Consider the following 41,278-nt stretch of genomic DNA (forward strand, 5'->3'; position numbering starts at 1 on the left):
ACTAAGCCGCTCATTTGGATTTTCTTTAGGCATAGCGAAGGCACTCCTTTTTATTGTTGAAAAAATGTTGAGCATTTATTACATGTATATGAAACAGACAGGCACAGTTGCTCAACATTTTCATAAGATGCATTGAAAAGTGAGAAAAAGGGGTGGCTATTTATGAGTACGGCAGGTCTATTTTCAATTTTTTTAATTGGGATTGCTTCTAATTTAGATAATGCAGGTGTTGGGATTGCATATGGCATTCGTAAAATTAGAATTTTGTGGTTCAACAATTTTATCATCGCATTTTTTGGTTTTTTATTTACTTTATTAGCTGGATTTTTTGGGAACTGGATTGCGTTATTTATTTCAGAGTTTACAGCAAACTTGATTGGAGCAATCGTTTTAGGGATAATCGGTGTGTTTATTTTGTGCCAGCCTTTCTTGGGGCAAAGAAATACCGTAGGCTCTAAAGATGGTAATGTACTTATGGGAATTTTACGTGATCCAGAAAAAGCAGATTTTGATGGTTCTAAAACGATTAGTTTTTCAGAAGCAATTGTTTTAGGGATTGCTTTGTCTATTAATAATATTGCAGGTGGATTTGATGCTGGAGTAACAAACTTGAACCTTTGGCTTACAGCAACTATTTCTGGGGTGTTTAGTTTTATTTGCATAAGTGGTTTTGCGTATGTAGGAAAACGATATTTAGCAGAATACTTAGGGAAATGGGCTACGGTTATTGCGGGCGTGTTATTAATTCTTATCGGGATAGATCAGTTGTTGTAAGGAGAGTAGAAAACAAGGTTCGAGTATTTCCTTGGAAATACAGCAAGGGATTGCATATATCGACGTACTTTTCTCCATACTAATACGGATTTCTTTTAAGAAAGGGGGATTTGTATGGGACGCGGGAAAGCATTTGATCATAAGAAAAAAGGGCATGATCACCAACCACCTAAAGGTGCGTTCATTCATAAAGATGTAAATGAACATACTTTGGAAGAGGAAGAGCTACCAGTAAATATTGAAGCGTATAAAAATAGTTTGAAAAAACATTAAAAGCACCTACATAGGTGCTTTTTTTAACGTATATCTTCAATTAATTGTTCCGATTCTTCATGCATACTGTACTCACTTAATACTTGGATACAAAGCCACTTTAATTCTTCAATTGTATGTTCAAGTTCTTCAGGAAGCACATGATGAATGTCTTCAAGTCCCATTCCGAAATGAATAAGTTCCAGTACTTGATCATCGATGTTCCGATCCATTAATAGTTCAAGTACTTCTAAATTGAATATGTATCGGTGAGCTTCATCGAGTGAAACGACTTTTAACTTCAAGCTTTCTACAATACTCAATATAAAAAGAAGAATTGTTTTTTCAAGAACAGGTTGTTTTCCCATTTGAAATATTAGTTTCATCTTTCACACCTCCACATATAGCGCTAGGTTGTACTATATTATTCAGGAGGGGGGAGCAAATATGCATGATATAGAGAAACTTTCAGCACGGTTTTTGTACGGGCGTGGATAGTTGATACAGTTAAGGTTTTTATGAAATGAAAAAATCCTGCTAGTATAGCAGGATAGCTCTCAATTAAAAAATACTCCAACCTTCTTGGGCAGAAAGAAGTTCAAGAATTTTAAAGCCAGCGATACTATTTCCGTTTGCATCTAAAGCTGGTCCGAAAATACCAATGCCCATTTCTCCTTTTACACAGCCGAAAATGCCACCAGCTACACCACTTTTTGCGGGGATACCAACACGAATCGCAAATTCACCAGACTCGTTATACATACCGCATGTAACCATAAATGTTTTACAAATCTTTGTAATATGCTTAGGGATAATTTGTTTTTCCTTATATGGATCATATCCATCCATCGCAAAAATTAAACCGATACGCGCTAAATCGATACAGTTTACCTCAACTGCACATTGACGAGTGTATAAATCCATCAGTTCTTCGATATCACAATCAATAATTCCGTTTTGTTTCATATAGTAACAAAGTGAACGATTTAAGTAAGCTGTCTCTAATTCTGAATTGGCAACTTTAGAAGAATAATTAATAGTAGGATTATCTGTTATTTCACGTACGAAATGAAGAATGCGATCCATTTTTTCTTCATTATCTTTTCCTGCTAACATGCTTGTAATGGCTAGTGCCCCTGCATTAATCATTGGATTAAGTGGTTTAGAAGGACTTGTCGTTTCTAATTTAATAATAGAATTAAATGGATCACCGGTTGGTTCCATTCCAACTTTAGAAAATACATATTCTTCACCACGATCTAAAAGGGCAAGTGCAAGTGTAATTACTTTTGAAATACTTTGAAGAGTGAATAGTGTTTGTGAGTTGCCAGCATGGATGTATTCTGTTTCTTTATGAAAAATGGCAATCCCTAAATCATCTGGATTGGCATTTCCTAGTTCGGGGATATAAGTAGCAAGCTTTCCTTTTTTCGTATATGGTTTTACTTGTTCTAACAACTGTTGTAAGTTGTTTGTTTCAATGCACTGCATAGTACCAACGCTCCTATTTCGAATTAACTAAGTTTACTTTTCCCGATATGCTCGGAAATAAATAATAACATGAAAAAGTGGAATGATAAAACGAAAGTTGCATGTTCTATAGAGGGTCTTTCGTTTTGAATATTCTGTAGTGAAAAAGGAGAAATTTCCTTTTATATAACAGTTTGGAAATAGGAGATTTATCCATAAAAAATTCAAAAATAAAAACTACACATCTATACAACTATATGTTATTATGGTTATGTAAATAGAAAGCGTTTTCTAAGGCGTACTTATAATGATAACGATTTCATAAATTTGATAGGGGGAATTAAAATGTTGCAGTTTCTACAACGTATTGGTAAAGCGTTAATGCTTCCAATTGCCGTACTACCAGCAGCAGGATTATTGCTTCGTTTAGGACAAGAAGACGTATTTAACATTCCTGTTATGGCACAGGCCGGTGCAGCAATTTTTGATAATTTAGCACTTATTTTTGCAATTGGTGTTGCAATCGGTTTGTCTGTTGACGGTAGTGGAGCAGCTGGACTTGCCGGAGCAATCGGATATCTTGTTTTACAAAATACAACGAATGCTCTAAGTAAGACGTATTCAGCAGCAGAGTTAAATGATAAATTAAAAAGTGTTCAAGATTTAGTCGGTTCAGTAGATCCAACTAAATTAGCAGATACAATGACAAAGGTTTCAAAAGCAGCGGCGTTAACGCCAAAAATAAACATGGCCATACTCGGTGGTATTATTGCAGGGGTTGTTGCGGGACTATTATACAACAAATTCCATAAGATTAAACTACCAGAATGGTTAGGATTCTTTGCAGGAAAACGCTTTGTACCAATCATTACTTCAATCGTAATGTTACTTTTAGGATTAGTATTCGGTCAAATTTGGCCAACAATTCAAAGTGGTATTGATGCAGTGGCACATGGTATCGTGAACTTAGGTTCAATTGGTGCTGGTTTATTTGGATTATTAAACCGTTTATTAATTCCAATTGGTTTACACCACGTAATGAACACATACTTCTGGTTCGTACTTGGTGACTTTACAAATGCAGCAGGCGATATCGTTCATGGTGATATTGCACGTTTCTTTGCAAAAGATCCATCAGCAGGTATGTTCATGACTGGTTTCTTCCCAGTTATGATGTTCGGTTTACCAGCAGCATGTTTCGCAATGATTGCAGCTGCTAAACCAGAAAAACGTAAAATGGTTACAGGTATGTTAGGTGGTCTAGCATTAACTTCATTCTTAACTGGTATTACAGAGCCAATTGAATTCTCATTCATGTTCTTATCACCAGTACTATATGGAATTCATGCTGTATTAACAGGTCTGTCTCTATTCATTACAACAACACTTGGCATTCATGATGGTTTCTCATTTAGTGCCGGGGCAATCGATTACGTCTTAAACTTCGGTATTGCAACAAAACCATTGTTACTAGCAGGAATCGGTTTAATTTACGCAGCAATTTACTTTGTAGTATTCTACTTCTTAATTAAGAAGTTCGACTTAAAAACTCCTGGTCGTGAAGATGAAGAGGAAATGGCTGAAGGCGAAGAAGCTCCAGTTGCAGGTTCAATTGGTGAAACTTACGTAGCAGCTTTAGGTGGAAAAGAAAACTTAACAGTTATTGATAACTGTGCAACACGTCTACGCTTACAAGTGAAAGATGCTGGTCAAGTAAACGAAGCAGCATTAAAACGTGCTGGTGCAAAAGGTGTTATGAAATTAAGTAACACGAGTGTCCAAGTTATCGTAGGTACAAATGTTGAATCTGTTGCCGATGATATGAAAAAACACGTATAAATAATTAGATAAGAGGATATCCAAAAAGATTGATAACATCAGTTTTTAGAGGATATCCTCTTTTTTTATGTTAAAAATTTAACGGGAATCTTACTTTTGTAAATTTTCTTTTTCTTTTTTATACATATAGGTTGGTAATATGTGCAGTGCGTGATAAAGTAGGGATGACATAGAATGGATTATCCATAATCTACTAAAATAAATCTTTAGTAGAGAGATTAAATTATTGGTGAATAAGGGGAAAAAAGTAATCATGGATCACGAAAAAAATAATGCGAATGGGAAATCACGTCGGCCGATTGTATACATAAAAAGAACAATCATTCTCGTCTTACTATTTTCACTTGTATATTTCATGTATACAAAAATTGTTGCGCATAATAAGAAAGAAGAAACTTTAAAAGTAGCAGCAGAAATGAAGAAACAAGAAGAGCTAAAAAAGAAAGAAGAAAAAAAGAAGCAAGAAGCAAAAAAACAAATAGAGCAGGAAGAACAAGTGAAGCAAGCACAAGCTGCAGAACAGCCTGCTGAGGGACCACCTCAAGAAATTAATGAAAACGCTCAATTAGATCAATATTTGCAAAAAACAGGATTTAGCGGGACAGCGGTTATTGTGAAGAACGGAAAGGTTCTTTTGAATAAAGGATACGGTATGGCGAATAAAGAGAAACAAGTACCGAATAATTCAGAGACAACTTTTTATATTGGTTCTATTTCAAAGGCTTTTGTAGCGACTGCTATTATGCAATTAAAAGATCAAAATAAGTTAAATGTAGAGGATACGATTGCGAAGTATATTCCAGATTTCCCTCAAGGTAATGGTATTCAGTTAAAACATTTACTAACACATACATCAGGAATTCCAGAGTACGAGCAGGGAACAGAGGATATCTCTCATGAAGAATTGATAAAACGAATAGGAAAGCAAAAGCGTATTGGAAGTCCAGGAGAGAAATGGAAGTATTCCGATTCTAACTATTCGATACTTGCCTATATTGCTGAGAAGGTAAGCGGACAACCGTTAGAAGAGTATATTAAACAACATGTTTTTGCTACTGCTGGTATGAAACATTCTGGTTTTGGTAGAGAGCTAGAACAAACGAGATTTCCATCGACAGGTTATAAAATAGTAAATAACAATATGACAACACCTAATATTCCAAGTATGTCACAACTTTATGGTTGTGGTGATATATATACAAGTGCCCATGATTTATATTTATTTAATGAAGCGCTCTTCTCTGGAAAGTTGATTTCAAAAGAAAGCTACGATCAAATGTTTACAGGTGGAAAAAAAGATTACGGGTTTGGATGGTACGTAGACCCGGGAAGTTATTCGAATCACGGTGTAATGCCAGGCTGGAACTGTTTAAATGGATTTAGTAAAAATGGTAGTGTGTATGTTGTTTTATTATCTAACATTCAAAACAACATTAAATCTTTTGGTAAAGTGAATAATGACATTTATACGATGTTACGAAATATTGAAGTGTAAGAGACTATCTTTTTAGGTAGTCTTTTTTTTATGTGATTAGAACATATTGTTTCGTTGAAAAATGTATGTCTTACCTATCACAAAAAGAGTCTGCTTTGTATACATTAAGATGTATGGATATATTTTTATAATTTAAAAATAATAGGAGGAGAAGTGTATGTGTTTATTCGGTAAGTATTGGAAAAAGTTATCGAGATTGTTTAATAGACAATTAGATTATTTTTTAGATAATAAGTTATTGCCTGCTGTGGAACGACTTTTGTTTTCGCAAAACTTCGCGAGGTTTATTCAAAGAAACTCCAAGCAAGCTACGGAAGAATTTATTGAATCAAGTAGATTTCAATCTATTATTTGTAACATTTTAAAAGAATGTAATACATCACCTTTTAAAGAAATTGCAGAGCAGTATTTAGGTAAAAATGTAGAAATTACGGTGACAGTTGGACAGTTAACAGGTGTAATTGTAGCAGTTGGTGATGATTTCTTAACACTGCAAGAAGGAATAGGAACAGAAGTTTTATTACCATTTACAAGTATTATATCAATTAAAGAAGCGTAAGAAAGGAGACTTATATATGTTATTTACTGAAGAATTACGTAACCATGTTGGTGAGCTAGTGCAAGTTGTGACAGCGGTCGAAATTGTTGCGGGTATTTTGTTATCTGTGACAGACGGGGCAGTAAGTGTTCGTACTTCTCCTTCTTATGGACCACCGGAAGATGTAGTTGTACGTATTCCTATCATTTCTTATGTTCGCTTGGAAGGGTAAGCGTGGTACAAGTATGAGGGTATCAGTTATTATTCCGGCGCATAATGAAGCGAGTACTTTATCACAAGTCTTAGTAGAAGTGGAGAAATTGAAACCATATGAAATTATCGTAGTAGATAATGGGTCGACAGATGGAACAAAAGAAATAGCCTTACAACATCATTGCCATGTCATTTATTATAAATATTCTCTTGGTAATGATGTTGGACGGGCAATTGGTGCAAGAGAAGCGAAAGGCGACATTGTTTTGTTTTTAGATGGTGATATCGTCATTGATCATAGAGAGCTGCAACGTTTTATAAAAGGCATTCAGCAAGGCCACCAAATTGTTGTGAATAATTTAACATGGTCCGTTTATTTAAAGATGAGACCGCATTATACGACAGTTGGAAAATTTATGTTGAATCGTTATTTGAATAAAAAAGAGCTTGTTGTTGGATCTTTAATCGCAATTCCGCATGCAATGAGTAGGGAAGTTATTCAGAAGTTTGGTTGGTGGAATTTAGCGGATCCAGCACTATTTCAAGCGATGGCGATGTCTAGAGGAGTAGATATTGTCGATATGGCTTCAGTCGATGTCATTCATACAAATAAAGTGCGTCCTGTTCATACTGGTACATCACCCGGTTCTCCTTATCCGAAAGCGACTAGCCGTATTATGGGGGATCATTTACGTGCTTTGCAATACGTAATCGAAATATATGGTAAGCGTGGCGGCTTTTCGGAAGGAAAGAGGGATAGAGAATTTATAGGAAAGTATAAACCAATTTTATTACAAAGAGAAAAAGCAAAATATAGTGCGATTATCCCAGTATCAGAAGAAAAGACGACTATAAGATCTGTTATACAAGAAGTGAAAAAAGCAGGTATAGATGAAATTATAGTTGTTGCGAATGGAGCGGACGTTGAGACAGTTAAACAAGCAAAGCTAGAGAATGTCATTGTTATTGAATTTGAGGAAGCGCTTGGACATAATGTAGCCCGAGCGATAGGAGCTATGCATGCTACGGCCGATATTTGTTTATTTGTCGATGGTGATTTTGTTATTCCAGGGGAAAAACTAATTCCATTTTTACATGCTATCGAAGATGGAAATGATGTGGCATTGAATGATTTACAGTGTTTATTAGATATGTTTCATCCGGCAGACCCAATTAGCATGGGAAAATATTTTGTGAATTTGGTAGCGAAACGACCAGATTTATGGAATAACTCATTAACGGCAGTACCACATGCTATGCATAAAAAGGTAATAGAGAAAATCGGATATGATTCTCTTATCATTCCACCACTCGCTCAAATGAAAGCTATTTTGGAGGGATTTTCTATTACAGCGGTAGACTTTGTAGATGTCATAAAAACAAATCGAGTACGCCCAGAGCAACATGGATTTGTAAATGGGCGTATTCCAGCATTTGATCGTATTTTCGGTGATCAACTTGAGGCGATTGCATATTTATTGCAATCCACAGACGAGCGCGGGGGTTTTACAGATGGAGAGCGGAATAGAAATATCATTCAACAATTGAGAAAGGAAGAAGAGAATACAGATGAATGTTAGTAGTACAGTTGCCATTATCGGATTAGGATATGTTGGTCTTCCTTTGGCAGTTCATTTTGCAGAGAGAGGACATACAGTGCTTGGATTAGATAAAGATACTAGAAAAATAGAATCAATTATACAGGGAGAAAGTTATATTCCAGATGTTTCTTCTAAATTGTTACAGAGTTTATTGACTAGAAAAAAATTAATAGTCAATACACCGGATCAAGGTATTGCTGATTTTCAAAATAGTGATTATGTTATTGTCACTGTCCCAACTCCAATTAATGAACAAAGAGAACCGGACTTAAGTGCCCTTATTTCAGCTTCGCATTATATACAACAAAACCTTCAAAAAGGACAAACCTTCATTTTCGAAAGTTCCACATATCCAGGTACGCTCGAGGAAGTTATTATTCCGATTATTTCTCAAACAGGAAAAAAGGTAGGAGAAGATTTCTATATTGGGTATTCTCCTGAGAGAATTGACCCAGCTAATAGTCAATATTCAGTTCAAACGATTCCAAAAGTCATTAGTGGACAAACAGAAATGTGTAAACAAAAAGTACAGGCTTTGTATAGCACTATATTTGATGTAGTTGTTCCAGTTAGCTCCCCAAAAGTAGCAGAAATGTGTAAGCTATTTGAAAATATTCAGCGCTTAGTCAATATTTCATTAGTAAATGAGTTAAATACACTATGTGAAAGTTTAGGAATTGATTTTTATGAGGCACTTGAAGCGGCATCTACAAAACCGTTTGGATTTACGCCGTATTGGCCAGGACCAGGGATAGGGGGACACTGTATTCCGGTAGATCCTTTATATTTCCAGTGGAGAATAAAAAAGAATGGAGCAATTAGTCAATTAATTGAGGCGGCACATGTAATTAATGAGGAAATGCCAGAGAAAGTGGTCCGGAAAGTAAAAGGTGTGGTGCAATCACCTGCAACGGTTTTAATTGTAGGGATTGCATATAAAAAAGATGTAAATGACTTAAGAGAATCGCCAGCGTTGCCAATTATTGAATTGTTAATAAAAGCAGGATATGAGATAACGTATCACGATCCATATATTTCTTCTGCAAAATTTGGAGATAAGGTGTATCAATCTGTTTCTTTGGATGAACAAGTCGTTAAACAAGCGGATTGTATTTTAATTTTAACAGACCACTCTAATATCGATTGGAAGGTTTTTAAAGGGATAAAGCAAGTCGTAGATACACGTGGAATTATAAAGAAGGTGAGTGTATGAGTAAGAAATGTTTAATTACAGGTGGAGCAGGATTTATTGGATCGCATTTAGCTGAAGAGCTGGTGAAAAGAGGTTATGATGTCACTATCGTTGATAACTTCTATAAAGGGAAAAATAAATATCATGATGAGTTAATGAAAGAAATTCGGGTTATTCCAATAAGTGTTTTAGATAAAAATTCTATTTATGAATTAGTAAATCAACATGATGTAGTGTTTCATTTAGCAGCAATTTTAGGTGTGAAAACGACAATGGAAAAGAGCATAGAGCTTATTGAAACGAATTTTGATGGAACGAGAAACATTTTACAAGCAGCGCTAAAAGGAAAGAAGAAAGTAGTTTTTGCGTCTACTTCAGAAGTATATGGTAAGGCAAAGCCGCCCTTTTCTGAAGAAGGAGATCGATTATACGGTGCAACCTCTAAAATACGTTGGAGTTATGCAATTTGTAAAACGTTAGAAGAAACATTATGTTTAGGATACGCTTTAGAAGGTTTACCTGTAACGATTGTTCGTTATTTTAATATTTATGGTCCAAGAGCGAAAGATGGTCCGTATGCAGGGGTAATCCCACGATTTATCCGCGCAGCACTGCGAGGAGAAGACATTCTCGTATATGGAGATGGAAAGCAGACACGTTGTTTTACGTATGTAAGTGATGCGGTAGAGGCAACGATTCGAGCAATGGATGAGAAGGTAAATGGTGAGATTATTAATATAGGTTCTGAGAATGAAAAGAGTATAAAAGAAGTAGCAGCAGTAATAAAAAAATTAACGAATTCTTCTTCAAAAATTGTTCAAGTTCCTTTCGAAGAAGTATATCCACATGGCTTTGAAGAAATTCCAAATAGAAGACCAGATGTAACGAAATTAAGAGAACTTGTTCAATTTCAAGCGAAAGTAACGTGGGAACAAGGGTTGAAAGAAACTATTAAATGGTTTCGTGAAGAAAACAATGGCTAAGTCACTATCGATTATTATACCTGTATGTAATGAAGTGGATACGATTTCAGACGTTATTCAATCGGCAAAAGGATTAAATCCAGTAGAGATTATTGTAGTAGCAAACGGTTGTAACGATGGTACAGAAGAGGTTGCTGATCATTTAGGGTGTAAAGTAATCAAGTATACAGAGCTACTGGGGAATGATGTGGGCCGTGCAGTTGGCGCAAAACACGCGATAGGTGATGTATTACTATTTATAGATGGAGATTTTGTTATTCAAACTTCAAAGTTACAATTATTCCTAAATCCAATTTTACATGATCAGGCCGACATCGTTTTAAATAATTTGGATGCGTTATTTTTAAAGAAACAAAAACCGCACTCAGTGACAGTGTGGCGCCAAATATTAAATGCAATGTTAGAGAGTGAGGAGTTAAAAATTGACTCTTTATTATCTGTACCTCATGCGTTGACGAAAGAAGTTGTTCAAAGCATTGGGTATGAATGTTTTGTTAATCCTATTGTCGCTCATTTACGTCTTGTTCAAAGCAAATGGAGAATTAGTCGACATTGTGCAATTGACGTTATTACACCAAATAAATTTCGGCCGACCGAGCATGCTGCGTATGGCACGGGTCTTTCTCATTCTGAAAAACGGATGATAGGTGACCATATAGAAGCTGTAGCGGAGCGAATAGTAGGTAGCGATGAGCGCGGAGGGTATTATGATGGAAATAGGAAAAGAGATAGTGTCTATCATACTTTAGATTTTGAAGATTTTTATCAAGGATGGGGCGTTACATCGAATTTGTATAAGGGAAAGCAATTATCGGTCATTATTCCTGTACAAGATGAAGAGAAAACAATTGGAAACGTTATAGAAGAACTTCGCAAAATTGAACCTTTTGAAATTATCGTTGTTGTAAATGGTTCGTCTGATCAAACAGCAACGATTGCAAAAGAAAAGGGAGCAACGACAATCGTATATAAAGAAGCACTCGGAAATGATGTGGGGCGCTCACTTGGAACGTATTTCGCAAAAGGAGAAATTGTATTATTTATAGACGGCGATTTTGTTATTCCAGCAAGTGAGTTATATCCTTTTGCAAAAGCTATTGCAGATGGAACAGATGTTGCATTAAATGATCTAAATCATTATTTAGATTTAAGAGTACCGCTTCATCTTGTAACTGCATTTAAATATGCATTAAATTTAGCTTGTGATAGAAAAGATCTAGGCGTAGGCTCTCTTATTGCTGTACCGAATGCATTTAGTCGTAAGTGTTTGAAAGAAATTGGATATAGATCTTTACTGGCACCGTGTGTAGCTCAAGTGAAAGCTATTCTTTCAGGATTTGAAGTTGCATGTGTAAGTCGTGTTGAAGTCGATAAGATGAACCGTATTCGACCCAGTGAACATTTTGCTAAAATAGGTCATCCACCAGCTGTACTTCGAATTATTGGTGATCATATAGAAGGGTTAGAGCAATTAATTGCATTAACAGGCAGTCGTGGTGGATTCCATGATGGAAATAGAAAAAGAGATATTTTATAGGTAACAAAAAAGTGTACAACATATGTACACTTTTTTGTTCTGTTATAAAAACTATAACAGATTAGGAGATAAGAGTATTACAGCTCTACAATGGGTATTGTTTTTATATTACAAAATAGGACTCGTATATAAGAATACCAAAAAAATACAATTAAGGAAAGGGTTAATTTTAAAGACTTTAAAATGAAGTTAACACTATGTATATAGTAGTTTGCTCAACATTTCACAAACATGTCACAACTATTTCGTTCACTTTCGTAAAAAAGTAGTATTCTAAGTGTGTAAGCTGTTATATAAAAAATCTTAGTCCTGTACTAATCAAAAATGGAGGAGATTAGGATGACTCAAGTATTAGAAAATGTTAAAAATGCATGGGAAAACTTTAAAGGTGAAAAATGGAAAGCAGAGATTGATGTTCGCGATTTCATTTTAAATAATGTAAACGTTTACGAGGGAGATGAATCTTTCTTAGCGGGAGCAACTGAAGCAACGAAACAACTTTGGGATCAAGTAATGGATTTAACAACGAAAGAACGTGAAAACGGTGGCGTTCTTGATATGGATACAAAAATTGTTTCTTCTATTACATCACATGAACCAGGATATTTAAATAAAGAGACTGAAAAAGTAGTCGGTTTCCAAACTGATAAACCATTTAAACGTTCTTTACAACCGTATGGTGGTATTCGTATGGCGGAACAAGCTTGTGAATCTTATGGATACGAAATGGATAAAGAGCTTAGTCGTATTTTTAGAGATTGGAGAAAAACTCATAACCAAGGTGTATTTGATGCTTATACACCAGAAATGAGAGCTGCTCGTAAATCAGGTGTTATTACGGGTCTTCCGGATGCATACGGACGTGGACGTATTATCGGTGACTACCGCCGCGTAGCATTATATGGAGTAGATCATTTAATTGAAGCGAAGAAAGCAGATTTAAATTTAACTGGCGGTGTAATGAGTGAAGATACAATGCGTTTACGCGAAGAGTTATCTGAACAAATACGTGCACTTCAAGAGTTAAAACAAATGGCTGCTTCTCATGGCTTTGATATTTCTAAGCCAGCAACAACTGCTCAAGAAGCATTCCAATGGTTATACTTCGCATATCTTGCAGCAATTAAAGAGCAAAACGGAGCTGCAATGAGTCTTGGACGTACTTCTACATTCTTAGATATTTATATTGAAAGAGATTTAGCAAATGGTACTTTAACAGAAGAAGACGTACAAGAAATTGTGGATCACTTCATTATGAAATTACGTCTTGTGAAATTTGCAAGAACACCTGATTATAATGAATTATTCTCTGGTGACCCAACTTGGGTAACTGAGTCTATCGGCGGTATGGCATTAGATGGCCGTCCATTAGTAACAAAGAACTCATTCCGTTTCTTGCATACACTAGATAATTTAGGACCAGCTCCAGAACCAAACTTAACAGTTCTTTGGTCTAAACAATTACCACAGAACTTTAAAAACTACTGTGCGAAAATGTCTATTAAAACATCAGCAATTCAATATGAAAATGATGACATTATGCGTGCTGACTACGGCGATGACTACGGGATTGCTTGTTGTGTATCTGCAATGAGAATCGGTAAACAAATGCAATTCTTCGGTGCACGTGCAAACTTAGCAAAAGCATTGCTATATGCGATTAACGGTGGTAAAGATGAAAAATCTAAAGCACAAGTTGGTCCTGAGTACGCACCGATTACTTCTGAAGTATTAGATTATGAAGAAGTTATGCATAAGTTTGATATGACAATGGAATGGTTAGCGGGTCTATATTTAAACACATTAAATGTTATTCACTACATGCACGATAAATATAGCTATGAACGTATTGAAATGGCACTTCACGATACAAATGTTCTTCGTACAATGGCAACAGGTATCGCGGGTCTATCTGTAGTAGCAGACTCTTTAAGTGCAATTAAATACGCAAAAGTAAAACCAATTCGCGATGAAAACGGAATTGCAGTTGACTTTGAAATTGAAGGAGATTTCCCTAAATACGGTAACAATGATGACCGTGTAGATGAAATTGCTGTAAATCTTGTGAAAACATTTATGAATAAACTTCGTAAACATAAAACATATAGAAACTCTGTTCATACAATGTCAATCTTAACAATCACATCTAACGTTGTATACGGTAAGAAAACTGGTAACACTCCAGATGGTCGCCGTACTGGAGAACCATTTGCACCAGGTGCGAACCCGATGCATGGACGTGATACAAAAGGTGCGTTAGCTTCATTATTATCTGTAGCTAAATTACCATATGAAGATGCACAAGATGGCATTTCTAATACATTCTCTATTATTCCAAAAGCACTTGGTAAAGAGGATGAGGTACAAGTACGTAACTTAGTGTCAATGCTTGATGGTTATGCAGTAAAAGAAGGACATCACTTAAATATTAACGTATTTAACCGTGAAACATTAATGGATGCAATGGAACATCCTGAGAAATATCCACAATTAACAATTCGCGTATCTGGTTACGCTGTAAACTTTATTAAATTAACTCGTGAACAACAAATCGATGTAATTAACCGTACAATGCATGAAAGCATGTAAATGAAAAAAGTGTCCCTCTGCATTTTATAAATAGCAGAGGGAGGCTGTTTCAATAAAGGAGGAAGTAACATGGTAAAAGGAAGAATTCATTCTGTAGAGTCTTGTGGTACTGTTGATGGCCCAGGAATTCGTTATGTCATATTTACACAAGGGTGTTTATTACGTTGTCAATATTGTCATAATGCTGATACGTGGGAGATCGGTAAAGGAAAAGAAATAACAGTCGAAGAAGTAATGCAGGATGTGACATGTTACCTTCCTTTTATTGAAGCTTCCGGAGGCGGTATAACAGTTAGTGGTGGGGAACCATTATTACAACTAGATTTCTTAATTGAATTATTTAAGAAGTGTAAGGAAATTGGAATTCATACAACAATTGACTCTTCGGGTGGTTGTTATTCTGAAGAACCAGAATTCCAAAATAAGCTAGATATTTTAATGGAGTACACAGATTTAGTTTTATTGGATTTGAAACATATTGATTCAAAGAAACATCGTAAATTAACAGGAAAACCAAATGAACATATTTTACAATTTGCTCGTTATTTATCGGATAAGAATAAACCGATTTGGGTACGACACGTATTAGTTCCTGGCATTACTGATAATGAGGAGGATCTACAAAAACTATCTAGTTTTATTCAAAGTCTGTCTAATGTTCAGAAAGTTGAAGTGCTACCATACCATAAGCTTGGTGTATATAAATGGGAGGCACTTGGGCATAAGTATCCACTCGCAAATGTAGAACCGCCTACTGAAAAAAATGTAGAAGAAGCAAGACATATTTTACAAGCAGTCTAATCCAAATGTTGGGTTAGGCTTTTTGCTTTCTTTACAATAAAACCTAGAGTATATATGGAGAAAAGAGTATACTGAAAATAGAATATCCATATTTTTGTAAGGAATAAGTGGAGAAATTTACATAATTGTAAAGGGAAATCAAAATAGTAAAAAGAATTAAGAAGTAAAAGAGTGAGTATCATGGAATAGAGAACATTTGTAAGTTATTGCGAAAGCTCTTATAGGAAAGTATAATGTAAAGATATGAGCACAGATAGGATTAAGGGGTCAATCTTATATGCTTTGCATATCCACGACAGGTACATAGCTGAAAGAGAAATATTAGAGTCTGTTTATGTAATTTTTAAGGAAAATGTTTTTCCTATTGTCGTATATGCAATATGGAGAAACAATAAGCTAGGAGTGGATTTGTTTGATAAAAAACCCCAAGGTTTTAATATTAACTGCACATTACGGAAACGGTCATGTGCAAGTAGCGAAAACATTAGAACAAACATTTCGCCAAAAAGGAATTAAAGATGTAATTGTATGCGATTTGTTCGGAGAATCACATCCGGTTATAACCGATATTACAAAATATTTATATTTAAAAAGTTATACAATAGGAAAAGAATTGTACCGCTTGTTTTATTATGGCGTGGAAAAAATTTATGATAAAAAAATAGCATCTTGGTATGCTAATTTTGGAAGAAAACGTTTGAAATTACTTTTACAAGCGGAGAAACCGGATATTGTTATTAATACGTTTCCGATTATAGCTGTACCAGAATTAAAAAAGCAAACAGGTATTTCAATTCCTGTGTATAACGTATTAACGGATTTCTGTGTGCACAAAATATGGATTCATCGGGAAGTAGATCGTTATTTTGTAGCAACTGATCACGTAAAAGAAGTTATGGTTGATATTGGTGTGCCTGCGGAGCAAATTGTTGAAACTGGAATTCCGATTCGTAGTAGTTTTGAGTTAAAGATCAATTCAGATATTATATATAATAAATATCAGTTATGTAAGAATAAAAAGATTTTACTAATTGTAGCAGGTGCTCATGGAGTATTAGGAAGTGTAAAAGAACTATGCCAATCATTTATGTCAGTACCTGATTTACAAGTAGTTGTTGTTTGTGGGAAAAATGAAGCGTTAAAACAGGATTTGTTAGGGTTACAGGAAAAAAATCCTGATGCATTAAAAGTATTTGGTTATGTAGAAAATATTGATGAACTATTCCGTGTTACTTCTTGTATGATTACAAAGCCAGGCGGTATTACGTTAAGTGAAGCGGCAGCATTGCAAGTACCTGTCATTTTATATAAGCCTGTTCCAGGACAAGAAAATGAAAATGCGATGTACTTTGAAAGAAAAGGGGCTGCAGTTGTCATTCGTGATGATAGTGAGGTTTTTGCAAAAACAGAGGCGTTATTACAAGATGATATGAGGCTTCTTCAAATGAAAGAAGCGATGAAAAGCATTTATCGTCCAGAGCCAGCTGATCATATTGTGGATACAATTTTGGCAGAAAACCATGTAGAACCGAATCATATACCTATTAAATCACCTGCTCTTGCACAATCATTTACTTAATATGAAACCCTCTTTTGTATGTTTAAAGAGGGTTCTTTATTATTTTCGAAGATAAAGACTTATCCACATGAAGAGTGTGCTTTCATTAAACAGTAAAGTCGGAATATTAACAACTATATCCACATTATCCACAATTTTTAGAAAAATATCCACAATTCTAACATTTGATGTGCGTTACGATATATAAACTGGTGAAAGGTTTGCCTAATTTATTCACAATTCTATAAATTATGTGGATAACGTTATCCACATAAAAAAGGTTCCTTATTTATAAGGAACCTTTTTCCTACTCTATCACGTAGAAAAAATATGTAATGAGAATGAATAATTAGGGGGGGGAGAACTTCTAATTATTCATTCTCACTTTAAATACTTTTCGAGCGATAACCCGCTGCGCGATCTGCTTTACGAAATTCTCGTTGGTAGAGAACTTCTTGTGTACTAGATAATGCGTTTTTTGCTTTATCACGTTTCTTTTTATCCATTACAAATCACCTCGTGTCCTAAAGTCACTATTTATCGTTTCCAAAGACATGGGGTGATATACGTATATATCAAAATGTTAATGGTTAATTATTATTTCTGAAAATTTAGATTATGCTTCTTTTAAGTGATGAGAATCTTGGAACGTTGTATCTCGCATTGTAGCAAGTGTATATTGATCTTTTGGAATTTCATATAAGTTATATACTTCTTCATTTGCGTTAATTTCATCATAAACGGCTTTTCTTGTTTCGTTTGCTAGGTTTACATATTGTAATTTTTCTGCAGCTTTAATAGAACGAATATTTATTTTGCGAATACGCATAAAGATCGTTTCAATATCTAACTCGTAGAAAAGTTCGCTAAAAAATGAATCTTTTGCCAATTTATTGTAGCCTTTTCCGTGATAAGGTTTGCCAAGCCATGTTCCAAGGAATCCGGCTTTTTCTTGCACATCAAATAAAGTAATTGTTCCGATAGGGTTACCCCATTCATCTAAAATTGTGCGTGAAATTAATTCCCCACGCTCTTCAGCTTCAATCGTTTGTTTCGTTAAAAATAAATATTCCTCATAAGAATAAGCCTTTTGACGCACAAAAGGGAAGACAGCTGGATCCACCATTAACTCGTATAGAACGTGGCTGTCGTGTAAGTCGCGTTTTTTCAACATACTAACTCCTCCTCACACGAGGGTAGCATGACGAAAAAACACCCCACCCTCGAAATTTTTATATCAATCTTTAAAAAATTTCGGGGTGGGAATCGAACCCACTAGAACCAGTTTCTAACGCTGGTGGCGCACCATTTGCCTTCCCCATTCATCAATTTGAAAATGATAATCACGACACAAATTGATTATGGTTTCATTCAGTTTATAATCGTATAATACTTTATCTAGTCAAAAAAATAAACTAGTTTTTTTTATTTTTTTTGTAAATTATTTTTCCATCAATCATAGTTAGTACAGGCTTGGCTAAATAATGGAAAGGATGATGGGTCCAGAGCACAAGATCAGCGTCTTTTCCAGCCTCAATGCTTCCAATTCTATCCTCTAAACGTAAATTTCGCGCTGGAAATATAGTGATTCCTTCTAGTGCAGTTTTTTCGTCTAATCCTTCCCTTACTGCGACAGCAGCACAAACATTTAAATATTGAATGGGTGTATAGGGGTGATCTGTTGTGATGGAAACTTCCACTCCATTTTTTGATAATATATGGTAAGTATCCCACGTTTTATTTTTTAGTTCGATTTTAGAACGGCGTGTAAGCGTGGGGCCAACTGAAACCTTCAAATTGTGTTTTGAAAGTTCTTCAACAATAAAGTGTCCTTCTGTACAATGTTCAATACGTAAATCAAGATTGAACTCTGTTGCAAAGCGTAGAGCGGAACTAATATCATCTGCTCGGTGAGCGTGGATACGTACGGGTATTTCACGGCGTAATGCTTTTAAAATAGGAAGCATTCGAAAATCTGCTTCATGCCCGTAGTGCTGTGCTTCATAAAATGATTCCCGAAGTAATCCCATAATTCCCATACGCGTAATGGACTCTTTTGTTCCATTACTATGGACTTTTTTAGGATTTTCGCCAAAGGCAATCTTTAAGCCAGCAGGTTCTTGAATGATCATATGATCAATACAAGTTCCGGCTGTTTTTATTACACAAGTCGTACCACCGATAATGTTTTGACTTCCTGGCATAACGTGAACAGTTGTAATTCCATTTTGTACCGCATCTTTAAATGCAATATCCAAAGGGTGGATTCCGTCTAAAGAACGGATATGGGGTGTTGAAACTTCAGACGTTTCATTTGCATCATTGCCAGCCCAACCAGTACCTTCATCATAGAGACCAAGATGGGTATGGACATCAATAAATCCAGGTAAGAGATGAAGAGCACGTGCGTCTATAACTGTCATATCTTGAGTAGGTTGAATGGAAGGCTTGACCTCAGCAATTTTTTCTCCTATAACGAGTACATCCCCTTGAAATTTTTGGGATGTAATAGGATAGACAATGGCTTGTTTGAGCAATATTTTCATAGGTACCTCATTTCTGTTACTTTATAATGTTAATGGAATGTAAGGGAAAGTAACTGAAAGATTATTTGTGTAATAATGCTTCGGATGCTAGAAAATAAAAGTTTTGAAAGGGCCCTCTGTAAAACTGTGTTTTAGAAGTACTACATTGTATGCGAAAGTATATTTTGTAATGCATGGTCTATTGACGGAAATGTGTATTGATACCCATACTCAATTGCTTTACTAGGTAATACATGTTGCCCTTCTAGTACAAGTATGCTCATCTCGCCTAATAAAGCACGAAGCATAAATGAAGGGACAGGTAACCAATGAGGTTTTTTTATTATAGTTGCAATGATTTCTCCAAATTCCTTCATTCTTATAGGATCAGGAGCTGTAATGTTAAGAGGTCCATCAATTTCTTCTTTGTGTATGATGAAATCAATCATGGAAGCGACATCGTCTATATGAATCCATGATAACCATTGATTTCCAGATCCAACTGTACCTCCGATATAGAATTGATAGGGAAGTAGCATTTTTGGAAGGGCTCCTCCGTCTGGACCTAATACGACTCCGAATCTTGCGTAGATTGTCCGTATTCCGAGAGCACGTGCTTTAGATGCTTCTTGTTCCCATGAATATACTGTATTTGCTAAAAAGTCATTTCCAGGAGTCACATGCTGTTCTGTAAAAGACTCGGTTTCAGACGTTCCATAGTATCCAATTGCACTTGCGTTAATAAATGTGTGTGGTTTTGTAGGGAGTGCCTGCAATTGTTTAATGAGTCCTTTTGTTGTTTGAATTCTACTGTTTAAAATGACTTTCTTTTGTTTCTTTGTCCATCTACTATTAATAGACTCTCCAGCTAGATTAATAACTACATCAATAGAAGAGAGGGGGAAGGTTTGTAAATCTGGTGTCCATTGTACATACTGAAGGTTAGGATCGGAAGTTTCAGCAGTTTTTTTTCGTGAGAGAATATAAACAGTATATCCTTTTTGAATAAAAAAGGTAGAAAGGTATTTACCTATAAAGCCGGTACCACCAGAAATTGCGATTTTCACAATTATTTCCTCCTCATTATATATATTCTTGAAAAGCAAAAACGTTCCTTAACTATGTTAAAATAATAGAGAGGTGAGAGTATGGCTGTCATTACAAAAATAGAAGTGCAAAAACGATCGAAAGAACGGTTTAATATTTATATCGATAAAGGTCAAGGTGAAGAATACGGATTTAGTGTCAATGAAGTAATCTTAATAAAACATGGATTACAAAAAGGCTTAGAAATTGATGAAATAGCTTTAGGAAATATTTTGTACAATGAAGAGGTACAAAAAGCATATTTACAAGCAATCTCCTATTTATCCTATCAAATGAGAACGAAACTAGAAATAGAAGATTTTTTACGAAAAAAAGAAGTTGGACAAGCCATCATCTCTGAGGTCGTTTCGAAATTATTACATGACCGATATATTAATGATAAAGAGTATGCTATTTTATATACGAGAACGCAAAGTAATGTGAATCGAAAAGGTCCAACGGTTATTAAAAGAGAGTTGTTAAATAAAGGTGTTCAGGATTTAATTATTACGCATAGTTTACAAGAATATCCGAAGGAAAAGCAAATTGAGAATGCTTTAATTCTTATAGAAAAGAAGAAGAAATCTTATCAAAAGCATTCCTTTTTACAAATGAAGCTAAAGTTAGACGAAATGCTGGTTCGTAAAGGATATTCTAGAGATGTGATTCAAATTTGTTTAGAAGAATTGAAAGACGAAAAAGATGACGAAAAGCAACGAGAAGCGTTACACTATCATGGGAATAAATACTATGAGAAATATAAGAAGTATGATGGATGGACATTTGAAAATAAGATGAAACAAGCGTTATATCGCAAAGGATTCTCTATCGATGAGATAGAGATATTTTTGCAAATGAAACGCGAAGAGGGATGAGGGAATAAAATGAATATGCCAAAACGCTACAGTGAAATGACACCATATGAGCTAAGGGAAGAAATTGGGGTTTTGAAAGAGCAAGCGATAAAAGCTGAGCAACTTGGAATTGTAAATGAGTTCGATGTATTAATGCGAAAGATAGCAATGGCTCGCGCTTATATAACTGACATAAACAAATTCCATATCGGTGAGACATATGAATTAGTAGAAGAACCTGGTATATTATTTGAAATTACGTATTTCAATGGGGTATTTGCTTGGGGACATAAGCAAAATGATAATGAAGAGATTGGAATACCGATTTCTTTATTGCAAGAAAAATAAAAACCAGAGAGCGAATATCTCTCTGGTTTTCATCTTTGGTAGGCGTTACAGGAGATAGGAGATTCTAAAATTGGCGTTTTTTACATTCATTCGCCAATATAATGAGAGACTGGGTTTGTTGCGTCTGTCCGTTAACTTGCGCTTTTGCATGTTTCGGACGAGTCCACGTATGGTTAAATAATTCAGAACGACTATCTAAGCGATCACGGTAGCTCATCTTTATCACCTCGTGTAGGAAGTTAAGTTACTTTGTTACTACTCTTCCTGCTGATTTGCAGCACGCATACGTTCTTGTGGGTGCGTGTTAATTGTGCCGTTAGGTCGTTTCGAAGCGAAGCGTGATTTCGCTTTCGGTTGACCGTCGATTTTGCTGTTGTTTTTTGACTCAGACCAAAATTCGGCTTGTTTACCCATTGCGAACGCCCTCCTCATCATCAGTTGATACCTCTTGAAGAAGTATCAATTATAGAATGTGCAAAATAGAAGAAACTATCCTTTAGAAATGAAGGGATAATTAGGTAAAGGAGACTAGAACATGAATGATATTTATGAAGCATTAACGAAAGAACTATTAGACAAAAATGACAAGCTTTCTTATGCACAAGCGCGTGCTTGGGTTGAATTACTGTGGGAAGATTTTCAAACGACTTATGCGAAATCAGGTCGTTATCAAGGAGAAGAAATGACTGAACAAGTTGTGCGATCATGGATTAATAATCATGGAGGACGCCTTCATGAAATGCGTACAAATAATCCGAAATATAGCCATCTAATCAATCAAGAAGATCATTTGAAACATTAAAAAAAGCGACTGAAGTCGCTTTTTTTAATGTGGAAGTAACTCCAGTTTTTTTTGAAGTTTTTCTTCACTAAAAATCCATCCTGTATAGGAACTAATAATATTTAAATTATGATCGAGTTGAACGATCGCAACGAATGGATAATAGTCTTTACTACGATATCGCAAATCAATGAATCGAACTTCATAATAATGATCATAATCGAAAATGTCCCAGCGATATACAGGGGAGAAAGATAAAAATGCTGAGATGTTTTCATCTTGTTTAGCTGCGCGCATAATAGCATTATCTGGGAACGGTACCCGATCGAACTTATCATAGATCATAATGTTACCACGATGCCATCTAGCAACGTAGTAATAATCGGTTGTAACGACTGCTAAATGATAATGATAAAATCGATAAGAAGGAGAAATGATTATCTTCTCAACATTTTTGAAACGTTTTTGTACAACACTTCTTATATTTCTATGCATCATAATCCGTCCGATGTAGTAAACAATCATTAATATATACGCTGCTAAGGCAGTATATCCTTTATGGGAACCTACGAGCATACAAGCAATTGCGAGTATATGGATAAAGAAAATGACGGTATCAAATGTATTAATGATGCCGAGCGCTACCCATTTTTTTGTGAAGGGCCGTAATGCTTGTGTACCGTAGGCATTAAAAATATCTACAAAGACATGAAGAAAGACGGCAATAAAGGACCAAAGTAGTAGATGCAAATATGGAGCGTCTGAAAAGAAGGCGAAAGAGATGCTACTTATAAGGAAAGACCAAAGAATCACTGCAGGAATGGAATGAGTAATCCCACGATGATTTCTTATATATTTAGCGTTATTACGCAATTTTAAAACTGTATCGATGTCAGGAATATTGGAGCCGGCAATTGTAGCAAGCATAACTGCTTGTGGCCCAATATCACTTTGTGCTATGGCTGGATCTAACGTGGCCAAACTGCCTAGAGTAACGCCCATAACAAGGTGAGTGGCTGTGTCCATAGAAATCCACCTCCGTTTTTTATTAATGTAACTCTTTTTATTCGATACCTCAAGTCCTTTGCCTTCTATTTCCTATGTCATCTTACTTAAATTTTTTCCTAAAATCTTTATAATAGTACTTATATGCAAAAAAATGAGGGGGACCAAGTTTGACACTTGAAATATTAAATAATTTTAACATAGAGCAGTTTCAAAATGATTTAATTGGTTGGTTTGAAAAAGAGCAACGCGACTTACCGTGGCGTAAAAATAAAGATCCATACCGTGTTTGGGTTTCGGAAATTATGTTGCAGCAAACTAGGGTAGAAGCTGTAAAACCATATTACGCAAATTTCATGGGGAAGTTTCCTACTCTAGAAGCTTTGGCAAATGCTGATGATGAAGAAGTGTTAAAAGCATGGGAAGGTTTAGGCTATTATTCTAGAGCGCGAAATTTACATGCAGCCGTAAAAGAAGTAAAAGAAGTATATGGCGGGATTGTGCCAAGTGATGTAAAGAAGATTGAGAAATTAAAGGGAGTCGGTCCCTATACAAAAGGTGCTATTTTAAGTATCGCATATGGTATACCAGAGCCGGCAGTTGACGGAAATGTTATGCGTGTATTATCTCGCATTTTATCAGTATGGGATGACATTGCAAAACCAAAAACGAGAAAAGTGTTTGAAGAGATTGTGCGTGAAATTATTTCGGCTGAAAATCCATCTTATTTTAATCAAGGTTTGATGGAATTAGGAGCACTGATTTGTATTCCTAAAAATCCAGCATGCTTACTTTGTCCTGTACGTGAGCATTGCAGGGGATATGCTGAAGGTGTTCAAAAGGAATTACCAGTAAAAAGTAAAGCGAAAGCCCCTACGATGGTACCGATCGTTGCAGGAGTACTTCAAACTGAAGATGGTCGTTACGTCATTAATAAACGTCCAAGTACCGGTTTATTAGCTAACATGTGGGAGTTTCCGAATATTGAACTTGGCGAAGGGATTCGAAGTCAGAAAGAACAGCTTACAGATTATATGAAAGAAAAATTTGAGCTCTCGATTTCTATTGATGAATACGCAATGAATGTACAACATACATTTACACATCGCACATGGGATATATTCGTATTTTACGGAAAAGTAACTGGTGATATCGTTGAAACAGATACATTGAAATTTGTATCGAAAGAAGCATTTGAGCAGTTACCTTTCTCTAAATCACATCGTACGATTTATGAGAATTGTGTTGAGAAAATTACAATGCAATAAAGTGAAACTTTAATCAGTGGGGGTTTTCTTCATCCCCCACTGATTATCAGCCCTCACCAATCGGACTTTTATGGGCAGCCCGACCCCCACCTCACTTCTTTGCTTTCGCTGTATTTTGAGGTGGGGGTCTTACTGCCCATTAAAGCGGGATAAACAAAAAAAGTGTTCCCAGGTTGGGAACACTTTTTTAATCGTAAGAAATTTTTGTCCCATGAGTCCAACTAGCATCACCTTCTTGTAAGCCGCCTCTTGATTCAATTTCTATTACAATTTCTTTGTAGATACTTTGACCTTCTGCATTTAAATACGGCAGAATCTGTTGTAATGAATGATGAAAATAAGCCAATTCATCTTCTTTCCACTCACTTTTTGAAACCATCGTTAGTTCAGTCATATCGCGTCCTACATACATATTCCCACCTCCATTTTCTATAGTTTGAATGAGTAACAAGAGATATATGCGGAATTTTTTCAAAAGAAAATTACGGATAGCTTCTAGTTGAATTGGTTACATTATTGATTGTGGAGGTGAGAAAGATGAGTAAAAAACAACAAGGTTATAACAAGGCAACTTCTGGTGCTAGCATTCAAAGTACAAATGCTAGTTATGGTACAGAGTTTTCAACTGAAACAGATGTGCAAGCAGTAAAACAAGCAAACGCACAATCAGAAGCGAAGAAAGCACAAGCTTCTGGTGCACAAAGTGCAAACGCTAGTTATGGTACTGAATTTGCAACTGAAACAGACGTGCATGCTGTGAAAAAACAAAATGCACAATCAGCTGCAAAACAATCACAATCTTCTAGTTCAAATCAGTAATGAAAGAAAAACACTTCTCTAATTCGAGAGAAGTGTTTTCTTTGTGCTTTGGTCATGGGAATGAAAATAAAACGAACGACATAACTTCTAATAAGTCAACAAATGTAGTCAAAGGAGAAGGAAGTTAAAGATTAGAAATATGTAATGAGGAATAATAAATGATAAATAAGTCCAAAAGGGGGTAAGTAATGAACGATTTTGATAAGTTGGTAGGAGAGCAATTGGAAACGATGGATGAGTTGTTGAAGTTACAAGCTCACCTAGAGAAGTATCAGCAAATTGAAATGAGCGAAAAGGATACGTGCGATAAAAAAGAATTACATTTTATCCGCCAAGAAATATATAGAACAGAATTAGCGCTCAAGCTATTACATGAGAAATTTGAAGAGCAAACAAATAGTGTAATTCAATCTTTTGAAACTGAAAAAATGATTTCAAATTTAGGATAAGATATATCGTTACCTTTAGGTGAAAGGTCCTTCTTTACATGGAAATGAGGAAGGACTTTTTTTATTCTCATTTCTTCCTTTATAAAATGTTAAGCGAAGATCCTTGTTTCTTAATAGGATTAAGGATATCGTATTCAGTGTAAAATATAGAGTCTTATCGCTTTAGTTTTAAAATTTCGACAAAAAAGTTATAATAGAAAAAAAGTGAATGCAGTTCAAAGGGCATTTGCAGTTGAAGGAAGGGAGCATATATGGGATTTCCCAAAGAAGGAGAAAAAGTACAAATACATAGTTATAAACATAATGGCTCCATTCATAGAATGTGGGAAGAGACAACGGTTTTAAAAGGGACACAGAGCCTTGTAATCGGAGCGAATGATCGTACAGTAGTGACGGAATCAGATGGCCGAACATGGATTACTCGTGAACCAGCAATTTGTTATTTTCATGCAAACTATTGGTTTAATGTAATTGGAATGTTAAGGGAAGAGGGAGTATATTATTATTGTAATTTAAGCTCACCTTTTGCATATGATTCTGAAGCGTTAAAGTATATTGATTATGATTTAGATATTAAAGTGTATCCAGATATGACATATACGCTTTTAGATGAAGATGAATATGAAAAACATAGTCAAATTATGCAATATCCACCTGTGATTGATACGATTTTAAAACGAAATGTAGCACAATTAACACAATGGATTCATCAAAGAAAAGGGCCATTCGCACCAGACTTTGTAGATATGTGGTATGAGAGATATTTAATGTACAGAAATTAAAACAAACCTGCAGGGGATTTCCCCGCAGGTTTGTCCTATTAGAGGGGGGATTATGTGCAAGGTATAAAAAGATATTTGCAATTTGTTAAACCATATCGATGGCTTATTGCTATTACGATTATGATTGGTCTAGTTAAATTCGGCATCCCGCTCATTATGCCGTGGTTATTAAAGTATATTATTGATGATGTCATTCAGGGCGGAGGGTCACTTCAAGATAAGACGTCTCAACTAGTAACAGCGATTGGGATTGCTTTTTTTATTTTTGCAGTGTTAAGACCACCGATTGAATATTATCGTCAATATTTTGCGCAGCGTATCGCAAATACAATACTATATGATTTGCGAAAACATATTTTTGGTCATTTACAAAAGTTGAGTTTACGTTATTATTCGAATACAAAAACAGGGGAGATTATTTCGCGCGTCATTCATGATGTAGAACAAACGAAGGATTTTGTAATTACTGGTTTGATGAATGTTTGGTTAGACACGGCAACAATTGCTATCGCTATCATTGTTATGTTTTCTATGAATATAAAATTGACATTTGTCGCGCTATTAATTTTACCTATTTATGTAGTGGCAGTGAAATATTTTTTCGGGCGTCTTCGAAAATTGACGAAAGAGCGTTCACAAGCGTTAGCAACGATGCAAGGGTATTTACATGAACGTATTCAAGGGATGCAAGTGACACGTAGCTTTGCATTAGAAGAGTATGAAGGGAAGCAATTTGAAAAAAGAAATAATGAATTTTTGACGAAAGCGTTAACACATACGAGTTGGACGGCGAGAACATTTTCGGCAGTAAATACGTTAACAGATTTAGGGCCGTTACTCGTGATCGGTTTTGCGGCGTATGAAGTGATTCAGGGGCAGTTAACCTTAGGAACTATGGTTGCCTTTGTTGGATATATGGATAGTTTGTATAGTCCACTTCGCCGCCTTGTCAATTCCTCTACGACATTAACACAGTCTTTTGCATCGATGGATCGGGTGTTTGAACTATTAGATGAAAAATACGATATTGTGAATGTGCCAAGTGCGGTACAAACGAAAAAATTAAATGGTGAAGTGATATTTGATAATGTATCTTTTCGTTACAATTCGGATGAAAAAGAGGTATTACATAACCTTTCGTTAACTATGTTACCAGGAGAGAAGGTAGCACTTGTAGGAGCGAGTGGGGGAGGGAAGTCATCTCTTGCTAGTTTAATCCCGCGTTTCTATGATGTCTCTTCAGGCGTAGTTTATGTAGATGGGATAGATGTTAGAAAGTATGATATGAGAAATTTACGTAGCCATATTGGAATTGTACTGCAAGATAATTTGTTATTTAGCGATACAATCGGGGCAAATATTTTATATGGGAATCCGAAAGCTACAGAGGAAGAAGTAATTGCAGCTGCCAAAGCTGCGCAAATTCATGATTTTATTATTGAGTTACCTGATGGTTATGATACTGTCGTCGGGGAACGCGGTGTGAAGTTATCTGGTGGGCAAAGGCAACGTGTAGCGATTGCACGCGTGTTTTTAAAGAATCCATCGTTACTTATATTAGATGAAGCGACTTCCGCTTTGGATCTAGAAAATGAACGATATATTCAAGAGGCGCTTCAAACGTTAGCTGCTGATCGAACGACGATCATAATTGCACATCGATTGGCGACGATTACGCATGTGGATACGATTATTTACATTGAAGATGGTGAAATTAAAGAAACAGGATCTCATGAAGAATTAATGAAAAAAAGAGGATATTACCACAATTTATATCAACTTCAACATATAACAGAAACAGCTCCTTTAGCGTAAAAGGAGCTGTTTTTTTATTCGTCTTCTTTTTTATCATCGATTTTAAGTTCTGCTTCTGGTTTATGGTATGTGTAGAAGCTATCCACAAGTAAATCTAAATGCTCTACTTCTTCACTATAGTTAATAATAGCAGAAATAAGAGGGAAGAGATGTAGCCATGTTTTATATGCCTCTTCATCATCCTTGTTTTGATATTCCATAAAGATATCAATTAATTCCTGTTTACCTGTTTCAACTTCATCAAGCATTTCAACAGATTGTTGTTTTTTTGCTTTACCAATAAATTTTAATAAAACTTGTTCATGATAATGTGTTAATGAATCAAGTTCGTTCTGAATAGATTCCTGGAATTCTTCTGGCATATAGCGCAGTTCGTTTTCAGTACGATGTAATGATTTTAACGTACTTAAAGCACGACTTGTTGTCGCTAACATTTGTCTGAATAAAACAAGCTTACGAATTTTTGCGAACTTTACTTTTTTCGTATAGCTTCTTTCTTCTTTATACAGCAAATAGTAATGGTTTAGTTTGATCATTTTTTCTTTCATTCGATCAATATCAGTTTTTAATGTTGTAAAATCAGAAGCTTGCCTGCTATTCATTCGAATCCATTTTACAATTTCTTCTGTATTATCAACGATGCGATGATATAACTTTGTTTCGTATTTTGGCGGCATAAACACTAAATTTACAAGTGAAGCCGCAATAATTCCAACCATAATCGTCGCAAATCGAAGTAAGGCAAAACTAAAGAAATCTTCACCTTGATACTCCATAATAGCGATAACTGTTACTAAAGCAATTGATATTGTGTTTTCTAATCGTAATTGCAATGTAAGAGCAATTACTAATATACATGTTAATCCAATAATAAAAGGATTATGTCCAAAAGCAGTAGCGAATGCGATAGCGAATACCGCACCAATGACGTTTGCTTGAATTTGTTCAAGTGCAGTTAAATACGAACGGTATACAGACGGTTGAACAGCGAAGATAGCTGAGATTCCCGCAAATACTGGACTCGGTAAGTTAAGTAAAATACAAGCAAATAAAGCTAATGTGATGGCAATACCCGTTTTTAAAATGCGAGCACCAAGTTTCATACCCTTAATAAGATCCTTTCTCTTGTCATAATGAATGTACAACATGATACTATACATTCATTACAATATGTTAGCAAGTGATATTTTAGTGACGTTAATAAGAAATTAAGATTCATTTTATACTTTTTCCTAATTCTTTTTAAACATCAATTTTTAGTAAAAAAACCTGCTGAATTTCAGCAGGTTTCAAATTGTTACTATAGATTACTATGAGAAGTGTACTTCGTCAATTTTTTTCTTGAAGATGAAAATTAGGCATATCACTCTGTTGAGATAGATGGATCAGCCTGCTCTTTTTTCGGGATGATTTCAAAAAACTGTTGCTGCATATCATCGAATAACGGTGTCAATAAAGCAACTTCCTCGTATTGCTCATGTTCATTTAATACACGGATATAATCTAGTAATAACTCGGTCACATCTTGCACACCATTTTTACTAAGTGGTTGTAATGTAACATTTGCTCCTTTTGCGATTCTTCTTTTTAAGGCCTGTTCTGTTAAACCTAAGCTTGAATCATGGCGTAAATAAACAACACCGCCAGTCATACCAGCGCAAATCCATGGACCAGGATCTCCTAAAACAAGCGCGCGCCCATTTGTCATATATTCAAAAGCGAAACCTTTAATATTAGAGTATGCTCCTATATTCCCTTGTTCTTTTTCGCGGAGTGGCTTTATCATGCGTCCGCCAATTATCATGTCTGCTCCAGAGAGGCGAATGCCAGCGCGAGCATCAGCGTTACCTTGAACGTATAGCGCCCCTTTTTGTGCACCGTATCCAAAACCTTTTCCGACAGAACCGTTATAATATAGACCATCTTTTCCTTTTGCTTTCGTTATATAAATACCACCACCAAAGGAGGTTTTACCAATACCATCTTGTGCGCCGCCGTTTACGTGTATAAATAAGTTCTCACTATTGTAAGCACCTAATCCATTTCCAGGAATCGAGCCATTCGTATACTTTAATGTAAGTGGTTCAAGCTTCGTGTCTTCATATAATTTACTACGAACGCGATAACAAGATTCTAGACCACCCATAACGCGTTGCTCTACGCCAACGCCTACTAATTCTTTTGAATGAGGAGAATGAATTGTTTCAAATTGTTTTTCTAGTACGTGTTCTGTTTTTGTACCAGATGGATGTTCTATCGTTTGTAGTAAATTACATAAGTTTAATAAATTTTTGCCTCGAACTTGTTCTAATAAATCGGAACGCCCGACAATTTCTTGTAAATTTGTATAGCCGAGATTTCCTGTTAATCGTTTTAGTTCTTCGCCAAAAGTAGTGAATAAATGTAATAATCCAGCCACGGCGCTTTCTAATTCACGCGGGACGAAGCGGCGTAATCCGTGTTCTTTCGCTTGAGCTTCAGATTCAATCTGTGTTGCGATTCCAACGTGGCAAGTATCTAGATGACATCCGCGGCAAGTTGTACAGCCAATTGCAATCATGGATAATGTACCAAATCCAATGCGGTTTGCTCCAAGGAGCATAATTTTCAAGGCATCATTCACACTTCGAATACCACCATCAGCCCAAATTTCTACTTTATGTCTCATATTTGCTTCTAATAAAGCATTGTGAGCGGCTTTCACACCAATTTCTACAGGAAGCCCTACATGTTGCAATGCGTGAATACGTGCGGCACCTGTACCACCATCAAATCCGCTAATGTTAATAAAATCAGCACCAGCTTTAGCGATACCGACAGCAATTGTTCCAATGTTAGGGACGACAGGAACTTTTACAGCTACTTTTGCAAGTTGATTAGCCGTTTTAATTTCTGTAATCATTTGAGCTAAATCTTCAATGGAATAAATATCATGATTGTTAGAAGGTGAAATTAAATCAGAGCCAATTGTAGCATTACGCGCTTCAGCGATTTTGGCTGTTACTTTTGAACCTGGCAAATGTCCACCTTCACCAGGCTTGGCACCTTGCCCAATTTTTATTTCAATTAAGTTTGATGAATTGAGTAGTTCGGCGTTTACGCCAAATCGTCCGGACGCGATTTGTTGTCCACGTGTATGTGGATATTTTCCAATCATATCTTTAATTTCGCCGCCTTCACCGTTCAAACTAATCATATTTAGCTGATCGGCTGCTTCTGCATATGCACGAAAGGCAATTTCATTTTGAGAACCGAATGACATGGAACTAATAATAAATGGTAAATCATGATTTTGAATACTGATGGACACTTCTTCAGCCGGAACGACATGTTTTGTTTCTTTCGTTTGAACAAGATGTCTAATTGCGATTGGGTTATTTTCTTCTAATTCACTTAATTTTTCACGGTAATCATCATAAGAGTTTCCCTTTGCAACATCGCCGATTGCTTTCCAAATTCGCGGGAATATATGAAAAGATTTTCGCATTCTAACTTTAGGATTGTTATAATCGTTCGCTCGCATTTGTGCATCTTCAGCAAGTGATTCAAGAGAAAAAGCTAAATCATTTGAACCTAAGAAATTTGTAATTTGCAATATATTTGCGATTTCTTCATGTAACCCGATAGAAGAATAGAGGCGACCGTAACCACGCAATTCATGAATTCCAATTGTTGAAATGACTTTTTCCAGTCCTTTATTAAGTGCATGATATAAATTCGTAATTGGTGTTTTTGTCCCATCATTTACGGTTGCAAATAGTAAATATGGATTGATACTATCTGCTCCTAATCCATACAGTGTGACGATATCGTGTAAGGAGCGAAGGGCACCAGAACGTATAACGAGAGAGCAGTTTCGGCGTAATTTATTTTCGCTTAATACTTGATGTACTTTCGCGGTAACTAAATGCGGATCAATCCATAATCGTCCATTTAGGTGAGCGTCAGCATCGTCTATTAATAATAGGGAAGCTCCATCGTTCACGGCTGTTATCGCTTCAGAACTAATTCGACTTAAGGCACATTGTAAAGTTTCTGCCTGACTGAATGTAGCAGAGATTGTAGCGATAGAGCTATGAGTATTGAATAGTTGTATAAGTTGCTCGTACGTAATTGTGTGTAATTCTTCTACAATAGATTGTGCTACACTTCCTTCTAAAATGATTGGGGAAAGCATCTCAACTACAAATGGCTGTTTAGCATCAGCCAATAAACTTGGACGTTTGCCAAGTATCGTTCGTGTGGAGAAGTGTTCAACTTCTCGATCGCGATCGATTGCTGGATTTGTAACAACAGCTACACTTTCCTTAATGAAGTCAGCGATATTTCGTCTATCAGTATCAAGTGCAGCGAGTGGTGAGTCATGCCCAAGTGAGCGAATTGGTTCAACACCTTTTGTTGCCATCTGTTCAAGAAGCTGAATATGTTCACGATCCCATCCGAAAGCAACGTATTGTTTTGTGTCAACTTGCATAGAATCACATAATCCTTGGATTTCTTTCGTTTCAGGGGTAGATAAGTTTAAATGATAATCTTTAGTATCCACTCGTTTTTTAAAACGGTCATATACTCGAGCTTGGTATTTGTCATATTCATAAAGAACAAGCTCATCTTGTTCATTCCACTTTAGTCCGACTTTTTCCCCTGGAGCGAGTGGTTTTGGTTCTGCTACATATTCAGTTGGGGATACAACTCCAGGTTCAGAAGAGAAAATATAAGAGCTTTCTGTCTCTACTTTCCATACTGGTCGTAGCCCGAGGGAATCCACGCTGAAAACAGCTTCATCTTTATAACGTGAAATAATGCCAGCTGGACCTTGTGCAAAATGGCCCCATGCTTCACGTATATACGTATATAAATCTTGTAAATGTGGTTCATAAAGTTTAATTTCATTAATAATTGGCGGGAATAGTATATCCATTGCTTCAAATAAACTGTAGTTGTATTGAACAAGTAGAGTTTCTAAGGTGCGGTTTAAATCTTGGGAGTCACTGCCCCCAGCAGTAAGTGGAACGTGAATCATTTCAGCTTGATCGCGTAATTTTGCAATTGTGTTAATTTCACCATTATGTCCGAGGATACTAAATGGTTGTACACGAAAGAAGTTAGATAATGTATTAGTAGAATAGCGATTATGTCCTAGTGTCATAGTTGAAGCAATAAGTGGGTGTTGTAAATCATTGTAATAGGCAACAAGTGTATCCCCAGCACCGAGAACTTTATATACAACGTGATCACGACTTAAGGAAGCAACATGAATCGCTTCATTTTCTTCTATTTTTATCGTTACTGTAAATAATGTTTGCTCAATATTTGCAACTTCATTTTCTGCGATAAGAGCAACTTGCCAAAATAAAGGTTCTTCTTGTTTACCAAGTGGACCGAGTGCATCGGAGTTTATTACATCATCACTTTCGAAAAGAATTGCAAAGTTTTCGTTGTTTAGTTGTGTACGAATATGATTTTTTAAATTAACTATATTTTCGTTTTTGTTTAGAAAAAAATGTCCAACGATAAAGTGGGGATGATCCACGATCGTTGGATTATATCCGCTACTTTTTAATTTTTCATTCCAAAGTGATTTTGGTACATCAATGTGAATACCGATTCCATCGCCTTCGCCATTAATGAAACCAGCTCTATGATTCATTTTGACGAGCGATTGTATGCAAAGGTCAATATTTTCTTTTGTAGGAATTTTTCGTTTCTCCATAACGGAAACGATTCCACACGCATCGTGTTCCGCATTTTTGTAATCTCGAAATAAAGACGGTGTCCATGTGTTTGTTTTATTGAGCATCCGTCAATCCCCCCTCTTATGAAAGTTTGAATAATCTTACTATTTGAGGCGTGAGCAGCCTTGTATACAAAGATAGTAAGGATATAAAATAAAATTAAACAGATAATTATGAATAATTATACTATTAATGAGGGATTTATGAAATAGAAAAAAGGAAAAAAGAAAGGTGTGCTTTCTTTTTTCCTTTTAATGGCGGGATTATTTATTGTTTGCTAAAGCAGCAAATGCTCTACCTACAGCTTCAATTGTATATTCAATATCTTCTTTTGTATGTTCTGTCGTTAAGAACCATGCCTCGTATTTAGAAGGTGCTAAGTTAATTCCTTCTTGCAGCATAAGCTTGAAGAATTTACCGAACATTTCTCCGTCTGTATCTTGTGCTGCATCGTAATCTTCAATTGTATTTGTTGTGAAGTATACAGTTAAAGCGCCTTTTAGGCGGTTTAATGTAATATCGATATTATGTTTTTCAGCCTGCTCTAAAATTCCTTTTTCAAGCATTGCACCAAGTTCATCTAATTTTTCATAAAGCCCTTCTTGTTGAAGAACTTCTAGACAAGCAATACCAGATGCCATAGAAGCAGGATTTCCTGCCATTGTACCAGCTTGATATGCAGGTCCAAGAGGGGCAACTTGTTCCATAATTTCTTTCTTACCACCGTAAGCACCGATTGGAAGTCCGCCGCCAATAACTTTACCAAGCGCTGTTAAGTCTGGTGTTACGCCAAGTAAGTCTTGAGCACCACCGTACATGAAGCGGAAAGCAGTAATAACTTCATCATAAATTACTAGTGCACCAGCTTCGTGAACAAGTTCATTCACTTTCTCAAGGAAGCCAGGTTTTGGCTCTACAATACCGAAGTTTCCAACGATTGGTTCTACAAGAATAGCTGCTACTTCATGTCCCCATTTATCTAATGCTTCTTTTAAAGTTTCTACATTATTAAATGGAACGGTAATAACTTCTTGAGCGATACTTTGTGGTACACCTGCTGAGTCAGGAGTTCCTAGTGTAGAAGGGCCAGATCCAGCTGCTACAAGTACTAAATCAGAATGACCGTGGTAACAACCAGCGAATTTCATAATTTTTGTGCGGCCTGTGTAAGCGCGAGCGACACGAATTGTTGTCATTACAGCTTCAGTACCAGAGTTTACGAAGCGAACTTTATCTAATGCAGGCATTGCTTCTTTTAACATTTTTGCAAATTTTACTTCTAGCGCTGTTGGAGTTCCGTAAAGTACACCATTTTCAGCAGCTGTTGTAATTGCTTTTGTAATGTGCGGGTGAGCATGTCCAGTAATAATAGGACCGTATGCTGCTAAATAATCGATATATTTATTTCCGTCTACATCCCAGAAATAAGCACCTTTTCCACGTTCCATAGCAACAGGAGCGCCGCCACCAACTGCTTTAAAAGAACGAGAAGGACTATTAACACCGCCAACGATATGTTCTAAAGCTTCTTTATGTAATGCTTCTGATTTTGTGAATTTCACTACCATTCATCTCCTTACAAAAATCTATGTATTATTCTAACATGTTTTTCGAAAAGACGTATTGTTTGTGATAGAGAAGGCAGTTGGGTAAACTATTCGTTGTGACATTTAGGAAGGGGGTCCGGTTATGAAATCGGTAATTGAGGTACAAGGGTTACGTAAAGAATTTACAGCCTATTCAAGTCGTCCAGGTTTAAAGGGTGCATTTCGCGATTTATTAAATCGTAATTATAAAATAGTACCAGCAGTAAATGATGTATCTTTTACTGTGAAACAAGGTGAAATGGTTGGATATATCGGTGAGAACGGTGCCGGTAAATCAACGACAATTAAAATGCTTACGGGAATTTTGACTCCGACATCAGGAGACATTTTAGTAAATGGGATGAACCCACATAAGCAGAGGGAAGAATTTGTAAGAACAATTGGTGTTGTTTTCGGTCAACGCTCGCAGCTTTGGTGGGATATTGCCGTGCAAGAATCGTTTCGTTTATTAAAAAAAGTGTACGGTGTATCAGACGCTCAGTATAAGGAACATATGGAGCACGTAATCGAAACGTTAGATATTGGTCCTTTGTTAGACAAGCCAGTTCGAAAGTTATCTTTAGGTCAAAGAATGCGTTGTGAATTAGCGGCGGCATTAATTCATAATCCACCGTTATTATTTTTAGATGAACCAACAATTGGGCTAGATGTACTTGTGAAATTGAAAATACGTGAATTTTTAAAAGAAATGAATGAACGTTATAAAACAACAATTTTATTAACAACCCATGATATTACTGATATTGAAGCATTATGTGAGCGCGTTATCATGCTGGATGAAGGAAATATTATGTATGACGGTTCTTTACATAATCTTCGTACGCAGTGGGGAGCAGAGAAGGAAATACATTTTCAGTTTGTCGCACCAGTTTCCTATCAGGCTTTATCAATGGTTATGCCAGATAGTCATGTCGTTTGGTCGAAAGCGAAAGAGGAAAACGCGTGGATTGCCAAAATACCGAATGAAGAAGTTATTATTTCAATGCTTATTTCTAAAGTGGTACAAGCCTTTCAAATTAAAGATTTAAAAATTAACGAAGTGTCTACAGAGGAAATTATTCGTAACATTTATGAAGAAGGTATTAAACATGGGTAAGTACATCGAAATGATTCGAATTCGCTTTTTAATGATGCTTGCGTATCGCACAAATTATTATAGCGGGATTTTAATTTATACGATTAATATCGGTGCGTATTATTTTTTATGGCAAGCAATTTATAGCGGAAAAGAGAATATTGAAAGTTTATCTATTTCGCAAATGACTACGTATATCGCAATTGCGTGGATGGCACGTGCTTTTTATTTTAATAATATAGACAGGGAAATTGCGATGGAGATTCAAGAAGGACGTGTAGCGGTAGAACTGATACGTCCATATAACTATTTAGGGATGAAAGTGATGCAAGGTCTTGGTGAAGGAATATTTCGCTTTGCCTTCTTTTCCATTCCGGGTATGGTCATCGTTACCTTATTATTTTCATTGCAAATTACAACGAACTTTCAAACGTGGTTATATTTCTTCTTATCTTTAATATTTAGTTTTATTATTAATACACAAATTAATTTAATGACGGGAATGCTCACATTCTTCTTATTTAATAATAGTGGAATTATGTATGCAAAACGTGTTGTTATTGATTTGTTTTCAGGTCTATTATTACCAATTAGTTTTTATCCGTTATGGGCCCAAAAGGCAATGATGTTTTTACCGTTTCAGGCTATTAGTTATATTCCGAGTATGATTTTCTCAGAAGGTATACAAGGAAGTAAATTGTATGAGGCATTATTATTCCAAGTAATTTGGGCCATTGTACTTATTATTCCGATTGTACTCATGTGGAGAACGGCGAGAAAACGTCTAATTGTACAAGGGGGATGATGAGATGATATATATAAAACTATTTTTGCAATATGCAAGTCAATATATAAAAACAAAATTGGAGTATCGGGGCGATTTTATCGTTGGATTACTTTCTGATTTATCACTACAGGCTGTTAATTTAATCTTTATTCTTGTTGTGTTTGGACATACGCAAGCATTAAAAGGTTGGAGTAGAGAAGAAGTCATCTTTATTTATGGTTTCTTTTTAGTGCCGTTTGCCATTTTCTCAGCTTTCTTTAACATATGGGACTTTAATGATCGTTACATTATTAAAGGAGAAATGGATCGCATATTAACGAGACCGATTCATAGTTTATTTCAAATTATTTTAGAAAGAATGGAGCTTGAATCTTTAATTGGAGCAATTACGGGAATGATTGTAATGGGCTACGCAGCAGTGGAGTTGCAATTATCTTTTTACTGGTACGATATCTTCTTATTCTTGTTGATGGTAGGAGGGGGCGCACTTGTATACGGAGGAATATTTGTTACGCTTGCAAGTCTTGGTTTTTGGTCGGACGCGAAAAGTTCGATTATGCCGCTAATGTATAACATAGGGAATTATGGCCGCTATCCTGTTAATATTTATAACCGTGTGATTCGCTTCATTTTAACGTTTGTCTTACCATTTGCGTTTGTCGGAGTGTATCCAGCAGCGTACTTTTTAAGAAAAACAGAGTGGAATAGCTATGCATTTGCAACACCGCTCGTTGGTGTTATCTGTTTTACGATTGCAATTACTCTTTGGAATCAAGGGGTAAAAAGGTACCGTGGTGCAGGGAATTAATTATAAAAGCTTGTTTGTTTCTAAGGGATAAATCCAATGGCTGTCTCATACATATAAAATGAGGTGGAGGACATGTTATGGGGGTTTATTCTATTAATTGTAGCAATTGCTATTTTGAGAAGTGTCCAATTGTTATGGAGTTCCTATTCAGATTCAACGCGTTTTTTTTCGCTGTATAATTTAGCCACATTATTTTTGATTTATACAACTGTACTAATTGCGTTTGGATTAAGTTATGTTGTATTAGAAGAAATGGGTTTTGCAGTTTTGAAAGAGGATGGAGAAAGCTTAAACGCTCACTCTTTTCAACTCGTTGAAATTTGTTTATATTTTAGCGCAGTTACTTTATTGTCTGTTGGATATGGTGATATATCTCCAATTGGAATTGGGCGGTGGATTGCAATTGGAGAAGCGCTAATTGGATATACATTACCGTTTGCTTTCGTGATGAGGTCTGTAATAGACAATGAAAAATAAGGAAGCATTTGTTATAGTAAAAGAAAAGAGTAGGAGTGATAACAATGATCACAGTAGGAGAAATGGCTCCAGAATTTACATTAGAGGGAAGTAACGGGGAACAAGTTCGCTTAGCTGATTTTCGTGGTAAAAATGTAGTTCTATATTTTTATCCGAAAGATATGACTCCAGGGTGTACAACTGAAGCGTGTGATTTCCGTGATTCTTATGGATTATTTCAAGAGAAGGACACGGTTATTCTTGGAGTGAGTCCGGATTCGGCAAATAGACATTTGAAATTTATTGAGAAGCATGAACTTCCATTTACACTTTTAGTAGATGAGGATCATAAAGTAGCAGAATTATACGATGTTTGGAAATTGAAAAAGAACTTTGGGAAAGAGTACATGGGAATTGAGCGCTCTACATTCCTGATTAATAAAGCCGGTGAGCTTGTAAAAGAGTGGCGTAAAGTGAAAGTGAAGGGACATATTGAAGATGTTCTTTCTTATATAAAGTAAATCCATTGTGGAGATAAAATATATAGAAGTAAGGCGAGTGTCTATACATATTTTATTGTCTTACATAAAGTGAAGTGTAGGGCATACCTCCTCAGATGATAGTATTCCAAGTGCGATTATGTCGCACTTTTTTTCTATTGTAAATGCATAAAAAATAGGGAAAGATACATAAGAATAAGGCTATATACAAAAATAAACCACATACTTATAGTAGAAATATTGACGATTTATAAGAAAAGGAGTACACTCTTTATAAGAATTATAAAATAATAATCCGTATAGAATCGGGGTGCATGACGGTGGTCAAAGAAGAATTAAAAGAAGCGCTAGAAATGCTGAAAAATACGGGTGTACGCATTACTCCACAGCGTCATGCTATTTTAGAGTACCTTGTGGAATCAATGACGCACCCAACAGCGGATGATATTTATAAAGCATTAGAAGGTAAGTTTCCAAATATGAGTGTTGCAACTGTCTATAATAACTTACGTGTATTTAAAGAGGTTGGGCTTGTAAAGGAATTAACTTATGGAGACGCTTCAAGTAGATTTGATTATGTTACAAGTCAACATTATCATGTGATTTGTGAAAAATGTGGTAAAATTGTTGATTTTCCTTATGGAGGTTTGGAACAACTTGAAGAGGAAGCTGCAAAAACAACAGGCTTCGTTATTAATAGTCATCGCTTAGAAATTTATGGCGTTTGTCCAGAGTGTCATAAGGCGTAATATATAATAAAGAAAGAGGCTGACGGCTTTACGTCAACCTCTTTCTTTATTATATATGGGAATTACGTTAGGTTCAGAAGGAGTTAAAATGTTCAGTGGAGATCTAATTTAATTAAGAATAAATACAAAAGGTGATTTCTTAACCAAGAAATCACCTTTTAATGTTTAGCTCAGTAAGGATACATTTTCCTTACTGTACTCATATGTGCCTATGATTTATAGCTCTTCTTATTATATTTTTCATCAAATTCTTTTCCTTCTAGATTTCGATCCATTGTTAAAGGTTGGTTGCAATGCATACATGCGTCGACACGACCGAGCATTTTTGTAGGTTTATGGCAGCTTGGACAAATAATTTGTACAGTTTTAGTAGATAACATACCAATCCAAAAATAAACGACTGTACTAGCGATAACAGCTAAAAAGCCAACCATCATAAATGTTGTCATAATAATAATGTTCTCACGGAAAAAGACTCCTAAGTATGCAATGAAGAGGCCGATAAATACTAAACTTAATGCAAAGGTCCGGATTTTATTGATTTTGTTTGAATACTTAATGCTCATTCTCACCACGCTCCTATAACAATAATATAACATAAAATTTAGAATTTTCTATCGTGCAGAAATATGGTAAAGTGATAAGATATGAAATGCAGAAGGAAGGGAGATTATAATGATTTTTGAAACATGTTTTTAAACTTTTAACGGGATGTGAAATTTTTTTATAAAAAGTATTGACCATGTATGTACTGCATGATATATTAATAACCGTCGCTGATGCGGAAACGCAGAAAACGATAAAAAAGAAATTAAAAAACTTAGTTGACATCGAAAAACGAAGATGTTAACATAAGGAAGTCGCAAATGAGCGACTAAGTAGTTCTTTGAAAACTGAACGAAACAAACAACGTGAAACGTCAATTTTTATTTTAGATGCTAGACAAACTAACTTTATTGGAGAGTTTGATCCTGGCTCAGGATGAAC

The 41,278-nt window shown here is 35.7% G+C and carries 42 protein-coding genes (1 of these 42 only partly in view); 27 read left to right on the forward strand and 15 right to left on the reverse strand.

The window, feature by feature from the left end:
- Nucleotides 1–33, reverse strand: the beginning of a protein-coding gene (locus ACTFR9_RS21295) for a helix-turn-helix domain-containing protein (protein ID WP_001123717.1). It extends 621 nt beyond the left edge of the window; the window shows 33 of its 654 coding nt (coding positions 1–33); its start codon is at nt 31–33; the stop codon falls past the left edge of the window.
- Between the two features lie 129 nt (nt 34–162).
- Between ACTFR9_RS21295 and ACTFR9_RS21300 the strand changes: the two genes are divergently transcribed.
- Both ACTFR9_RS21300 and ACTFR9_RS21305 read left to right on the forward strand, forming a co-directional pair.
- Complete coding sequence (locus tag ACTFR9_RS21300; RefSeq protein ID WP_229136798.1) at nt 163–774, forward strand: manganese efflux pump; 612 nt, start codon at nt 163–165, stop codon at nt 772–774.
- A 114-nt stretch (nt 775–888) separates the two neighbouring features.
- Nucleotides 889–1,047: a hypothetical protein gene (locus ACTFR9_RS21305; RefSeq protein WP_000532409.1), complete on the forward strand. Its 159-nt coding sequence runs from the start codon at nt 889–891 to the stop codon at nt 1,045–1,047.
- Between the two features lie 23 nt (nt 1,048–1,070).
- Here ACTFR9_RS21305 and ACTFR9_RS21310 read toward each other — a convergent pair whose 3' ends face one another.
- Both ACTFR9_RS21310 and glsA read right to left on the reverse strand, forming a co-directional pair.
- The gene (locus ACTFR9_RS21310) at nt 1,071–1,412 is read right to left on the reverse strand and encodes a DUF3969 family protein (protein ID WP_000766603.1); all 342 of its coding nucleotides are present in this window, start codon (nt 1,410–1,412) and stop codon (nt 1,071–1,073) included.
- Nucleotides 1,413–1,587: 175 nt separating this feature from the next.
- Nucleotides 1,588–2,517 carry a glutaminase A gene (gene glsA / locus ACTFR9_RS21315; protein WP_001149849.1) on the reverse strand — a complete coding sequence of 310 codons (930 nt, stop codon included), beginning with the start codon at nt 2,515–2,517 and terminating at the stop codon, nt 1,588–1,590.
- A gap of 324 nt (nt 2,518–2,841) precedes the next feature.
- On the opposite strand from glsA, the gene nagE reads away from it, so the two are divergent.
- From nagE to ACTFR9_RS21370, 11 genes are all read left to right on the forward strand, one after another.
- Entirely contained in the window at nt 2,842–4,335 is a 1,494-nt protein-coding gene (gene nagE / locus ACTFR9_RS21320) for an N-acetylglucosamine-specific PTS transporter subunit IIBC (RefSeq protein WP_000938883.1), read from the forward strand.
- A gap of 253 nt (nt 4,336–4,588) precedes the next feature.
- Nucleotides 4,589–5,830: a serine hydrolase domain-containing protein gene (locus tag ACTFR9_RS21325; RefSeq protein WP_000349479.1), complete on the forward strand. Its 1,242-nt coding sequence runs from the start codon at nt 4,589–4,591 to the stop codon at nt 5,828–5,830.
- Nucleotides 5,831–5,987: 157 nt separating this feature from the next.
- The gene (locus ACTFR9_RS21330; protein ID WP_000335520.1) at nt 5,988–6,389 is read left to right on the forward strand and encodes a hypothetical protein; all 402 of its coding nucleotides are present in this window, start codon (nt 5,988–5,990) and stop codon (nt 6,387–6,389) included.
- Nucleotides 6,390–6,405: 16 nt separating this feature from the next.
- Nucleotides 6,406–6,600 carry a hypothetical protein gene (locus tag ACTFR9_RS21335; protein WP_000899481.1) on the forward strand — a complete coding sequence of 65 codons (195 nt, stop codon included), beginning with the start codon at nt 6,406–6,408 and terminating at the stop codon, nt 6,598–6,600.
- The gene (locus tag ACTFR9_RS21340; RefSeq protein ID WP_113733009.1) at nt 6,581–8,161 is read left to right on the forward strand and encodes a glycosyltransferase family 2 protein; all 1,581 of its coding nucleotides are present in this window, start codon (nt 6,581–6,583) and stop codon (nt 8,159–8,161) included. The genes ACTFR9_RS21335 and ACTFR9_RS21340 overlap by 20 nt, the downstream gene beginning before the upstream one ends.
- Nucleotides 8,151–9,395: a nucleotide sugar dehydrogenase gene (locus ACTFR9_RS21345; RefSeq protein ID WP_001103216.1), complete on the forward strand. Its 1,245-nt coding sequence runs from the start codon at nt 8,151–8,153 to the stop codon at nt 9,393–9,395. The genes ACTFR9_RS21340 and ACTFR9_RS21345 overlap by 11 nt, the downstream gene beginning before the upstream one ends.
- Entirely contained in the window at nt 9,392–10,357 is a 966-nt protein-coding gene (locus ACTFR9_RS21350; RefSeq protein ID WP_000037033.1) for an NAD-dependent epimerase/dehydratase family protein, read from the forward strand. The genes ACTFR9_RS21345 and ACTFR9_RS21350 overlap by 4 nt, the downstream gene beginning before the upstream one ends.
- The gene (locus tag ACTFR9_RS21355) at nt 10,350–11,894 is read left to right on the forward strand and encodes a glycosyltransferase family 2 protein (protein WP_001129990.1); all 1,545 of its coding nucleotides are present in this window, start codon (nt 10,350–10,352) and stop codon (nt 11,892–11,894) included. Before ACTFR9_RS21350 ends, ACTFR9_RS21355 begins: the two co-directional genes overlap by 8 nt.
- 339 nt (nt 11,895–12,233) lie before the next feature.
- Nucleotides 12,234–14,483: a formate C-acetyltransferase gene (gene pflB / locus ACTFR9_RS21360; protein WP_000195487.1), complete on the forward strand. Its 2,250-nt coding sequence runs from the start codon at nt 12,234–12,236 to the stop codon at nt 14,481–14,483.
- 69 nt (nt 14,484–14,552) lie between these two features.
- Nucleotides 14,553–15,284 (forward strand): pyruvate formate-lyase-activating protein, encoded by a 732-nt coding sequence (pflA, locus tag ACTFR9_RS21365; RefSeq protein ID WP_000238472.1) that lies wholly within the window; start codon nt 14,553–14,555, stop codon nt 15,282–15,284.
- Nucleotides 15,285–15,696: 412 nt separating this feature from the next.
- Nucleotides 15,697–16,863 (forward strand): diglucosyl diacylglycerol synthase, encoded by a 1,167-nt coding sequence (locus tag ACTFR9_RS21370; protein WP_000594702.1) that lies wholly within the window; start codon nt 15,697–15,699, stop codon nt 16,861–16,863.
- A 365-nt stretch (nt 16,864–17,228) separates the two neighbouring features.
- Here ACTFR9_RS21370 and ACTFR9_RS21375 read toward each other — a convergent pair whose 3' ends face one another.
- The 4 genes from ACTFR9_RS21375 to ACTFR9_RS21390 form a co-directional block, all read right to left on the reverse strand.
- Nucleotides 17,229–17,348 carry a YfhE family protein gene (locus ACTFR9_RS21375; protein WP_000358480.1) on the reverse strand — a complete coding sequence of 40 codons (120 nt, stop codon included), beginning with the start codon at nt 17,346–17,348 and terminating at the stop codon, nt 17,229–17,231.
- Nucleotides 17,349–17,458: 110 nt separating this feature from the next.
- Nucleotides 17,459–18,016, reverse strand: coding sequence for a GNAT family N-acetyltransferase (locus ACTFR9_RS21380; protein WP_000914738.1), 558 nt, complete (start codon nt 18,014–18,016; stop codon nt 17,459–17,461).
- 241 nt (nt 18,017–18,257) lie between these two features.
- A complete protein-coding gene (locus tag ACTFR9_RS21385; RefSeq protein ID WP_000698301.1) occupies nt 18,258–19,388 on the reverse strand; it encodes an amidohydrolase in 1,131 nt (376 codons plus the stop codon).
- 140 nt (nt 19,389–19,528) lie between these two features.
- Nucleotides 19,529–20,434, reverse strand: coding sequence for a TIGR01777 family oxidoreductase (locus tag ACTFR9_RS21390; RefSeq protein ID WP_000684393.1), 906 nt, complete (start codon nt 20,432–20,434; stop codon nt 19,529–19,531).
- A gap of 81 nt (nt 20,435–20,515) precedes the next feature.
- Here ACTFR9_RS21390 and recX point away from each other — a divergent pair, with 81 nt between their 5' ends.
- The gene (gene recX, locus ACTFR9_RS21395) at nt 20,516–21,328 is read left to right on the forward strand and encodes a recombination regulator RecX (protein WP_000268522.1); all 813 of its coding nucleotides are present in this window, start codon (nt 20,516–20,518) and stop codon (nt 21,326–21,328) included.
- Nucleotides 21,329–21,337: 9 nt separating this feature from the next.
- Complete coding sequence (locus tag ACTFR9_RS21400) at nt 21,338–21,655, forward strand: YfhH family protein (protein ID WP_001057034.1); 318 nt, start codon at nt 21,338–21,340, stop codon at nt 21,653–21,655.
- A gap of 64 nt (nt 21,656–21,719) precedes the next feature.
- On the opposite strand, the gene ACTFR9_RS21405 is transcribed toward ACTFR9_RS21400, so the two are convergent.
- Both ACTFR9_RS21405 and ACTFR9_RS21410 read right to left on the reverse strand, forming a co-directional pair.
- Nucleotides 21,720–21,872, reverse strand: a complete 153-nt coding sequence (locus ACTFR9_RS21405; protein WP_000122093.1) for a YpzG family protein — start codon at nt 21,870–21,872, stop codon at nt 21,720–21,722.
- A gap of 38 nt (nt 21,873–21,910) precedes the next feature.
- A complete protein-coding gene (locus ACTFR9_RS21410; protein ID WP_000517891.1) occupies nt 21,911–22,069 on the reverse strand; it encodes a small, acid-soluble spore protein K in 159 nt (52 codons plus the stop codon).
- Nucleotides 22,070–22,190: 121 nt separating this feature from the next.
- On the opposite strand from ACTFR9_RS21410, the gene ACTFR9_RS21415 reads away from it, so the two are divergent.
- Entirely contained in the window at nt 22,191–22,457 is a 267-nt protein-coding gene (locus tag ACTFR9_RS21415; protein WP_000998157.1) for a YfhJ family protein, read from the forward strand.
- 24 nt (nt 22,458–22,481) lie between these two features.
- Here the strand turns inward: ACTFR9_RS21415 and ACTFR9_RS21420 are convergent, their stop codons facing one another.
- Nucleotides 22,482–23,462 carry a metal-dependent hydrolase gene (locus ACTFR9_RS21420; RefSeq protein WP_229136800.1) on the reverse strand — a complete coding sequence of 327 codons (981 nt, stop codon included), beginning with the start codon at nt 23,460–23,462 and terminating at the stop codon, nt 22,482–22,484.
- 149 nt (nt 23,463–23,611) lie between these two features.
- Between ACTFR9_RS21420 and mutY the strand changes: the two genes are divergently transcribed.
- Nucleotides 23,612–24,709, forward strand: a complete 1,098-nt coding sequence (mutY, locus tag ACTFR9_RS21425; RefSeq protein WP_000171405.1) for an A/G-specific adenine glycosylase — start codon at nt 23,612–23,614, stop codon at nt 24,707–24,709.
- Between the two features lie 187 nt (nt 24,710–24,896).
- Here mutY and ACTFR9_RS21430 read toward each other — a convergent pair whose 3' ends face one another.
- Nucleotides 24,897–25,121, reverse strand: coding sequence for a hypothetical protein (locus tag ACTFR9_RS21430; protein WP_000289263.1), 225 nt, complete (start codon nt 25,119–25,121; stop codon nt 24,897–24,899).
- A 125-nt stretch (nt 25,122–25,246) separates the two neighbouring features.
- On the opposite strand from ACTFR9_RS21430, the gene ACTFR9_RS21435 reads away from it, so the two are divergent.
- The 4 genes from ACTFR9_RS21435 (at nt 25,247) to ACTFR9_RS21450 (ending at nt 28,574) form a co-directional block, all read left to right on the forward strand.
- A complete protein-coding gene (locus ACTFR9_RS21435; protein ID WP_000039045.1) occupies nt 25,247–25,528 on the forward strand; it encodes a gamma-type small acid-soluble spore protein in 282 nt (93 codons plus the stop codon).
- Nucleotides 25,529–25,716: 188 nt separating this feature from the next.
- Entirely contained in the window at nt 25,717–25,977 is a 261-nt protein-coding gene (locus ACTFR9_RS21440; protein ID WP_000997582.1) for a YgaB family protein, read from the forward strand.
- Nucleotides 25,978–26,228: 251 nt separating this feature from the next.
- Nucleotides 26,229–26,759 carry a nucleoside tri-diphosphate phosphatase gene (gene ntdP, locus ACTFR9_RS21445; RefSeq protein WP_000506631.1) on the forward strand — a complete coding sequence of 177 codons (531 nt, stop codon included), beginning with the start codon at nt 26,229–26,231 and terminating at the stop codon, nt 26,757–26,759.
- 54 nt (nt 26,760–26,813) lie between these two features.
- A complete protein-coding gene (locus ACTFR9_RS21450; protein WP_001161627.1) occupies nt 26,814–28,574 on the forward strand; it encodes an ABC transporter ATP-binding protein in 1,761 nt (586 codons plus the stop codon).
- Nucleotides 28,575–28,588: 14 nt separating this feature from the next.
- Here ACTFR9_RS21450 and ACTFR9_RS21455 read toward each other — a convergent pair whose 3' ends face one another.
- The 3 genes from ACTFR9_RS21455 to hemL form a co-directional block, all read right to left on the reverse strand.
- A complete protein-coding gene (locus tag ACTFR9_RS21455; protein ID WP_000765784.1) occupies nt 28,589–29,677 on the reverse strand; it encodes an aromatic acid exporter family protein in 1,089 nt (362 codons plus the stop codon).
- Nucleotides 29,678–29,937: 260 nt separating this feature from the next.
- Entirely contained in the window at nt 29,938–34,374 is a 4,437-nt protein-coding gene (locus ACTFR9_RS21460; RefSeq protein ID WP_061185482.1) for a glutamate synthase-related protein, read from the reverse strand.
- 198 nt (nt 34,375–34,572) lie between these two features.
- Nucleotides 34,573–35,877: a glutamate-1-semialdehyde-2,1-aminomutase gene (gene hemL / locus ACTFR9_RS21465; RefSeq protein ID WP_000260535.1), complete on the reverse strand. Its 1,305-nt coding sequence runs from the start codon at nt 35,875–35,877 to the stop codon at nt 34,573–34,575.
- A 121-nt stretch (nt 35,878–35,998) separates the two neighbouring features.
- On the opposite strand from hemL, the gene ACTFR9_RS21470 reads away from it, so the two are divergent.
- The 6 genes from ACTFR9_RS21470 (at nt 35,999) to perR (ending at nt 40,291) form a co-directional block, all read left to right on the forward strand.
- Complete coding sequence (locus tag ACTFR9_RS21470) at nt 35,999–37,012, forward strand: ABC transporter ATP-binding protein (protein WP_000843642.1); 1,014 nt, start codon at nt 35,999–36,001, stop codon at nt 37,010–37,012.
- Nucleotides 37,005–37,796, forward strand: coding sequence for an ABC transporter permease (locus tag ACTFR9_RS21475; RefSeq protein WP_000521517.1), 792 nt, complete (start codon nt 37,005–37,007; stop codon nt 37,794–37,796). The genes ACTFR9_RS21470 and ACTFR9_RS21475 overlap by 8 nt, the downstream gene beginning before the upstream one ends.
- Nucleotides 37,797–37,800: 4 nt before the next feature.
- Nucleotides 37,801–38,586, forward strand: a complete 786-nt coding sequence (locus ACTFR9_RS21480; RefSeq protein WP_000639354.1) for an ABC transporter permease — start codon at nt 37,801–37,803, stop codon at nt 38,584–38,586.
- A gap of 72 nt (nt 38,587–38,658) precedes the next feature.
- A complete protein-coding gene (locus tag ACTFR9_RS21485; RefSeq protein WP_000964357.1) occupies nt 38,659–39,063 on the forward strand; it encodes a potassium channel family protein in 405 nt (134 codons plus the stop codon).
- A gap of 44 nt (nt 39,064–39,107) precedes the next feature.
- Nucleotides 39,108–39,563 carry a thioredoxin-dependent thiol peroxidase gene (gene bcp, locus ACTFR9_RS21490; protein ID WP_000633725.1) on the forward strand — a complete coding sequence of 152 codons (456 nt, stop codon included), beginning with the start codon at nt 39,108–39,110 and terminating at the stop codon, nt 39,561–39,563.
- Between the two features lie 299 nt (nt 39,564–39,862).
- The gene (gene perR, locus ACTFR9_RS21495) at nt 39,863–40,291 is read left to right on the forward strand and encodes a peroxide-responsive transcriptional repressor PerR (RefSeq protein WP_000237831.1); all 429 of its coding nucleotides are present in this window, start codon (nt 39,863–39,865) and stop codon (nt 40,289–40,291) included.
- 209 nt (nt 40,292–40,500) lie between these two features.
- Here perR and ACTFR9_RS21500 read toward each other — a convergent pair whose 3' ends face one another.
- Nucleotides 40,501–40,857 carry a YgzB family protein gene (locus ACTFR9_RS21500; RefSeq protein WP_229136801.1) on the reverse strand — a complete coding sequence of 119 codons (357 nt, stop codon included), beginning with the start codon at nt 40,855–40,857 and terminating at the stop codon, nt 40,501–40,503.
- Nucleotides 40,858–41,278 lie beyond the last annotated feature (421 nt).

Source organism: Bacillus cereus group sp. MYBK222-1 (assembly GCF_051916425.1).
In the GTDB taxonomy this organism is placed as follows: domain Bacteria; phylum Bacillota; class Bacilli; order Bacillales; family Bacillaceae_G; genus Bacillus_A; species Bacillus_A paranthracis.

Excerpts from the sequence above, each read along its gene's own strand:
- ACTFR9_RS21300 (WP_229136798.1), top strand. The coding sequence starts at position 163 with ATGAGTACGGCAGGTCTATTTTCAATTTTTTTAATTGGGATTGCTTCT.
- ACTFR9_RS21305 (WP_000532409.1), top strand. The coding sequence starts at position 889 with ATGGGACGCGGGAAAGCATTTGATCATAAGAAAAAAGGGCATGATCAC.
- ACTFR9_RS21310 (WP_000766603.1), bottom strand. The coding sequence starts at position 1,412 with ATGAAACTAATATTTCAAATGGGAAAACAACCTGTTCTTGAAAAAACA.
- glsA (WP_001149849.1), bottom strand. The coding sequence starts at position 2,517 with ATGCAGTGCATTGAAACAAACAACTTACAACAGTTGTTAGAACAAGTA.
- nagE (WP_000938883.1), top strand. The coding sequence starts at position 2,842 with ATGTTGCAGTTTCTACAACGTATTGGTAAAGCGTTAATGCTTCCAATT.
- ACTFR9_RS21325 (WP_000349479.1), top strand. The coding sequence starts at position 4,589 with ATGGATCACGAAAAAAATAATGCGAATGGGAAATCACGTCGGCCGATT.
- ACTFR9_RS21330 (WP_000335520.1), top strand. The coding sequence starts at position 5,988 with ATGTGTTTATTCGGTAAGTATTGGAAAAAGTTATCGAGATTGTTTAAT.
- ACTFR9_RS21335 (WP_000899481.1), top strand. The coding sequence starts at position 6,406 with ATGTTATTTACTGAAGAATTACGTAACCATGTTGGTGAGCTAGTGCAA.
- ACTFR9_RS21340 (WP_113733009.1), top strand. The coding sequence starts at position 6,581 with ATGTTCGCTTGGAAGGGTAAGCGTGGTACAAGTATGAGGGTATCAGTT.
- ACTFR9_RS21345 (WP_001103216.1), top strand. The coding sequence starts at position 8,151 with ATGAATGTTAGTAGTACAGTTGCCATTATCGGATTAGGATATGTTGGT.
- ACTFR9_RS21350 (WP_000037033.1), top strand. The coding sequence starts at position 9,392 with ATGAGTAAGAAATGTTTAATTACAGGTGGAGCAGGATTTATTGGATCG.
- ACTFR9_RS21355 (WP_001129990.1), top strand. The coding sequence starts at position 10,350 with ATGGCTAAGTCACTATCGATTATTATACCTGTATGTAATGAAGTGGAT.
- pflB (WP_000195487.1), top strand. The coding sequence starts at position 12,234 with ATGACTCAAGTATTAGAAAATGTTAAAAATGCATGGGAAAACTTTAAA.
- pflA (WP_000238472.1), top strand. The coding sequence starts at position 14,553 with ATGGTAAAAGGAAGAATTCATTCTGTAGAGTCTTGTGGTACTGTTGAT.
- ACTFR9_RS21375 (WP_000358480.1), bottom strand. The coding sequence starts at position 17,348 with ATGGATAAAAAGAAACGTGATAAAGCAAAAAACGCATTATCTAGTACA.
- ACTFR9_RS21380 (WP_000914738.1), bottom strand. The coding sequence starts at position 18,016 with ATGTTGAAAAAACGCGACTTACACGACAGCCACGTTCTATACGAGTTA.
- ACTFR9_RS21385 (WP_000698301.1), bottom strand. The coding sequence starts at position 19,388 with ATGAAAATATTGCTCAAACAAGCCATTGTCTATCCTATTACATCCCAA.
- recX (WP_000268522.1), top strand. The coding sequence starts at position 20,516 with ATGGCTGTCATTACAAAAATAGAAGTGCAAAAACGATCGAAAGAACGG.
- ACTFR9_RS21400 (WP_001057034.1), top strand. The coding sequence starts at position 21,338 with ATGAATATGCCAAAACGCTACAGTGAAATGACACCATATGAGCTAAGG.
- ACTFR9_RS21405 (WP_000122093.1), bottom strand. The coding sequence starts at position 21,872 with ATGAGCTACCGTGATCGCTTAGATAGTCGTTCTGAATTATTTAACCAT.
- ACTFR9_RS21410 (WP_000517891.1), bottom strand. The coding sequence starts at position 22,069 with ATGGGTAAACAAGCCGAATTTTGGTCTGAGTCAAAAAACAACAGCAAA.
- ACTFR9_RS21415 (WP_000998157.1), top strand. The coding sequence starts at position 22,191 with ATGAATGATATTTATGAAGCATTAACGAAAGAACTATTAGACAAAAAT.
- ACTFR9_RS21420 (WP_229136800.1), bottom strand. The coding sequence starts at position 23,462 with ATGGACACAGCCACTCACCTTGTTATGGGCGTTACTCTAGGCAGTTTG.
- ACTFR9_RS21430 (WP_000289263.1), bottom strand. The coding sequence starts at position 25,121 with ATGTATGTAGGACGCGATATGACTGAACTAACGATGGTTTCAAAAAGT.
- ACTFR9_RS21435 (WP_000039045.1), top strand. The coding sequence starts at position 25,247 with ATGAGTAAAAAACAACAAGGTTATAACAAGGCAACTTCTGGTGCTAGC.
- ACTFR9_RS21440 (WP_000997582.1), top strand. The coding sequence starts at position 25,717 with ATGAACGATTTTGATAAGTTGGTAGGAGAGCAATTGGAAACGATGGAT.
- ntdP (WP_000506631.1), top strand. The coding sequence starts at position 26,229 with ATGGGATTTCCCAAAGAAGGAGAAAAAGTACAAATACATAGTTATAAA.
- ACTFR9_RS21455 (WP_000765784.1), bottom strand. The coding sequence starts at position 29,677 with ATGAAACTTGGTGCTCGCATTTTAAAAACGGGTATTGCCATCACATTA.
- ACTFR9_RS21460 (WP_061185482.1), bottom strand. The coding sequence starts at position 34,374 with ATGCTCAATAAAACAAACACATGGACACCGTCTTTATTTCGAGATTAC.
- hemL (WP_000260535.1), bottom strand. The coding sequence starts at position 35,877 with ATGGTAGTGAAATTCACAAAATCAGAAGCATTACATAAAGAAGCTTTA.
- ACTFR9_RS21470 (WP_000843642.1), top strand. The coding sequence starts at position 35,999 with ATGAAATCGGTAATTGAGGTACAAGGGTTACGTAAAGAATTTACAGCC.
- ACTFR9_RS21475 (WP_000521517.1), top strand. The coding sequence starts at position 37,005 with ATGGGTAAGTACATCGAAATGATTCGAATTCGCTTTTTAATGATGCTT.
- ACTFR9_RS21480 (WP_000639354.1), top strand. The coding sequence starts at position 37,801 with ATGATATATATAAAACTATTTTTGCAATATGCAAGTCAATATATAAAA.
- ACTFR9_RS21485 (WP_000964357.1), top strand. The coding sequence starts at position 38,659 with ATGTTATGGGGGTTTATTCTATTAATTGTAGCAATTGCTATTTTGAGA.
- bcp (WP_000633725.1), top strand. The coding sequence starts at position 39,108 with ATGATCACAGTAGGAGAAATGGCTCCAGAATTTACATTAGAGGGAAGT.
- ACTFR9_RS21500 (WP_229136801.1), bottom strand. The coding sequence starts at position 40,857 with ATGAGCATTAAGTATTCAAACAAAATCAATAAAATCCGGACCTTTGCA.